This is a genomic window from Vibrio sp. S/42/10 (genome assembly GCF_029890535.1).
GTDB classification, from domain to species: Bacteria; Pseudomonadota; Gammaproteobacteria; order Enterobacterales; family Vibrionaceae; genus Vibrio; species Vibrio cyclitrophicus.
In genome coordinates this window covers 1-57,671 of sequence record NZ_JAKMZC010000011.1, presented here as the reverse complement: position 1 = coordinate 57,671, position 57,671 = coordinate 1, and the positions used below count along the sequence as shown (strand labels likewise).

At 43.4% G+C, this 57,671-nt stretch carries 56 protein-coding genes and 1 riboswitch (1 of these 57 running past the window's edge); of the genes, 31 read left to right on the top strand and 25 right to left on the bottom strand.

The features are described 5' to 3' along the window. On the top strand, nt 1-1,317 hold the 3' portion of the coding sequence (locus L8S15_RS13315) for a fructose-specific PTS transporter subunit EIIC (RefSeq protein ID WP_280573513.1). 549 nt of this gene lie to the left of the window's left edge; only the last 1,317 of its 1,866 coding nucleotides appear in the window; its start codon lies beyond the left edge, outside the window; it ends in the stop codon at nt 1,315-1,317. A 110-nt stretch (nt 1,318-1,427) separates the two neighbouring features. Here the strand turns inward: L8S15_RS13315 and L8S15_RS13310 are convergent, their stop codons facing one another. Continuing rightward, entirely contained in the window at nt 1,428-2,012 is a 585-nt protein-coding gene (locus L8S15_RS13310; RefSeq protein ID WP_010432944.1) for a TetR/AcrR family transcriptional regulator, read from the bottom strand. Nucleotides 2,013-2,165: 153 nt separating this feature from the next. After that, nucleotides 2,166-2,339, bottom strand: a complete 174-nt coding sequence (locus tag L8S15_RS13305; RefSeq protein WP_010432946.1) for a hypothetical protein — start codon at nt 2,337-2,339, stop codon at nt 2,166-2,168. A 401-nt stretch (nt 2,340-2,740) separates the two neighbouring features. Here L8S15_RS13305 and L8S15_RS13300 point away from each other — a divergent pair, with 401 nt between their 5' ends. Then, entirely contained in the window at nt 2,741-4,720 is a 1,980-nt protein-coding gene (locus L8S15_RS13300; protein ID WP_010432949.1) for a methyl-accepting chemotaxis protein, read from the top strand. 139 nt (nt 4,721-4,859) lie between these two features. On the opposite strand, the gene L8S15_RS13295 is transcribed toward L8S15_RS13300, so the two are convergent. The 4 genes from L8S15_RS13295 to L8S15_RS13280 form a co-directional block, all read right to left on the bottom strand. Further along, nucleotides 4,860-5,633 (bottom strand): oxidoreductase, encoded by a 774-nt coding sequence (locus L8S15_RS13295; RefSeq protein ID WP_280573509.1) that lies wholly within the window; start codon nt 5,631-5,633, stop codon nt 4,860-4,862. A gap of 9 nt (nt 5,634-5,642) precedes the next feature. Then, a complete protein-coding gene (locus tag L8S15_RS13290) occupies nt 5,643-6,983 on the bottom strand; it encodes an aldehyde dehydrogenase family protein (protein ID WP_102363391.1) in 1,341 nt (446 codons plus the stop codon). A gap of 154 nt (nt 6,984-7,137) precedes the next feature. Further along, complete coding sequence (locus L8S15_RS13285) at nt 7,138-7,446, bottom strand: helix-turn-helix transcriptional regulator (protein WP_010432957.1); 309 nt, start codon at nt 7,444-7,446, stop codon at nt 7,138-7,140. 199 nt (nt 7,447-7,645) lie between these two features. Then, a complete protein-coding gene (locus L8S15_RS13280; protein WP_280573506.1) occupies nt 7,646-8,068 on the bottom strand; it encodes an organic hydroperoxide resistance protein in 423 nt (140 codons plus the stop codon). A 127-nt stretch (nt 8,069-8,195) separates the two neighbouring features. Between L8S15_RS13280 and L8S15_RS13275 the strand changes: the two genes are divergently transcribed. The 4 genes from L8S15_RS13275 (at nt 8,196) to L8S15_RS13260 (ending at nt 11,909) form a co-directional block, all read left to right on the top strand. Beyond that, entirely contained in the window at nt 8,196-8,633 is a 438-nt protein-coding gene (locus L8S15_RS13275; RefSeq protein WP_016797727.1) for a MarR family transcriptional regulator, read from the top strand. A 250-nt stretch (nt 8,634-8,883) separates the two neighbouring features. Then, complete coding sequence (locus tag L8S15_RS13270; protein ID WP_102270028.1) at nt 8,884-10,344, top strand: methyl-accepting chemotaxis protein; 1,461 nt, start codon at nt 8,884-8,886, stop codon at nt 10,342-10,344. Nucleotide 10,345: 1 nt separating this feature from the next. Beyond that, the gene (locus tag L8S15_RS13265; RefSeq protein ID WP_280573503.1) at nt 10,346-10,810 is read left to right on the top strand and encodes a hypothetical protein; all 465 of its coding nucleotides are present in this window, start codon (nt 10,346-10,348) and stop codon (nt 10,808-10,810) included. Nucleotides 10,811-11,360: 550 nt separating this feature from the next. Then, on the top strand, nt 11,361-11,909 hold the full coding sequence (locus tag L8S15_RS13260) for a carboxymuconolactone decarboxylase family protein (protein ID WP_010432969.1): 549 nt from the start codon (nt 11,361-11,363) through the stop codon (nt 11,907-11,909). A 142-nt stretch (nt 11,910-12,051) separates the two neighbouring features. On the opposite strand, the gene L8S15_RS13255 is transcribed toward L8S15_RS13260, so the two are convergent. Continuing rightward, nucleotides 12,052-13,479: a PLP-dependent aminotransferase family protein gene (locus L8S15_RS13255; protein ID WP_010432972.1), complete on the bottom strand. Its 1,428-nt coding sequence runs from the start codon at nt 13,477-13,479 to the stop codon at nt 12,052-12,054. Between the two features lie 124 nt (nt 13,480-13,603). Here L8S15_RS13255 and L8S15_RS13250 point away from each other — a divergent pair, with 124 nt between their 5' ends. Further along, nucleotides 13,604-14,503 (top strand): DMT family transporter, encoded by a 900-nt coding sequence (locus L8S15_RS13250; protein WP_016785555.1) that lies wholly within the window; start codon nt 13,604-13,606, stop codon nt 14,501-14,503. A 62-nt stretch (nt 14,504-14,565) separates the two neighbouring features. Here the strand turns inward: L8S15_RS13250 and L8S15_RS13245 are convergent, their stop codons facing one another. Next, nucleotides 14,566-14,991 (bottom strand): DUF3010 family protein, encoded by a 426-nt coding sequence (locus L8S15_RS13245; protein WP_010432976.1) that lies wholly within the window; start codon nt 14,989-14,991, stop codon nt 14,566-14,568. A gap of 261 nt (nt 14,992-15,252) precedes the next feature. On the opposite strand from L8S15_RS13245, the gene L8S15_RS13240 reads away from it, so the two are divergent. Further along, a complete protein-coding gene (locus L8S15_RS13240; RefSeq protein WP_280573497.1) occupies nt 15,253-16,890 on the top strand; it encodes a methyl-accepting chemotaxis protein in 1,638 nt (545 codons plus the stop codon). A 199-nt stretch (nt 16,891-17,089) separates the two neighbouring features. Here the strand turns inward: L8S15_RS13240 and L8S15_RS13235 are convergent, their stop codons facing one another. Then, nucleotides 17,090-17,437, bottom strand: coding sequence for a DUF3316 domain-containing protein (locus L8S15_RS13235; RefSeq protein ID WP_010432981.1), 348 nt, complete (start codon nt 17,435-17,437; stop codon nt 17,090-17,092). A gap of 268 nt (nt 17,438-17,705) precedes the next feature. Between L8S15_RS13235 and L8S15_RS13230 the strand changes: the two genes are divergently transcribed. Beyond that, nucleotides 17,706-18,575 carry a LysR family transcriptional regulator gene (locus L8S15_RS13230; RefSeq protein WP_102363388.1) on the top strand — a complete coding sequence of 290 codons (870 nt, stop codon included), beginning with the start codon at nt 17,706-17,708 and terminating at the stop codon, nt 18,573-18,575. Nucleotides 18,576-18,707: 132 nt separating this feature from the next. On the opposite strand, the gene L8S15_RS13225 is transcribed toward L8S15_RS13230, so the two are convergent. Next, nucleotides 18,708-20,369 (bottom strand): methyl-accepting chemotaxis protein, encoded by a 1,662-nt coding sequence (locus L8S15_RS13225; protein ID WP_010432986.1) that lies wholly within the window; start codon nt 20,367-20,369, stop codon nt 18,708-18,710. A gap of 275 nt (nt 20,370-20,644) precedes the next feature. Between L8S15_RS13225 and L8S15_RS13220 the strand changes: the two genes are divergently transcribed. The 12 genes from L8S15_RS13220 to phnE (L8S15_RS13165) all read left to right on the top strand — a co-directional run bounded on the left by L8S15_RS13220 (nt 20,645) and on the right by phnE (L8S15_RS13165) (nt 34,435). After that, the gene (locus L8S15_RS13220) at nt 20,645-21,157 is read left to right on the top strand and encodes an RNA methyltransferase (protein WP_010432989.1); all 513 of its coding nucleotides are present in this window, start codon (nt 20,645-20,647) and stop codon (nt 21,155-21,157) included. A gap of 87 nt (nt 21,158-21,244) precedes the next feature. After that, the gene (locus L8S15_RS13215) at nt 21,245-22,081 is read left to right on the top strand and encodes an SGNH/GDSL hydrolase family protein (RefSeq protein ID WP_010432992.1); all 837 of its coding nucleotides are present in this window, start codon (nt 21,245-21,247) and stop codon (nt 22,079-22,081) included. A 145-nt stretch (nt 22,082-22,226) separates the two neighbouring features. After that, complete coding sequence (locus tag L8S15_RS13210; RefSeq protein ID WP_032544989.1) at nt 22,227-23,138, top strand: LysR family transcriptional regulator; 912 nt, start codon at nt 22,227-22,229, stop codon at nt 23,136-23,138. A gap of 211 nt (nt 23,139-23,349) precedes the next feature. Further along, nucleotides 23,350-24,357, top strand: coding sequence for an N-acetyltransferase DgcN (gene dgcN, locus L8S15_RS13205; protein ID WP_280573486.1), 1,008 nt, complete (start codon nt 23,350-23,352; stop codon nt 24,355-24,357). A gap of 57 nt (nt 24,358-24,414) precedes the next feature. Beyond that, nucleotides 24,415-25,401: an N-acetyl-D-Glu racemase DgcA gene (dgcA, locus tag L8S15_RS13200; RefSeq protein ID WP_102363387.1), complete on the top strand. Its 987-nt coding sequence runs from the start codon at nt 24,415-24,417 to the stop codon at nt 25,399-25,401. A gap of 410 nt (nt 25,402-25,811) precedes the next feature. Further along, nucleotides 25,812-27,785, top strand: coding sequence for an ATP-binding protein (locus L8S15_RS13195; protein ID WP_102337033.1), 1,974 nt, complete (start codon nt 25,812-25,814; stop codon nt 27,783-27,785). After that, entirely contained in the window at nt 27,782-29,134 is a 1,353-nt protein-coding gene (locus tag L8S15_RS13190) for a sigma-54 dependent transcriptional regulator (protein WP_010433009.1), read from the top strand. The genes L8S15_RS13195 and L8S15_RS13190 overlap by 4 nt, the downstream gene beginning before the upstream one ends. A gap of 251 nt (nt 29,135-29,385) precedes the next feature. Beyond that, nucleotides 29,386-30,606, top strand: coding sequence for a glycerophosphodiester phosphodiesterase family protein (locus L8S15_RS13185; protein ID WP_102360736.1), 1,221 nt, complete (start codon nt 29,386-29,388; stop codon nt 30,604-30,606). Between the two features lie 284 nt (nt 30,607-30,890). Next, entirely contained in the window at nt 30,891-31,931 is a 1,041-nt protein-coding gene (gene phnD / locus L8S15_RS13180; RefSeq protein WP_010433011.1) for a phosphate/phosphite/phosphonate ABC transporter substrate-binding protein, read from the top strand. 115 nt (nt 31,932-32,046) lie between these two features. Then, on the top strand, nt 32,047-32,817 hold the full coding sequence (gene phnC, locus L8S15_RS13175) for a phosphonate ABC transporter ATP-binding protein (protein WP_010433014.1): 771 nt from the start codon (nt 32,047-32,049) through the stop codon (nt 32,815-32,817). Beyond that, nucleotides 32,805-33,632, top strand: a complete 828-nt coding sequence (gene phnE / locus L8S15_RS13170) for a phosphonate ABC transporter, permease protein PhnE (protein ID WP_010433017.1) — start codon at nt 32,805-32,807, stop codon at nt 33,630-33,632. The genes phnC and phnE (L8S15_RS13170) overlap by 13 nt, the downstream gene beginning before the upstream one ends. Continuing rightward, nucleotides 33,632-34,435, top strand: coding sequence for a phosphonate ABC transporter, permease protein PhnE (gene phnE / locus L8S15_RS13165; protein WP_010433019.1), 804 nt, complete (start codon nt 33,632-33,634; stop codon nt 34,433-34,435). Before phnE (L8S15_RS13170) ends, phnE (L8S15_RS13165) begins: the two co-directional genes overlap by 1 nt. A gap of 151 nt (nt 34,436-34,586) precedes the next feature. Here phnE (L8S15_RS13165) and L8S15_RS13160 read toward each other — a convergent pair whose 3' ends face one another. From L8S15_RS13160 to glgC, 3 genes are all read right to left on the bottom strand, one after another. After that, on the bottom strand, nt 34,587-34,742 hold the full coding sequence (locus L8S15_RS13160) for a DUF3012 domain-containing protein (protein WP_004732998.1): 156 nt from the start codon (nt 34,740-34,742) through the stop codon (nt 34,587-34,589). Nucleotides 34,743-34,994: 252 nt separating this feature from the next. Then, the gene (raiA, locus tag L8S15_RS13155; RefSeq protein WP_010433026.1) at nt 34,995-35,351 is read right to left on the bottom strand and encodes a ribosome-associated translation inhibitor RaiA; all 357 of its coding nucleotides are present in this window, start codon (nt 35,349-35,351) and stop codon (nt 34,995-34,997) included. Nucleotides 35,352-35,776: 425 nt separating this feature from the next. Beyond that, complete coding sequence (gene glgC / locus L8S15_RS13150; RefSeq protein ID WP_010433030.1) at nt 35,777-37,000, bottom strand: glucose-1-phosphate adenylyltransferase; 1,224 nt, start codon at nt 36,998-37,000, stop codon at nt 35,777-35,779. 397 nt (nt 37,001-37,397) lie between these two features. Between glgC and ompW the strand changes: the two genes are divergently transcribed. Together ompW and L8S15_RS13140 are read left to right on the top strand one after the other, a co-directional pair. Further along, nucleotides 37,398-38,039, top strand: a complete 642-nt coding sequence (ompW, locus tag L8S15_RS13145) for an outer membrane protein OmpW (protein WP_010433032.1) — start codon at nt 37,398-37,400, stop codon at nt 38,037-38,039. A 181-nt stretch (nt 38,040-38,220) separates the two neighbouring features. Further along, entirely contained in the window at nt 38,221-40,047 is a 1,827-nt protein-coding gene (locus L8S15_RS13140; RefSeq protein ID WP_280573470.1) for a choice-of-anchor I family protein, read from the top strand. Between the two features lie 109 nt (nt 40,048-40,156). On the opposite strand, the gene L8S15_RS13135 is transcribed toward L8S15_RS13140, so the two are convergent. Continuing rightward, entirely contained in the window at nt 40,157-40,876 is a 720-nt protein-coding gene (locus L8S15_RS13135; protein WP_004733012.1) for an SDR family oxidoreductase, read from the bottom strand. Between the two features lie 242 nt (nt 40,877-41,118). Here L8S15_RS13135 and L8S15_RS13130 point away from each other — a divergent pair, with 242 nt between their 5' ends. Then, entirely contained in the window at nt 41,119-42,024 is a 906-nt protein-coding gene (locus tag L8S15_RS13130) for a LysR family transcriptional regulator (RefSeq protein ID WP_004733015.1), read from the top strand. A 53-nt stretch (nt 42,025-42,077) separates the two neighbouring features. On the opposite strand, the gene L8S15_RS13125 is transcribed toward L8S15_RS13130, so the two are convergent. Continuing rightward, nucleotides 42,078-42,416: a helix-turn-helix domain-containing protein gene (locus L8S15_RS13125; protein ID WP_004733017.1), complete on the bottom strand. Its 339-nt coding sequence runs from the start codon at nt 42,414-42,416 to the stop codon at nt 42,078-42,080. 105 nt (nt 42,417-42,521) lie between these two features. Between L8S15_RS13125 and L8S15_RS13120 the strand changes: the two genes are divergently transcribed. Then, nucleotides 42,522-43,289 (top strand): SDR family oxidoreductase, encoded by a 768-nt coding sequence (locus L8S15_RS13120; protein WP_016793360.1) that lies wholly within the window; start codon nt 42,522-42,524, stop codon nt 43,287-43,289. Between the two features lie 135 nt (nt 43,290-43,424). Continuing rightward, entirely contained in the window at nt 43,425-44,078 is a 654-nt protein-coding gene (locus tag L8S15_RS13115) for a cupin domain-containing protein (RefSeq protein ID WP_016790114.1), read from the top strand. Between the two features lie 77 nt (nt 44,079-44,155). Here L8S15_RS13115 and L8S15_RS13110 read toward each other — a convergent pair whose 3' ends face one another. Then, nucleotides 44,156-44,794 (bottom strand): NAD(P)-dependent oxidoreductase, encoded by a 639-nt coding sequence (locus tag L8S15_RS13110; protein WP_016790115.1) that lies wholly within the window; start codon nt 44,792-44,794, stop codon nt 44,156-44,158. 186 nt (nt 44,795-44,980) lie between these two features. Between L8S15_RS13110 and L8S15_RS13105 the strand changes: the two genes are divergently transcribed. Next, on the top strand, nt 44,981-45,877 hold the full coding sequence (locus L8S15_RS13105; protein WP_016767020.1) for a LysR family transcriptional regulator: 897 nt from the start codon (nt 44,981-44,983) through the stop codon (nt 45,875-45,877). A 121-nt stretch (nt 45,878-45,998) separates the two neighbouring features. On the opposite strand, the gene L8S15_RS13100 is transcribed toward L8S15_RS13105, so the two are convergent. After that, on the bottom strand, nt 45,999-46,847 hold the full coding sequence (locus L8S15_RS13100; protein WP_280573465.1) for a hypothetical protein: 849 nt from the start codon (nt 46,845-46,847) through the stop codon (nt 45,999-46,001). A 400-nt stretch (nt 46,848-47,247) separates the two neighbouring features. Then, a complete protein-coding gene (gene ribB / locus L8S15_RS13095; RefSeq protein ID WP_016792706.1) occupies nt 47,248-47,904 on the bottom strand; it encodes a 3,4-dihydroxy-2-butanone-4-phosphate synthase in 657 nt (218 codons plus the stop codon). Nucleotides 47,905-48,117: 213 nt separating this feature from the next. Then, a riboswitch (FMN riboswitch) is annotated at nt 48,118-48,268 on the bottom strand. A 353-nt stretch (nt 48,269-48,621) separates the two neighbouring features. Here ribB and L8S15_RS13090 point away from each other — a divergent pair. Further along, nucleotides 48,622-49,359, top strand: coding sequence for a phosphatase PAP2 family protein (locus L8S15_RS13090; protein ID WP_280573462.1), 738 nt, complete (start codon nt 48,622-48,624; stop codon nt 49,357-49,359). Nucleotides 49,360-49,421: 62 nt separating this feature from the next. On the opposite strand, the gene L8S15_RS13085 is transcribed toward L8S15_RS13090, so the two are convergent. From L8S15_RS13085 to L8S15_RS13070, 4 genes are all read right to left on the bottom strand, one after another. After that, nucleotides 49,422-49,784, bottom strand: a complete 363-nt coding sequence (locus tag L8S15_RS13085) for an MmcQ/YjbR family DNA-binding protein (protein ID WP_010433062.1) — start codon at nt 49,782-49,784, stop codon at nt 49,422-49,424. A gap of 82 nt (nt 49,785-49,866) precedes the next feature. Then, complete coding sequence (locus L8S15_RS13080; protein ID WP_171343509.1) at nt 49,867-50,592, bottom strand: sulfite exporter TauE/SafE family protein; 726 nt, start codon at nt 50,590-50,592, stop codon at nt 49,867-49,869. Between the two features lie 225 nt (nt 50,593-50,817). After that, nucleotides 50,818-52,029 (bottom strand): MFS transporter, encoded by a 1,212-nt coding sequence (locus L8S15_RS13075; protein ID WP_046208989.1) that lies wholly within the window; start codon nt 52,027-52,029, stop codon nt 50,818-50,820. A 15-nt stretch (nt 52,030-52,044) separates the two neighbouring features. Further along, nucleotides 52,045-52,269: a hypothetical protein gene (locus tag L8S15_RS13070; RefSeq protein WP_080659652.1), complete on the bottom strand. Its 225-nt coding sequence runs from the start codon at nt 52,267-52,269 to the stop codon at nt 52,045-52,047. Nucleotides 52,270-52,665: 396 nt separating this feature from the next. On the opposite strand from L8S15_RS13070, the gene L8S15_RS13065 reads away from it, so the two are divergent. After that, nucleotides 52,666-53,280 (top strand): YitT family protein, encoded by a 615-nt coding sequence (locus L8S15_RS13065; protein WP_010433071.1) that lies wholly within the window; start codon nt 52,666-52,668, stop codon nt 53,278-53,280. A gap of 124 nt (nt 53,281-53,404) precedes the next feature. Here the strand turns inward: L8S15_RS13065 and sigZ are convergent, their stop codons facing one another. Further along, the gene (sigZ, locus tag L8S15_RS13060; protein ID WP_010433074.1) at nt 53,405-54,004 is read right to left on the bottom strand and encodes an RNA polymerase sigma factor SigZ; all 600 of its coding nucleotides are present in this window, start codon (nt 54,002-54,004) and stop codon (nt 53,405-53,407) included. Beyond that, nucleotides 53,988-54,284, bottom strand: coding sequence for a metalloregulator ArsR/SmtB family transcription factor (locus tag L8S15_RS13055; RefSeq protein ID WP_010433077.1), 297 nt, complete (start codon nt 54,282-54,284; stop codon nt 53,988-53,990). The genes sigZ and L8S15_RS13055 overlap by 17 nt, the downstream gene beginning before the upstream one ends. 233 nt (nt 54,285-54,517) lie before the next feature. Between L8S15_RS13055 and L8S15_RS13050 the strand changes: the two genes are divergently transcribed. Then, nucleotides 54,518-55,618, top strand: coding sequence for a permease (locus tag L8S15_RS13050; RefSeq protein ID WP_010433080.1), 1,101 nt, complete (start codon nt 54,518-54,520; stop codon nt 55,616-55,618). A gap of 102 nt (nt 55,619-55,720) precedes the next feature. Here the strand turns inward: L8S15_RS13050 and trmY are convergent, their stop codons facing one another. Next, nucleotides 55,721-56,320, bottom strand: coding sequence for a tRNA (pseudouridine(54)-N(1))-methyltransferase TrmY (gene trmY / locus L8S15_RS13045; RefSeq protein ID WP_016795829.1), 600 nt, complete (start codon nt 56,318-56,320; stop codon nt 55,721-55,723). Between the two features lie 256 nt (nt 56,321-56,576). Between trmY and L8S15_RS13040 the strand changes: the two genes are divergently transcribed. Further along, a complete protein-coding gene (locus tag L8S15_RS13040) occupies nt 56,577-57,101 on the top strand; it encodes a DUF3087 family protein (protein ID WP_280573448.1) in 525 nt (174 codons plus the stop codon). Nucleotides 57,102-57,671 lie beyond the last annotated feature (570 nt).

Genomic DNA, 57,671 nt, shown 5'->3' with positions numbered 1-57,671 from the left:
TTATACGGCACATCACACATGATCCCATTCGTGGTCGCAGGTGGAGTTCTGTTGTCTTTGTCGGTGATGATGTCGGGTCATGGTGCTGTGCCTGAGAGGGGCGTTCTGGCTGATATCGCACAAATGGGCATAGCGGGGCTAACCCTGTTTACTGCGGTACTCGGTGGTTACATCGCGTATTCGATGGCCGACAAACCGGGTTTAGCGCCCGGAATGATTGGTTCTTGGGTCGCGGTCAATCAATACAACACCGGCTTTCTTGGGGCGATTGTGGTCGGCTTTTTTGCGGGCTTTGTGGTTAATCTACTTAAGAAGATCAAGCTGCCAGACAGCATGATCTCGCTGAGCTCTATCTTCATCTATCCGCTTGTCGGCACGTTTGTTACCTGTGGGGCTGTGATGTGGGTGATTGGTGCCCCCATTGCGCAGGTGATGCTTGAGATGAACCAAATGCTGACTGGCATGGCAGGCTCAGGAAAAATGGTGCTCGGCAGTATTTTAGGCGCGATGACGGCCTTTGATATGGGCGGCCCGATCAACAAGGTCGCTACACTGTTTGCTCAAACGCAAGTGAATACTCAGCCATGGTTGATGGGCGGCGTCGGGATAGCAATTTGTACACCGCCACTTGGCATGGCATTGGCGACTTTCATATCGCCGAAGAAGTTTAAACGAGACGAACGCGAAGCCGGAAAAGCAGCGGGAATCATGGGAATGATCGGCATCAGTGAAGGTGCGATTCCCTTTGCAGCCGCCGACCCTGCTCGTGTTCTGCCTGCTGTTGTGGCTGGTGGTATTGTCGGTAATGTGGTTGGCTTTATGTTTCATGTGGTTAACCATGCGCCATGGGGTGGTTGGATTGTGCTGCCTGTGGTAGATGGCAAGATTGGCTACATCATTGGCACACTCGCGGGAGCACTAACAACAGCTTTAATTGTGATACTGCTGAAAAAGAATGTGGTCGAAGGTGAGGCTCACTCTAACCAGTTTGCGGGTGGTTCGGTGACAGAAGAAGGGCAAGCGGATGTACTTGCGATCACGTCTTGTCCATCTGGTGTTGCCCACACTTTCCTAGCGGCTAAGTCTTTGGAAAAGGCGGCGCATCATCTTGGGGTTCGGATTAAAGTCGAAACACAAGGTGCCAACGGGATAGGTAATCGCATTACACAAAAAGACATTGAAAGGGCAAGGTTGGTGATCTTCGCTCACGATGTGGCGATTAAGGAAGTCGAGCGCTTTGCGAATGTCAAAACGTTAGATGTCAGCACCAAAGAGGCGATGCTTAATGCGCAGGCGTTGATCATGAGAAAGGTGTAACCCTCAAACTGTAAAGTTAACTTAACTAGATCAAAACTAAAAAGACTCCACTCTAGCGCTTTAGGCTAACAGTGGAGTCTTTTTGTATGGCTTCTAAATAAGCTCAGCTTTTAGAAAGGATGATACTTAAATACGTCTTCAACCATTGAGTTAAGCAAATCGATGTCGTCACAGGTTTTCGCGTAGGTACGCAAGCCTGCAATTTGAACCTGAACATGACGAGCAAGTTGAGCGGGTTCTCGCTCTTTGCTTATCTCACCTAGCTCTTGTGCTTCCGCAATCACTTTAGCAAATTCACCTTCCATGATCTTTAGTGATTTCTTTGCTTCTTCCAATAATTCTGAATGTTCATCAGTGAGTTCAGCAACCGTTTTTGCCAGCATACACATGCCGTTAGGTGAACTCTGTTTAGACTCGACAACAACGCGTCTTACAAAGTTTTCGAGTGCTTGAATGGGCGAGTCAGTTTCATTGCGAAAGCGGTTCAGATTGAGGATGCCAAGTTCGGTATAGCGAGCAAGAGTTTCCTTAAACAGTCCTTCTTTGCTGCCAAAAGTCGCGTAGATGCTTCCCGGGCGCATATCAATCACGTCCTGTAGGTTACGCATAGATGTTGCGTGAAAGCCTTTTTCCCAATACAGGTTAGTTGCTTTGTCTACTACATCTTGTCTATCGAACTTTGCCGTTTTAGCCATAACATCTACTTCATTAAACTGAACACATACTCAATATTTTATGCTGAACGCTCGTTCTAGTAAAGCCACACCAGTAAGAAAACAGGCTGCTTAGTCTAGTTATTTGCTAAATGATTGAAACAAAATGGCTAGTGTGTAACTGCAGGCTGCAATTTATGCGTCAACAACTTCTACGGTTTTATGTTGCGCACCGTAATAGGTGCCTTCATCAATGGTATACATTAAAATTTCATCGCATTCTGGGCAGTTGAATTCTTCGTTGGGTTCAATTGCTGCCTCTTCTACCCATTCCCATCCAATGTTTTGTTCGCAAGCAGGACAATCCATAAAAAACCTCTAATTATGCATCTACGTTAATTTTACGAGCTCGGCATTATACATAGTTGATGTTGAATATATAGACGGTCGTGAGGACATAGCTTGATAAGGCTTGTACAGTTAGTGTGGTCTACCACTTTGTGGTTATGTAAAATCTGTCAATTTTCAGTCACTTGCGCCGGAAAAATGTTGAAGATCGTATTTGTTTTCCGCTTAAGTTGCATAGCTAACAGTTTTATAAACAAGTCAATGAGTTCTACAAGGTTAAGTGTTAGGTTTATCGATTGCCGCCGATAGGGAATGGTAATTACTAAAACTGAATAATTATATGATCTCAACAAGGGCACATTGATATATAAGTGTGTCTAATTACAACCAGAAAGAGATTTGTTAGCTGCTAGGGAATAAAAATGAAATTAACCGATATGTCTTTTAAGCAAAAAATCATCGCTTTGCTTATTTTGCCGATCTTAGGCTTTCTATGGCTTAGTGTTTCTGCGATATCAAAAGGCGTAGAGACCACCAGTGAAATGTCATCATTAAACCAACTGACGCGTTTGTCGGTTGTATACAGTGAATTAGTGCACGAGTTACAGAAAGAGCGTGGAATGACTGCCGGTTTTATCGGCTCACAGGGTACTCAGTTTGTCAGTGAACTACGTTCACAAAGAGCAAGTGCGGATACTCGACGTGACCAGAGAAGCGAATATTGGCAGTCGGCTGATATCGATTTACCGCAAATCACAAAGTTGAATACAGAAATCAGCCGAAGCCTCAATCAGATCACTTCTATTCGTAATCGAGTCGACTCTCAATCTATCCCACTTTCTGAGGCTCTAGGTTACTACACTCAACTTAACGCAAAGTTATTGAGCGTATCGGCATTGATTGCAGAGTTGAGTTCGGATGCCACCATTACTACAGAAACCATCGCTTACTACAACTTCTTGCAAGGCAAAGAGCGTGCTGGTATTGAACGTGCTGTACTCAATAATACCTTCTCTAAAAATGAGTTTGGCCCGGGTATGCTTGTGAGGTTTATCTCTTTAATGACTGAGCAAAATACCTATTTCTCTAACTTTAAAGTGCTGAGCACCCCAAGCAATGTGAGTTTTTTTGAGCAACAATTGAATGATCGATCTGTCGCAGAAGTTGAAAAACTTCGACAGCTTGCACAATCGAAAATGAGTGGTTTTGATGTTGACCCTGTTTACTGGTTTGCACAATCAACGGCGCGTATTGTTCAGTTGAAGAAAACAGAGAACCAGTTAGCTGATTCACTGATCGCACTCACGGAACAAAAAACGACAGAAGCGCAGACTGCCATGATGGCGAGTATCGCGATGTTTGTTGTGATTACTTTGTTTGCAACTTTTGTTAGCTTCAAGGCTATAACCGATCTAACCACACGAGTGAAAGACCTTACTTTAGTGCTTTCAAAAGTTCGTGATGATAATGATTTGACAGTTCGTGCGACTTACGTAGGTAGTAGCGAGCTTGGCCAGATATCTTTATCGCTTAACGAAACTTTAGAGAAGTTCTCGCAGGTGATCGACAACTTGTCTCAATCGAGCTTAACACTCGCTTCGGCAGCAGAAGAGACGGCGCAAACTTGCCAATACAACTCCAATACCTTGGTTGAGCAACAAAACCAAATTGGGCTGATTGCAACGGCAACTGAGGAGCTTTCGGCAACCGTGAATGAAGTCGCGGCTAAAACGCAGCAAACGGCGACTTCGGCGAAAATGGTGGATCAACAGTCACAAGAGGGCTTGAGCACGGTCCAACACTCTTATGAATCGATTGAAATCTTAGCGTCTGAGATTAACGGCTTAGCTGAGAAAATTACTCATCTACACGAAAGCAGTAATAATATTAATAGCGTGATCGATGTGATTAAGTCGGTTGCTGATCAAACAAACTTGTTGGCGCTAAACGCTGCGATCGAAGCGGCTCGTGCTGGTGAACAAGGTCGTGGTTTCGCTGTTGTAGCTGATGAAGTCCGTACATTGGCTCAACGCACTCAAGAGTCGACGTTGGAAATTGAAGGCTTCATTAGTTCGCTACAGTCTGATGTACAAACAGCGTTCAATGTGATTGATAACAGTAAAAAAATGTCATCAAGAGCGGTTGAAGATTCGCGAGACGTAGAACAAACGCTACAAGATATTTCTGGTGCTGTGAGCGAGATATTCAGTATGACAGAGCAGATTGCAACGGCAACAGAAGAGCAAGCGGTAGTGACACAAGACATTGCTCAGAACGTAGTGGCGGTAGAGCAGAAGTCGACAGAATCTACGACGGGCGCGACTCAAATTGCGGCGACAGCGAAAGAACAAGCAGAATTGGCAACATCACTAAAAGAACTCTCGAATACGTTTAAGAGTTAATTTTTCCGAGATCATGGCTAATGGCTTAAAGTTAAGAGTTAAGAGTTAAGAGCTATCTTACATAACGAAATGTCCCGCTTAGTGCGGGACATTTTTTAGGGTTGAAGCGACTAATACTGCGCTTTATAAAAACGACAAGTTAAAGCTCAAACAATACGTCAGTACGAATAATGTATTTAGTCCCAGAAAGTATTGGTGCTGAGCCGTGTATACAATGGGCAGGGTGAGTACCGTGAGGAAAACATAGGACACTACCACTAGGTGTTTTAACCGATTCTATATCCGCATTCTCATGCCTTTGACGACGAGCAGGCTTACTCGGGTCGTCACGGTTAACCATGAATTGGGTTTCACCACCGACGAAATCATCACTCAATAGAAGCAAGAAAGTATACATGCTCCAACGGTCGCCAAAAGAGTCATCGATCAGTTCTCCACCGACAACTTGACTACCGGGCCAAGAGCCATCGGTGTGCATTTTAAAGAAATCCCCTTCATCGTAGCGATAAAATCGAAAACGACCGTTGATTCCAAGTGGTTTCACACCAGCAAAATGGTCGTACTTATCAACGAAATGATCTTTGCATCGGTTCCAGATGATTTCGAGTGTTTTAGGATCGGCGATCAGGTTGAGGTTTCGGTTATGGCGTATTTCTCTTGGCAATGAAACTGCGGCATCTTCTGTGAAACCAAGTTGGTTCGCTTCATCAAGTATCCGCTTAACCTCTTCAGGAAGAAGTACATCTCTTAGCTGGAAAGCTCCAGGTACATTGTTTACTTCAATGCGTGATACTGCGCTGACGCTGTCATTAAGTGAAAATGGATTAGCCGATTTTGGTACCCAGACTGGTAGGTCACTGCACTGAGTGCCTGCTTCTCGTCTAACAACGTAGAATTTCTGTTCGTTATTCATTATGAATCCTTATTTTGAAACTACTTTCACTTGAGCAAATTGACGATGACCATCTACTGAACCGTGGTAGCCAAGGCCACTCTGTTTCGCACCAACCCAGGGAGCGTCACCACTACCGCCCTGACCTTGATTGATGCCAACCATGCCAGCGTCAAGTTCATCAGCAACCTCGTTGGCACCTTGGTTGCCGAATACCACAGCTCCCAATCCATACTCGCTGGCATTAGCACGTTCGATTGCATCATCAATGTTGGAGTAGCGAGTGATAGCGACCACTGGTCCAAAAGTCTCTTCTGTTTCTAACTTCATTTCAGGAGTCATTCCAGTGATAACAGTAGGACGGATATAACGATCTGGTTGTTCAATCCCGCCTAGAAGGAAAGTTGCCCCTTTTTGTTGTGCGTCTTTTAATTGTTCAACGATTTTTCCATGCTGCGTGGCATTGATGATCGGTCCTATGTTTACGTTAGGCATATCCCACGGGCCAATCTGGTACATGTTGGCGATCTCGGTGACACGTTGTTCAAATTTTTCAGCGATACGATCATCAACATAGATACGTTCAATCGAAGTACACATTTGTCCTGAGTTCTCAAAGCTGCCTGCGACGGCAAAGCGAGCTGCTTGTTCTAGGTTGGCATCACGCATCACTATCATTGGGTCTTTGCCACCTAGCTCCATGACCAAGCGTTTTACCTTGCTCGCTGCGCGTCGCATGATGTCTTGGCCTGTTGCTTTTGAGCCAGTGAACGCGATCATTTGGATGTCGCCTTCGACTAATGCCTCACCAGTTTCTCGGTCGCCATGCAAAATTGTTAATACGCCTTCGGGTAGGTGTTTTTGCAGCTCACCAAAGAATGCTTCAGCGATGAGAGGCGTTTCTTCTGAAGGTTTTAGAATCACGCTATTGCCCGCGATTAGTGCTGGCACAATGAGGTTGTTTGCCATCATCACAGGGTAGTTCCAAGGAGATATAACTCCGACAACACCTAGTGGGCGGTATTGAAGCTCTGTTGACCCTGACAATTTGCGAGTGTTGAGCGCGCGGTGTGCTTCTTCTGCATAATGCTGCCCCATGTAAATTGCGCCTGTTGCTTCACCAGTGGCGCGTCGGATGTCTTTACCCATTTCGCGAGCAAGTAGTTCTGAGAGGGAATCTGCATACTGATCAAGGTGTTGGTAAGCTCTAATAATGGTTCGCACGCGCTCATTTATCGGGAATTTTCTCCATACCTTTTGTGCTGACTTTGACTGGCGGATCGTTTGAACGACTTCATCTCTAGAGGCGTTATTGACTTCACCAAGCAGTTCTCCATTACTAGGATTAAAAGATTGAATAGACTTGCTCATGTTTACCAACTCCGTTTAATTTTTCGTATATTTTTTCTATTTAATTATATATCTACATAGCTAGATATTGAGAAATTTCGATATCTAATCTTCTAAAAATAGACAAGATTAAAATGGGCGGCGTTATCCACCCAGTCTGTTTTGATTCTGCTTGTTAGAGTGAGTTAGATAACTCTTTTAAAAACTTCTCGATGTATTCGTCATTACGCTTGTAGTACGTCCACGAGCCAATGCGTTTTGAAGTAACCAGCTTTGCACGTTGCAAGTTAGAAAGATAAGACGAGACGGTCGATTGGGATAAGCCACTTTTCTCTTGAATAATGCTGACACATACCCCTTCAACGTCGGTATCAACGAGTTGTTTCTCTAGGTTAAAGTGCTCATGCGGTGACTTTAGCCAGTGTAGAATATCCCTTCGTACTGGGTTGTTGATTGACTTTAAAACTTCATTCATATCTGACATGGCGTTTGGCTGCTGTTTTCGACTAACGTGAAATATACTCTTTAAAGTAAGATATCGCAATATCTCGATATCCTGCTTTCTCTACATTGAGGTAAGAATGGCATTCATGTTTATCGTCGGCGTGTTGATTTACATAGTTAAGCTCTAGGCTCTCGTTCTATGCTTTAAGAACCAAGAACCAAGAACCAAGAACCAAGAACTAAAGCGCTTGTCCGTTAACCGACAATTTCACATCAATGTTGCCACGAACTGCATTTGAATATGGGCAGACTTGGTGAGCCGTTTTCACAAGCGTAACAGCTTGTTCCTGATCTAAATCGAGTTCAACGGCTAGTGAAACGGTTAAAGCAAAGCCACCATTCTCATTTGGACCAATGCCTACCGTTGCGGTTGTTGGCGCTGATGCGATCTTAATCTTCATTTCTTTCGCTACATGAAGTAACGCGTTTGAGAAGCACGCAGAGTAGCCCGCAGCAAATAGCTGTTCTGGGTTGGTCGCTTCACCTGAACCGCCCATCTCTTTAGGGTAGCTCAATGCCACTGCGAGTAGATTGTCATCCGTTGATACTTGGCCATTACGACCTGCCGTTGCTGTTGCAGAAGTTGTGTAGAGTGTTGTCATTGTTTTAGTCCTTAGTTGAATTGTGCAAAATTAAATTGCGCACAATTTGATTTTAAAGCTAGCTTAATTGATAAAACTTGAGCGCGCAAGTATATTGTGCACAATTTAATTTATTGGTGAGGTGATCATGAGCGACCAAGATGACTATCTAAAGCTGGATAATCAGGTGTGTTTTGCGTTGTATAGTGCGTCGAATGCAATGAGTAGGGCGTATCAACCTTTACTGAAAGCGCTTGATCTTACTTACTTGCAGTACATTGTGATGATGGTGCTTTGGGAAGAAAAAGAGATAAATGTCAAAGCGCTAGGCGCAAAAACGCATTTAGATTCTGGTACCTTGACGCCACTACTCAAGCGTTTGGAAGCGAAAGGTTATGTGCTTAGAACTCGCAGTATTGAAGATGAGCGAGTTCGAGTTATCACGTTGACACTTGCAGGGGTAGAGCTCAAAGAGCAAGCGCAGACCGTTCCGGTTGAAATGCTGTGTCTTTCTAAGATGAATGAAGATGAGCTTAAATCGCTAAAAGCCCAGTGTGAGCAATTGCTTGGTAATTTGACTTTTTAATACTGATCTTTTGTTGAGTGAGTACGTAAGATATCGTCTAGGTAAATTATAACTCTTTTCAATTTACGCTTTTAGTTCGTATTTAGTATTCAATTCAATTTAATTTGAATACTAAATCTATAACTATTCTTAATATGCTGAAAGTAATGATGTTTATTCGTTTAGATGTCTTGAAAATAATGGTCTAGAGTTTTTAGGTTCCCATACTTTTTGTACATAAAACAAGCCACACATAAAATTTAGGATTAAAATGTCATTTGAACGAACATTAACTTTTAAGCAAAAAACTTACGTAATTGCCGGACCTTTATCAATTTTGACCTTTGTTTACTTCATGCAATATGGATTTGCAATGGGAGATTTCATTGTTGCGGTATCTTTGATGATTGCGGTGGTTTCTTTTAATTCCCCAAAGTTCTCCTCGATGTTGCCGTACGTAATGTATGGTTTTGTGGCTTTACATATTCATCAAGCTTACGGCGATGTGATGCTGCATTTTGAAGTGTTTATTCTGCTTGGTCTTATGAGTTTATATAACAATTGGGTTATGGTGCTACATACTTATATTGCTGCTGCTATTCACCATGTAGCGTTTTATTTCATTCAAGTATCAGGACTTCCAATATACGCCTACCCTCCTGGCACCGGTTTCTCAATGGTTGTCGAACACTGCTTGTATGCTACGTTCCAAGCTAGTGTTTCTATCTATGGTTCACTAACTCAAGCGCAAAGTGTGCGTAAAATGGAATATGTAACAGCATCTGTAGAGAAGTTGGTGCAAGAAGATAAGTTAGATTTAAATATTGAACTCAAGACTGGTGACGATTTTTATTCTCGCTTCAACAGCTTTATAACCCAACTTCAGGATATGGTTAAAGTTCAGAATCACGTGATTGATGGGCTAAAAAATGTTGCGCAGAACCTTTTAAAAAATACTTCAGACGTCAATAAAGAAATTTCACACAATGCCACTAATGCAGAAGTTGCTACCCATGCAATAGAAGAACTTAGTCATTCCTTTGAGCGTATGTCAGCCATAGCTCAACATTGTAATGAAAGTACTCAAGTTGCGAATAAGCTAAGCTTTAGTGCTGTCGAAAAATCTGCCAATTGTCAAACGACTCTTGAATCATTAAAAATTACGGTAGGTAAAACAAAAGAAAATGTAATGGACGTGACTAGAGATACAAAAAACATTCACCAAATCTTAGAAACAATCACTGGTATTTCCGACCAAACTAACTTGTTAGCACTTAACGCCTCGATAGAAGCTGCGCGAGCAGGAGAGTCTGGTCGTGGTTTTGCGGTTGTGGCTGATGAAGTCCGTCAGTTGGCCATACGTACCAATACTAGCGTGGAACAGATTAATAAATCGCTTTCAGAATTGGATAGGCACATTAATCAGTCGACTCAAAACATCTCAAATGTTTTGCAATACTCGGATGAAGTGTTTGGTTCGGTAAGTAATATTATGGACATTACCCGGACAATCTCGACTACGGTTTCTGATGTGAATGACCAAATGTCATTGGTAACAAACTCAGTTGATGAACAATCCGTGGCATTGAACCAGATAACGAAAACGATGTCCGGTGTTAGTTCTCTTTCTAGTGCTATTACCGAACAATCAGACAATCAAAACCATTCTGTGATTGAACTTTCAGAATCTATTGAAGAGCTTAATCAAGCTAGCAAGCGTTTCGTAATCTAACGTGTTTAAAAATATTATCGTCTTCATTATTGTTATCGGAGTTGGGTATTGGACATCATATATTTTCAACTTTGATAAAAAAATGGAGTTTTCGGATACTCCTTTGGATGCTCAACTACATGAATGTCGCCTGGAAGGCGATTATTGTTTAAGCGAGGAATATGAGCTTCAGTTGATCGATGGAAGTTTTGCAGCCTTGCAAAGAACGGTTTTTACCTTGAACTATCGAGGAAGTCCTGTAACTGGAAAGATCCTTGTAACTTCTGATGATAATCAGTTTGGTACTTTGATAGGTCAAGCCATGGTTAACCAAGTCGATAGAAAGCAAGTGTTAATTCCTTTTTGTGGGAATCCTGTTATGAATATTATGGTGATTGATGCACTGACAAATTCTGGAATTATTATTACGTCTAGGGGAATTCATACTGAAAACTTCAGTAAAAGGGGGCTCGTCAGCATCGAGTAGAGTTGACGAACTTTTTGGTACCGACTGCCGTTTAAATGGCAGTTGGTAGGGCATCCGCTTGGGAGCTAACTCATGAACCAAGATATAAGCGGTCAGCATACATACCAGCAGCGGTAAAGAGTGCATTGATAAAGTGTTTACCTTTGCTGTCCAGAGTTAGGGGACAAATACTAATGATTTTTACCAGTTTGAAGGTGAAAATGTCTAACCTTGTGATGAGATTAAATGTGATTAGATCACCTGAGGGCTTGTGCCGTTAATATTGGAGCGTTGATTTAAGTAATAATTCAGACTTAGAACAAAACCCATCAGGTGTTACCTGGTTGGTTTTTCATTTTAAATCATGCAGTTAGAGTTAGAACTGTTCAAATGAATATAGTTATTCCATAATTGTTGATTCGATAAATTCAGCATATTTGAACGAATGTTCAAAATAAAGCTTGAACGATCGTTCTTGTTTGTTCTATATTGTTTTCACGCCAACGGAGAACAGTCTCATATCACTCCGATTGTGAACCAAATTAAGATAAAGAATCGAAAGGAATAGAACATGAGCAACTTTAAAATTCATTCAGTAGAATCAGCACCAGAACAAAGCAAACCTATTCTTGAGGGTGCAGTAAAACAAATGGGCCGAGTTCCTGGTCTTTTTGGTGTGATGGCTGAATCACCAAATACTCTGAAAGCTTACACACAGCTTCATCAAGCATTTAATGAGTCATCTTTTGATGCCGATGAGCTGACAGTGGTATGGCAAACTATCAACGTTGAACATGAGTGTCACTACTGCGTTCCTGCACATACGGGTATCGCACATTCAATGAATGTAGACCCAGCGATTACCGAAGCACTGCGTAACCGTGCTGCACTGCCAACTGAAAAACTTCAAGCACTGCATGATTTCACGCTAAGTATGGTACGTAATCGTGGCAATGTGCCAGAAAGTGAAATGGCAGCTTTTTTCGCTGCGGGTTACGGTCAACAACAAGTGCTAGAAGTGATTCTTGGCTTGTCGCAGAAAGTGATCAGTAACTACGTAAACCACGTTGCTCAAACACCAGTAGACAAAGTATTTGAACAGTTTGCTTGGGAAGGTTAATCGCTTAAATATCAACTTGCTTAGAGAGTAGGTTGCTTGAAGGCTACGCTAATTAGCCTTTGGCTATGGATATAGTGAAAGCCCCGCTTGGTTGAGTGGGGCTTTTTTGTTGGTGTCAGTTCTAATTGAGGAAAGTGAACGGTTAATGTGTATGTTTAGCGATGATCATAGCCAGTGTCACTATCCCTTCTTTCCAATCTTTGTTCTCTTCAATGTTCGCGACCGTGAAGCGCAAACAGTGTTTGTATTGGTCGTGTGTGCCAAAGACAGTACCAGGTAAAATACCTAATTTATGTTTTAAGCAATCTTGATAGACGGAATAACTGTCGACCGATTCCGGTAGTGTTATCCAGTTTAAAAATGAGCCTTCAGGTTTTGATAGGTGGTAACGCCCGACAAGGTGAGGGTAGCTATCTAATGCATGGATTAATAGGCTTTGGAACTGCTTTTGATTGGTTTGATAGAGTCGTTTCATTTTAGAAAGATGACTGCGGTATTTGCCTGTAGTGAGAAACTGACCTACTGCGGATTGCATCAGGTTTGAGCTCCCCATGTTGTCACAAAGGAGATATTTTTCGACTTGAGCTTGGTAACGCCCCGAGAGCAACCAACCTATACGTAGGCGTGAGTCTAAGGTTTTAGAGAGCGAATTTACGTAGATAACTCGATCTTGGTCATCAAGCTCTTTTAGGCTGGCAATAGGTGCATCAAACGCCAGGCTACCAAACACATCATCCTCGATAATCGGCAAAGTTCCGGTTATCTCCAACAGCGTTTTTCGATTAGATAATGGCATCCGTGAGCCCGTTGGATTGGTAAAGTTTGGTGTTAGCACTAGCGTTTTTACATCCCATTTATCCAGTGCACTTTGTAGAGAAGGGATGTCGATTCCGTGGCTAACACTGCTTGGTATTTCAAGGGCTTTTAAACCTAGCGACTCGAGCAACAACAAATTGCCGAAGTAACACGGTGACTCTACCGCCACGATGTCGCCCGGTTTGGTGAGCGCGCGTAAAGCCAAACTGATCGCCTGTTGTGCGCCATGCGTAATCGCAATCTCTTTCGATCCCGCAGGTACGCCTAGATCGTGGGTGATCTTTAACAATTGTTTTACTAATTGCTCGTCACCAGGAGGCAATTGGTAGTAACCGGGTAACTGAGTTTGCAATCGGCTGTGGCGACCGATCTCAGCGTACAAGCTTCGTATTGCGGGGTTATTGATGTTGGGATGGGCAGAGCCAGCTAGAAGCTTTAAACGACCTTTGGGACGAGAGAGAACTGATTTAGTGACAGATAAGAGGTCAACTTTTTGAGGTTGGCTTGGTGCATCCCAGCTGGTGGTATTGGGCGCTTTCACACGATAGCCTGATTTAGGTACTGAATAAACCCAGCCTGTCGCTTCCAGTTCTTGGTAGGCGCGAATCACGGTATTTTTACTCACACCAAGCTGCTCGCTTAATTGACGAATTGAGGGAAGGCGATCGTCTGGTTGAAAGAGTCCTTTATCGATCTGAGCCTTAATATGTTGTTCGGTAGCAAGGTATTTATTGCCGCTGAGTTCTGCTTCCACGTTTTTCTCCCTCGTTGCCCACTCTCAATCTGTAACCATTTAAAGTGTTATATCTGTATCTTTATTAGTTATCTGTACCCAACTAAGGTAACAGCATTGATGAAGAGTTGACCAGAGGTTTGTAATGCTGATTAAAATGATTCCGTTTGTGTTTGTAATATTGTGGTCGTCAGGCTTTGTCGGTGCACGTCTTGGTGTGGAATACGCGGAACCCGCAACATTACTTTCACTGAGGATGGTAGCCAACGTGGTGCTGTTCTTGGTTTTGATTGCAATCCTTAAGCGTCGTATCCCTCTTGGTCGCGCATTCTTCCATGCTTGTGTGGTCGGCATCTTGATTCATGGTTTCTACCTTGGTGGCACCTATCTGGCGATTGATATGGGTATGCCTGCCGGGTTGAGTTCTCTACTTGTTGGCTTACAACCGATTCTTACCGCATTGATTATGATCAGCTGTAGTTCGCAGCGTTTTAATTTCGCACAATGGCTAGGATTAGCCCTCGGTTTTGCGGGTATTAGTTTGGTGTTGATGGGCAATATTGAATGGCAATCTGATGACCAAAAGGGCATGGCGACGTTGTTGTGTTTGGTTTCGCTGGTGGGTATCACGGTCGGTACATTGTACCAAAAGCGTTTCTGCAAAGGGACAGACATGGTCGGTGGTGCGATGGTGCAATATCTTGCTGCGGCTTCGATATTTTTACCTTTCGCCGTGCGTTACGAAACCATGCATGTGAATTGGACTATTGAATTTACACTAACGTTAGCTTGGTTAGTGATTGTCTTATCGTGCATTGCTATTCTGTTGTTGTTGTACATGGTGGAGCATGGGGCTTCATCGAGTGTAGCATCGGTGTTTTATTTAGTACCACCAACGACGGCAATTCAAGCTTGGCTTATTTTTGGAGAGTCGTTTGATATCTACGGCGCAATGGGATTCGCGTTGTCAGCGACAGCGGTATATTTGGTCGTGAAAAAGCCAGAGTTACTAAAAGTTCGTAGGCAAGCAGCACTTGATCGATAGATATAAAAAGAGCCTGAATCTTCAGGCTCTTTCCGTTTTAATCATTGGTTAGCGTCTATTGATTAGCGCTGCATCAAGCAAGCGTAAGCCGTTGTAAACGGTGCTTCTTGGTATTGCTTAAGGCCAGTCTCTTTGAACTTCATCATAAGAGGGTTGCGCTTTAGGCTCTCTTTGATGTCAGCAGGTGATACAACCGTTACGTCTAGGCCGTCGATCAGTTGAATTGCTGCTTCTAGTTTGAAGCCAAAGCCACCGCCAGCAAATTTGCCTTTTGTTTGGCGTTGACGAATTACAACTTTATCTACTTGGTAATCTTCCATCAACTTTGCAAAAGAGAATTGAAAGTCTTTCATATTCTGCGTGTCGTTTGCGTCGCTAATCGCAACTTTAGAAACTCGGCAATCAGGGATATTAAATACACCATCTGACAGAGAAAGAAGACAGATGACAGCATCGTTACCTTTGATTTCAACACCACAAATTTTCATGTTCATACCTATTTACTTTTGAGCCGTACATTATGGTGCTATTTCTATGACTTCTCCAGTATTTGAGCATGTCTGTGGTAAATAAGTGCAAAAATGTCTTTGGCTCTACTTTTTAATGTTGACCTTTGGTTGAATAATAGACAGTCGATTTAAGGGTAACGTTTGCTATGCGACTAGGTTCACAAACTTTTAGCTAGCTTTTAAATTGATACTGTATATTATGCGCGCGTCCCTATTTATTGTGTGGTTATAAGCCCCCTTATGAGTATCAACAACCTTTCAATTAAGAGTAAAATTGCGATCCCATTAATGGTTATCGTGATCGTTTTTTCTACTGTTACTGTGCTTAATGTTCTTAAATCTAACGCTCAAGCTGCAATCAACCATGAGTTGAATAATGTGGTTCAGCCAGTGTTAGATAATTTGGAAGATGGCTATCGTGATATTTACCAAGTTATCGCTTCTGCTCAAGGTCTATTATTAGCAAAAGACCAAGCGGCGATTGAGTACCAAAATTTTGAATTTAAAGACAATGCTTACAAAGCGGTGCCTCGTTTTCAAAGTGTCAAAACCTTATATCAAGCAGGGGTGTTGGATCCATCTTCTCGTGGTGAATTATCAAAGCTTGTTAACGCGATGAGCAAGTGGGTGGCATTGCACGAACCTATGTTTGCCGACCCTGAGAATGCATACCAATACAACATTGATTACTCTCCTGCGTTAGATGCTGAGTTTGCGATTATTCGAGATCAACTTCGTGACATCAGAACCTTGATCGAATTGAAGCAGAAAGAACTTCGTCAACAAGCCGATGAATCTATTGAATCAAGCAAGGTGATCATTGAAGTCGGCATGGGTGTGGCGATCCTGGCTGCTGCTTTCGCGTTATGGTTGTCGAATCGCTTTATCGTTAAACCGATTCAAAATGTTGAAAAAGCGATGGTTGAAATTGCTTCTGGCGATGGTGATCTTTCTCAACGTATGAGCGTTGAGGGGAGTGATGAAATTGCTCGACTTAGCTCTGCTTTCAACCAGTTTGTTGGCAAGATTCATGTGACCATCGAACAGGTTATTACCACTTCTAACGCTGTACGTTCTGAGATGGAAAACATCAAATCACTGACTCAAGGTGTGGCTCAGTTTTCTTCTAATCAACAGAAAGAGAGTGAAGTAGTTGCTGCTGCAGTTCATGAGATGCAAGCAACCAGCGTTGCCGTAAGTGGTAATGCGTTAGAAGCGGCTTCTGCAAGCAATACGGCAAATAGAGAAGTGGAATCTGCAGATAAAACTTTAGGCTTAACGGTGAGTTCGATTGAGCGCTTGGCGCATGATATCGAAAACGCGAGTGGTGTTGTTCATGAACTAGACAGTGATGTTAAGAACATTGCTTCTATTCTTGGTGTAATTAGAGGCATTGCTGAACAAACTAACCTACTTGCATTGAACGCTGCGATTGAAGCGGCACGTGCTGGTGAACAAGGTCGTGGTTTCGCTGTTGTTGCTGATGAAGTTAGAGCCTTGGCAAGTAAAACTCAAGACAGTACGGGTGAAATTCAGTCGATGATTGAACGCTTAGAAGTTGGCGCTAAACAAGCGGTGAGCGTGATGAACGAAAGTAAAGTTAGTGGCGAGAAAACCATTGTTCAAGCGAGTACAGCTGCGTCGTCATTGAGTGAAATTCGTAACTCTATCGGTATGATGAATGAGATGAACACGCAAATCGCAACTGCGGCTTCTCAGCAATCTCAAGTATCGGAAGAAGTGAACCAGAACGTTCAACGTATAGCTGAAAGCACTATGCAAATGGTGGAAATGGCGAACAGTGCAGAAAACGCATGTATGGCTTTGGCGGAGCAATGTGAAGCGCTAGATGGTTTGGTTTCTCAATTCGAAGTCTAAGAGATGCTGTTCAAGAGAGTTACTGGCTAGACGGTCAATCTATAGTGAGTAGCGACAACTAAAAAGATTTATCGAAAATGAATTATTAAAAAATAGCCAAAATGAACACTAAAAAGCCCGCACTCTATGAGTGCGGGCTTTATTTTTATATACGAGGTTTTATTTTAGGCACGCAGGTGCTTTGCCGATCTAGTCAGTATTAGCTGCTACGACCGTCTTTATATGTGTAACGGTAGTCAACTTTTACGTTAGCTTGATAATGGGTGTCGCCGCTCATGTTGGTGATTTTTTTCACTTCCATATTCGCATCATCAATCTTGAATGAATTGTACTTAGTTGTTTGTTGGAACTGTGGCAGTTCTCTAGAAAGCTCAAAAGATGTCTTTGTGCTTAGCTCATCCATAAGGTTGGTTCCTGCATCGTATGCTTCCGCTTCAGTAACAAAAGTATCAGATTTTAGCGTTGTTTCTTGAATCGTTGTTTTAGTTGCTGCAAACGCTGTCGTGCTGAGTACAAGAGTTGATGCAAGTATGATTAATTTTTTCATATGAGTACCTTACTTTGTTCTTTGTTGAAGTACCTGTGTTGCGGTACAGAACCAACATATCAATGAAATGGTAAGACTAGTGTCAGAAGAAATACTAAATTTGTTAGTGTTCAGTGAGAAATATTTAGAAATGTCAGGGCTTGGTTGAGATCGTTTTGAACGATTGCAGATAGCGAAGGTTTATGTACAGAGCATATCAAGCAAGTGACACTGATTTATAACTTCAATACACTGTATGGGTAACCGTTGTTTAGCATAAGGTAAAGGCATGGCTAATTGGGAAGGGGTAAGTGAGTTTGTTGCAGTAGCAGAGCGTGAAAGCTTTACTGGTGCAGCGCAGAAGCTTGCTACATCAGTGGCTCAAATCAGCCGTAGAGTGGCAAACCTCGAAGAACGTTTGGCAGTAAAACTGCTTAATCGAACGACACGTAAGGTTTCCCTAACAGAGGCTGGGCAACTCTATTATCAACAATGTAAGTTGTTGGTCGAAGGTTTAGAAATTGCTGAACTTGCGGTCACGCAGATGCAGTCGACACCTAAAGGGTTGCTTAAAGTGACCGCGCCTGTGACTTATGGTGAGCGCCAACTCGCGCCTCTGTTACATCAATTTTTAAAGCTTCATCCACAGGTAGAACTTGAATTGATGCTGACTAATCAAAAACTTGATCTTATCGATTCTGGTGTTGATGTAGCGATTCGTCTTGGTCGCTTAGAAGATTCAAGCCTGGTGGCAAAGAAGCTCTCTCAACGCCAACTCTATGTATGTGCCAGCCCAGAGTACATTGAACGGTATGGTGAGCCACATACGCTCTCTGAATTGAACAATCATCAATGTTTAGTCGGTGGTTTCGAACATTGGCGTTTTAAAGAAAATGGCCGACCTTGTTCGGTTCGTGTTAATGGGCGCATTAAGTGCAATAGTGGTTTAGCCTTGTTAGATGCAGCCAAGCAGAGCATTGGCTTGGTACAGTTGCCTGAATACTACGTAAGTGAAGATCTAGAATCAGGAGGGTTGGTTGAAGTACTGTCTGACTATCGAGACGATAAAGAGGGGATCTGGGCGCTTTATCCGCAAAATCGCAACCTATCTTCTAAGGTTCGATTGTTAGTAGACTTTCTTTCTGAACAATTGGATTAGTTTATGATCTAAAGCTACCACCGATAAAAAAAACGGGCTTCAGATTAGAGATTCTGAAGCCCGTTTTTATTTAGTGTGAAAAGTCTTAACGTTAAGTTGCGTTTACTTGCTATTTAATAGACCGTAAATGTCCTAGACCGTGAAGCGATCCACCAAGTGGTAAAGCTCATTCGCGCGGCTGTTTAGGTTTTGGCTACCAGTGCGGTTCTGATTCGCCAGCGATGCTGATTGCGAGCTTTGATCTGAGATTACGACGATACGTTGTGAGATCTCTTGGCCTACAATGTTTTGTTGTTCCGTCGCGGTGGCAATCAGTGAATTCATATCCATGATGGTATCAATCGACGCCTGAATTTTCGCCAGTGCTGCAGCAGCGGCATTCGCTTCTTCCACGGTTTGAGCACTTCGATTTTGGCTCGAATCCATGGCTTTTACGGCAGCATCTGAAGCGGCTTTTAGCTGTTGAATCATCTTGTGAATGTCACCTGTACTTTCTTGGGTTCGACTTGCCAACTTACGAACCTCGTCAGCTACCACCGCAAATCCACGTCCTTGTTCACCGGCACGTGCGGCCTCAATTGCAGCATTCAATGCTAATAAGTTAGTTTGTTCCGCAATGTCTTGAATGACTGTCAATGAAGACGAAATGTTTTGTACATCACCCTCTAGTCTTGATACCACAGTGTTCGCTTCTGATACTTCGCTGGCAAGGCCTGCAACCGAGTTTGCAGCCGCATTGACAATCTGTTGAGCTTCTTTAGCGTTGTTTTCTGCTTGTTTCGCGGAATCCGCAGCTTGACTCGCATTACTCGAGATCTCTTGTGCGGTAGTCGTCATCTCGGTCATTGCCGTCGCGACTTGTTCAGTTTCTTCACGTTGGCCACTGGCAATCTCATCAACCTGTGCGGCACGAGAAGACATACTGCTGGTTTCAGCGACAACTTGCTGGCCAACATCACTTACGCTGCGAATGATGGTTTGTAGGCTAGCAACGAAGGCATTGAAATTTTCGCTAAGCTTGGTGAATTCTGGGGCTTTGAATGCTTCCATTCGGGCCGTGAGATCGGCTTCGCCACTGGCAAAAGCACTAATTGAGCGGTCAAACTGCTCAAGTGGCTGCATGATAGTGCGATTCACCGCGACAGCAAATATCGCGACAATAAGGGCAATAAAGCCACAGAAAATCGCGATAGCCGTTAATGAGCTTTGTAGCGCGGCATTTGAGCTTTCTTTCATTTCGGCAATAACAGCGTCGATGTCATCAGTGTAGAAGCCAGTACCCAACATCAAATCCCACTGCGGCACAAATACTGAGTAGCTGAGTTTAGGTAGCGCGACAGATTGGCCCGGCTTCGGGAAATAGTAAGTCGTGAATTCCCCTAATTTAGCATTCTTGATCAGGTCGCGGATTAAGTAGTTGCCTTGCTTGTCTTGAAGGTCATAGTAGTTTTTACCGATGCCATCGTTACTTTGACCAACCACAACTCGGACACCTTTCGAGTCATAACCAAAAATATAACCAGATTCGCCATATTCTAATGTTCTCAATGTTGGTAAAGCTTCTTCTAGCGTTGCGCCCCTGTCCAAAAATGGACTGATCGCAGAGTAGGCCATTTGCAGGTACGCTTTGAGTTCTTTTTCTTTCATCGCCATCATATTGCTACGCGTCGATTCTACTTGTTGTGCGGTTAGCTCGGTGCTCTTCATATAAGTCACGCTCATCATACCAATCGCCATGAGTAACAAAGGTATGAAAGAGAGAATATAGAGGCGGTTTTTGATGGTTAGGGTCATGTCACGGTTCCTGTGCGATTGTCCAATGCAGTTTTCAACAGATTATTAATGTGATTTAAAAATGTAAATGAACTTGTTGTTTAATTGTTATCCCAAATAGCATTTGTTTGGTAAATATGAAGGTGGTTCTGTTTTCTTGCTCACAGGCCTATGTAATCAAGGGCAGTGCACGTCGTTATTTGGTGCGTTTATGTGCTTTTGCATTCGACATTGCTTTGTTAGAATGCGACGCTTTGTAGCACCCTGCTATGTCTATTCGTTAAGTGAGAAGATTCATGAACAAAAGCCATGTGACTATTGGTTTAACTAACCCAAAGAGTCCTACGAATGTTGGCGCTGTTATGCGTGCGGCTGGTTGTTATCAAGTCGACGAAGTTAAATATACAGGGCAACGCTACGAAAAAGCCGCTAAATTCCATACCGACACTAAAAGCGCAGCGCGTACGATCCCGCTTACTGGTGTTGAGTCATTTTTAGACGACCTTGAGCCTGAAACACAAATTGTGTGTGTGGAACTTGCTGAGGGTGCAACACCACTTCCGCGTTTTAAACACCCAGAAAACGCTATCTATATTTTTGGCCCTGAAGACGGTTCTATTTCTCAAGATGTTGCCGATAGAGCGGATCACGTTGTGTATGTGCCAACGGTTGGTTGCATGAATTTAGCGGCAACCGTGAATGTTTTGCTTTATGACCGCCTTGCTAAGTCAGATGAAATAGATGAGAGCAACGATCTCATTAAGAGAAGCCGTGATAATCGCAATCACTTATTGGTTAAAGAAAAGTAACTCTCTGCTTCTAGTGTTATCTATCCCGTCCGCAATCGGATATTATCTTGAGTTCATCATCAGATAATTGAAGGGTTAGATAACACCATGGAAGATAAGCAATTACTTGCCGCACTGCAACAACATCCTGTCCTCGATTTATATCAGTTATTCCAAGAAGTCGGTCAAAACCAATCTCTATATGCTTTGTTAGAGCGATTATCTTCCCTTAAAGAACAGCATCAACTAAGTACTCGTCTTAGCCCTTTCAAGCCTCACATCGAAGGGTTACTTGCTCAGTTTGATAGTACTACACCAGATAGTGAAATCCTCGAATCGATTGCACTTCAATCTGAGATTCAACAGCGAGGCCACAGCATGAGCCGTTACATAATGACATCAGATAATCATCGCCATTTTTCTCCGAATGCAGACTTAGTCATGTTTGGTGATTCGATTACTGAATGGGCACCGTGGGCGGATATTTTCCGTGATGTATCAATGGTCAACCGTGGCCTTGCAGGCGATACCACAACCGGTATGTTGCGCCGTATTGATACCACGTTGAATGTGAAGCCAAAGCTGGTGTGTTTTATGGCGGGAATTAACGATCTTGCACAAGGTTACAGCGTTGAGCATATCTATCAGAACTATGTTGATATGCTTAAGGTATGGCAAGAAAACGATATTCGAATCTTGGTGCAATCAACGCTTTATGTAGGATCTAAACTGCAAGGGTTGAATCCTCAAGTTTCAGAACTCATCAAAAGACTACAGGCTTATTGCGAACAACATGATATCGAGTTTTTGGATGTAAACCGTGTGCTAGCACCGAATAAATTACTATCCAATGAATACAGTTGTGATGATTTGCATTTGAATGCTAAGGCTTATCAAGTTTGGGCTGAGATACTTCAACCTAAGATAAAAGAGTTATTAAAATAAACTCACGCAAATAGCAGAATGGATAAATGGATAAATGGATAAATGGATAAATGGATAAATAGCTAGCTAATTAAACAGATAGACAACTTAGCCAATACTAGAAAGCCAAGCCTAAACTGGTTTCGTGAACCATAAGGACATCAATTTGAACCTAAGACAGTTGGAAGTCTTTTACGCCATTATGCAGACTGGAACCGTATCTGGAGCCGCGCGCAGTTTGCATGTGTCTCAGCCTAACGTGACCCGTATTCTGGCGCACACCGAGCAACAACTCGGGTTTGGTTTATTCGAACGTGTTAAAGGGCGACTAGTGCCAACGGTAGAGGCAAAAACCTTGTTGCCCGAAGCTGAAAAAGTGTATCAGCAACTGGGTCAGTTTCGATCTTTGACCAACAAAGTGAAGCAAGGCCATCAGCATTTACGTATTGGTGCGCCGCCGATTTTAGCGACTAAATTACTGACTCCGGTAATCGCCCAAATGTCTCGCGAGCAAAATGGCAGTAAGCAAGATCTCTCTTTTGAGTTGCTGACAGCAAACCGTGATGAACTGTGCGCTGGGCTATTAAAGCATGAGCTTGATATTGCTATTGCGTTTGGGGACGAAGCACCGCCTACCATATTAAATGAAACGCTCTTAACCGAATCCCTCAAGGTTTTGGCTCCTTCTAATACGGTTGATCATTTGCCCTTGGAATTAACCCTCGATGATCTGATCAATTATCCTTTGCCAATCATCGGGCTCGATAGCCGTGACCCATTAGGGCTGCTGTTGCATCAAAGCCTTGTGGCGCGAGATGAGCATTATCATTATCCAATATCTGTGCGTGGATATAGCGCGGCTGCTGAACTAGTTAAATACCAAGCCGGGTTTGCGATTGTGGATCCGTGGACGGCAGAGCAGTATCAACATGACGACTCGGTTTGTGTGTTGTCACTACAGCCGGACATACAATTCTCGGTATCGACTCTCTGTGCAGAACATACGCCACAATCTATTGCGACTAAGCAGTTCATTTCCGCACTGCAGGGGGGCTTGTTAGTTAAAAGTTGTTCGTAAAAAGCTGTTATCTAAGAACTGTTCGCTGAGAGCAGTTAGCCGATAGCCGATAGCCGATAGCGTTTAGCTTTGCCTATAATTCCCCCAAGTTTATAACCAAATCTTTCACCCATAACAGCATGTTATAGGCACGCGATAAATAGGTATTCGGCAGCTTCTAAGCTCTTAATTAAAGTAAACCCATACAAGGATTTATTAATTAGGAAAGCTCATGTTTATCGCTCAACCTTATCTTCTTTTTCTTGGGGATGTTACTGACCCGCTCGCCGCAAAAACAGCCCGTGGTATCCACCAATGGCGACCAGAAATCTGCTTAGGCCAACTGCGTTTAACGGGCGATACCGTTTCACTGGGCTTAATGGACATGACCTTGCAAGAGGCGCAAGCGCAGGGGGCGAAAACGCTAGTGATTGGCACCGCAAATCCGGGGGGCGTCATTCCTGATTCTTGGCAGTCAATCCTTTTGGCTGCTGCAGAAATGGGATTTGAGATTGCATCTGGCATGCATCAACGATTGGGTGAATTTTCACCGCTTGCTGACATGGAGCTAAAAGGATTGACTAAGCTTCATGATGTACGCCATTTTGACGGTGTTCTTAATGTTGGTAACGGTAAACCTCGTCAAGGTAAGCGCTTGCTTACTGTCGGAACAGATTGCTCAGTAGGCAAAATGTTCTCGGCATTAGCGATTGAAAAATCGCTTAAACAAGCGGGAACATCCGCTCAGTTTAAAGCGACAGGACAGACAGGTATTTTGATTGAAGGCTGCGGAATTTCGATTGACGCTGTGGTTGCGGATTTTATTTCGGGTGCGGTTGAAGCGATTAGCCCCGATTTTACCGACCACGAGTGGGACATCATTGAAGGGCAGGGTTCTTTGTTCAACCCTTCGTTTGCAGGCGTGAGTTTGGGGTTATTACATGGCGCACAAGCCGATGCTTTGGTGTTGTGCCATGAAGTCGGGCGACCACATATTCGTAACCTTCCTTATGCTCAATTGCCAAGCATAGAACAGACGATTGAAGCCAACTTACAAGCGGCACGACTGACGAATCCAGATGTGAAATTGGTTGGCATCTGCTTGAACACGTCGGCAATTAGCAATGAAGACGCTGAGACATTATGCCAAGAATGGACCACACTCTATCAAGTGCCCGTGACGGACCCTGTTCGTTTTGGTGTACAACACATTACTGATCATTTGCGACATTCACTTTAACGACTTCATCATTTCTACGTTTCCATTTGTTAAAGCGAACATCAACCGAGTGAAATTATGAAGATTACAGCAGAACCCATTACTATCGCGATGCAAACGGCTTTTCGCATCTCTCGTGGCAGCCGAACTGAGTGTCACGTTGTTCGTGTTTACATTGAACATGATGACAAACAAGCTCAGGGAGAGTGCACACCTTACCCAAGGTATGGCGAGTCATCAGAGTCTGTATTGGCGCAAATCCAACAAGCGTCTAGCGCACTTGAAGCAATGTTTGAACGAGGCATTACCGATCCCGCAGAGCTAAGAGATCATCTCCAGTCTTTATTGACTGGAGGTGCTGCGCGTAATGCGGTTGATTGTGCGCTTTGGGAGCTGGAAGCCAAACAACATAACCAGTTATTTCCGAATAGCCTGTTTGAGTTGCCAACTCAAATCGTGACTGCAATGACTGTCTCAATTAGCACTCCAGAAGCGATGGCGACTCAGACTCGAGACTATGTCGCGAACGGTGCGAAACTTCTGAAAGTGAAGCTTGACGGCGAGCAAGTCGTCGAGCGCGTTCGTGCTGTGCGAGAAGCTGCACCTGATGTTCAGATTGTACTGGATGCGAATGAAGCGTGGACAGGGTTGAACCTCGAAGAACTATTTAATCAACTGATTGAATTTGATATTGCGATGATCGAACAGCCTTTACCGCAGCAACAAGATGCGTCATTGGCACATATAGAGCACCCAATTCCACTGTGTGCCGATGAAAGTTGCCATACCACTTCACAGCTTTCATCTTTGTTGGGTAAGTATGAAATGGTCAACATTAAGCTCGATAAAACGGGTGGTTTGACAGAGGCATTGGCGCTTGCAGAGGAAGCTCAAAAGCTCGGATTCACTTTGATGTCGGGTTGTATGCTTGGCACGTCGTTGGCGATGCGTGCAGCGCTTCCGATTGCGGTTCAATCTGAGATTGTCGATCTGGATGGCCCTGTATTACTGGGGCAAGATGTTTCACCAGCCCTGACATATAGAGATGGGATGATCATTCTCTAAGTTTGTTTGTTCCTATTTATTGAGAGCAACGTTATGAATAAAAATCGCATAGGTGAGAGCTTGTGCGATTTTTTGTTTTTGTGGGGTAGGAGAGTTAGAGTGCTAATTGATTAATAGTATTAGAGTTTTTAAGCGCTTGAGTGTGACTTGTTCGTTATTCAAGCTTTTCTATTGTTGGCTTTCTTATTGATAGAGTAATCACGTTTCTGTCGGTGGGGTCACTTTTCATTATCGCAAAACAGACAAACCAAGCTTTATAAAATAATTGTTATGATATCTTATGTGAAATGTTAATGATTACTCTTCGTTTAATAGTTCTACTAAAGCTATCTGATGTGAGGTTGAATAAGGTGTAAGCCTTAACTATCTGAATCATTGACCAATTTCTATTGATTTTTGATGAGAAGAGGGTGGAGCTAGTGAGTCGTCATGTCTCCAAGGTTACAGAAAATAAGGACAGCTTTGAGCGCCCGTTTTCGATTAAAATCCCACACCGCAAGTGGTTTGGTTGGAAAGGTATTGAGCTTCGCTTAGTGCTGGCATTAGCCATGTTATCAATGACTACCATCTTTCTTTCCGTCGTTTCCAGTTTCACTTTTGACGATTTAAACCAGCGTTTAGTTGAGTTGAAAGAGAGTGAAATCCCAGCCTTAGATAATGCTGCACGCCTTAATGATATGGTAAGAGTGATTATTACAACCTCATCCCAACTCAGTGGTGCGGAATCTAATTTAGAGCGTAAACAGGCAATGCTAAAAATTGAAGGTGCTATTTCAGAAATGAATAGCGTCATGATTCAGTTCCCGGATTATCACTCCTATTTCAAAGATCTTATCGCCCAAGTTAATAATAGTCTAAGCCTGTTGTATCAAAGTGAGATTGAGTCAGAACAGCTCAATCAGGAACTTCGCAATTTGCTTGAGGGCTTTTACCCTCTGTTACAACAAGCCAGTGATGAGCTCGACCGCTTACCTGAGTCAGCTAAAGAGCAAATTCAATACACCCAGTTAAAGTCTTTGCTTTATTACCAATTAGGCTTGGTCGAAAAGCTCTATAACGACTCCAGTTTTAATGAACTAGACTACACTAGCTACCGATTAGAGCAGATTGGTGAAGAGTGGTGGAAACTTTGGGTAAGTGGGGACCTGAGAAGTGATTTCCCAAAATTAGATCATCAATTGACCGTTATTTATGACCTTGCTTCCAGTGACAGTAGCTTATATGAACTCAAGAACAAAGCGCTCGATCATCTCTATCAAGAACAGTACTTCCTCCAAAACAGTCGTGAGCACCTGAATCAGCTTACCGTACAGATTGAAAGGAACACCAGCAAAGTGAATGGCAATATTGACGAATCCATTCAACAAGCGCAGCAGTCTTTGCAATCCAACCAACGTCTCTCTCTTTTTCTTTCTTTGTTTAGCGTATTGGCTGCCGCTGCCATTTCATGGTTTTACGTGCGAAAGAGTATTTTAGAAAGGCTGTTACAGTTGAAAGACAACATGTTTGCCATATCTACAGGACATTTAGATACCGAAGTCTCGATTCGTGGAAAAGACGAAGTGACGCAAATGGCCAAGTATCTCAAGGTGTTCCAAACCACTGCCAAAGTTGTAAAACAAACCAACCGTAAACTAGAGGCTGAGGTTGAAGAACGAACTATAGCTGAAGCAAAACTGCGAGTGACTCAAGACGAGTTAATCCAAGCCGGAAAGTTGGCTGCTCTGGGGCAGTTAAGTGTCGGGATTACGCATGAGATCAATCAACCTCTGACGGCGGTGAATAGCCACGTTCGAAGTGCTCAGCTTTGGTTAGGAAAGCAAAGGCCTGATAGGGCAGAAGATAACTTGAAAAAGATCGAGGTCTTGTTAGAAAAAGTGGCTGCGATCACCCGCCATTTGAAGGCTTTCTCGCGTAAGAGCGATGGCAAGATCGATAATGTTGAATTGGAAAATGTGATTGGTGATGCGATTGATCTTTTTGAAACCAGGCAGAGTGCAGTGTCGATTCAGTATTCACCACAAAACAACCTATTTGTGCGAGCCAACAGCATCCGCTTAGAGCAGGTATTGGTTAATTTGATCAGCAATGCTTTGGATGCCGTCGAACATAAAGATCAACCTCAACTCAGAATATCTACACAAGAACTCACACACACAATTCAGATTTCAGTTAATGACAACGGATCAGGCATCTCTGAAGAGGATATACCGCATTTGTTCGACCCCTTTTATAGCCAAAAAACAACAGGCAAAGGGCTTGGGCTCGGCCTGTCTATCGCCTACAACATAATAAAAGACTTTGGTGGTTCGATTCATGTTGAATCAGTGGAATACCAAGGCACAACATTTATCGTCACTTTACCAAAAGGCACAAGATCATGATTTCAGACAAACACATAGTTCTTATCGACGATGAAATCGATGTCGTTGAAGCCGTGAGCGAAATGTTAGAGCTGGAAGGTTTTCGCGTCACCACTTTTACCGACCCCAACCTTGGCCTTAAGTCACTCAAGGCGAACAGCCATTCAGTGGTGTTGTGTGACGTACGTATGCCGAAAGTGGATGGCTTGACGTTATTAAGTTCAATTCAACACCGAGCGGCTGATGTTCCTGTGTTGTTGATGAGTGGCCACGGTGATATTCCGATGGCAATAGAAGCGATGAAGTTAGGTGCTTTCGATTTTTTAGAAAAACCACTAAATGCTAGTGAGCTAGTGGAAAAACTCGATCTCGCGTTGGCACAATGTCAGCACAACAGTCCGAAAATATCCGGTGACGATCAGGAAACAGACTTACCGATTGAGTCGGTGGTCATTGGCCAGTCAAAAGCGATGGAAACCATACGTAACCAAGTGCTTGCCTTATCGCATACCGGTGTCGATACCATTATTAATGGTGAAACCGGAACGGGTAAAGAGGTGATTGCTCGTGCTCTACATCAATTTAGCCGTCGTAAGGCTAGACCGTTTGTTGCGATTAATTGCGGGGGTATGACAGAAAGCATTATTGAGAGTGAGTTGTTTGGCCACGAAGCCGGTTCATTTACCAGTGCTAACAAAAAGCGTATTGGTAAAATAGAGCAAGCCAATGGCGGTACTCTGTTTCTCGATGAAATAGAAAGTATGCCGATTGCGGTGCAGATTAAATTGCTTCGTGTGATTCAAGAGCGAATGATAGAACGCGTTGGTGGCAATGAATTGATCCCTGTCGATATCGTGGTGGTCGCTGCCAGTAAAGCTGATCTGGCAAGTTTAAGTGAAACAGGTGAGTTTAGAGCGGATCTCTTTTATCGCCTTAATATTGCAAGCTTAAACCTCCCTGCGTTACGCCATAGAAAAGAAGATATTCAGGTGCTGTTTCGCCACTTTGTGATTCAGGCAAGCCAAAAATACAAGACGCGCCCTTCAACGATTTATCCGGAGCAGATACAGCAGCTATGTCGACACGAATGGCCTGGAAACGTGCGCGAATTACGTAATGTGGCCGACCGTTTTGTTTTGGGTATTGTAGGCGACGGTTTTGACCTGCAATCGCCGATTTGTGAAGCGCCTGGAGAAGATTTTGCGTTTGAAAAGCAGATGGAACAGTACGAAAGAAACGTGCTGACCGAAGCCCTTATTGAAAGCGCAGGCAATATCAGTGAGGTTTCAAATAAGCTGAACCTACCGCGCAAAACTCTTTATCGAAAAATGAAAAAACATCAACTGGATAAAGAAAGTTTCAAGGCTTAACCCGTTCAGTTGATTGTTAAATGGAAAACCAAAGTCAAAAGGAAATGCACGAGACAACAATGACCCATTTGGTTTTTAGTCGCATGGTTAACCGTTTCAAGTGGTTGTAATAAAAGAGCTTTAACATTTGGCACAAAGCGTGCAACCCCTACATTGTGGCGTCAGCCCACATGAGGTCATTTCAGAGAAAACCTAAATGATCGAATCAAGGAAATTAGAAAAATAATTGCTTGTTGCAAGGAGATACAAACATGAAGCAAATACTGAAGGGTTCTATTGTTCTGATGCTAGGCGTTAGCTCAATGACGGCATGGGCCTCTACTGAGCCTGCAAACTTAGGACCTCGTCCCCTCTTTTTAGTCAACAATATGGATGAGAGCCCTTTGAAAACCAAGCTACTGAGTTGTAGCGAAGGACCTTTTCATCGTAGCGATTTTTCTATTGGGCACCGTGGTGCTGCGATGCAGTTTCCGGAGCACACCAAGGAATCCTACTTAGCCGCGATTCAAATGGGCGCGGGCGTCGTTGAATGTGATGTTACTTTTACTAAAGATAAGGCGCTGGTATGTCGTCATTCCCAAAGTGATCTGCACACCACAACCGATGTTTTAGCGCACCCAGATCTCGCTAATAAGTGTTCAGTGCCATTTACACCTGCTAACCCAGCGACAGGCGAAGATGCTCAAGTTGAGTGTCGTACGTCTGATTTCACGCTGGCTGAGTTTAAGACGTTAAAAGGCAAAATGGATGGGGCGAACCCAAAAGCCACCACGGTGGAAGAGTACATGAACGGCACTCCTGGTTGGAGAACTGATCTTTACAGCCAAAGTGGGACATTGATGACACACGCAGAAAGTGCAGCACTGTTTAAAAAGCATGGAGTGAAGGTCACTCCTGAATTGAAATCAGCAGCGGTTGACATGCCTTTCAATGACTTTAGCCAAGAGATGTATGCGCAGAAGTTGGTGGATGAACTAAAAGAGGCGGGCTTCGAGCCCTCTGAGACCTACCTACAGTCATTCAACTTGGATGATGTGAAGTATTGGATCAAAGAAGCACCGAAGTTTGGCAAACAAGCGGTTTATCTTGATGACCGTGTTTACGAAAAAGCGGACTTTGTCGCGTCTGTTGAGAACATGAAAGAACTGCGCGATGCAGGTGTGAATATCATCGCACCACCTCTGTTCGCTCTGGTTGATTTAGATGAAAACAACGAATTGGTTGCGTCCAACTACGCCAAGCTCGCTAAAGGTGCAGACCTCGACATTATCGCGTGGACACTTGAGCGCTCTGGCCCATTAGCGCAAGGCGGTGGTTGGTATTACAAGAGTGTAAAAGACGGCATCAATAATGATGGCGATATGATGAAAATGCTCGATGTGCTGGCGCAAGACGTCGGTGTAATGGGCGTATTCAGCGATTGGCCAGCAACCGTAACTTACTACGCGAACTGTATGGACAGCGACGCTTAGGCGGTGACAGGCCAACGATTTCGACTGTTGATGGTTAATCGCTTAGCCCAATAATAAGAGAAAAAGCCGTGAACCAAAGAGCCTTCGGGCTCTTTTTTTTCACTAAAACTGTTGGGACAAAAATGACCCAAATTATGAATTTTTAGTTGGACATTAATGACTCAAAATATATTGTCTAGCTTGGGGTTTATTATAACTTATTGAAATTTAATAAATAAAAAATTGGCACAAAGGCTGCAGTGGTCAACGTGACTTTCAACAATAAGTAAAAGTAAGGTTTGAATATGAAAATCAGTGTTAAAGGACTGTTAATCGCTAGCTCATTACTGCTTCCTTCAATGGCTATGGCAAGCGACTGCTCTAGCCGTGGTGTGTTAGACGATCGATACTGTGATGAAAACCAAGATTTAGTGGCCGATTCACCAAAGAACCCAGATGAGTGGAACGACCCAAGTACGCTTGTGTTTACTTACACTCCGGTTGAAGACCCAGCATTATACAAAGACGCGTTCGCCGACTTCCAAGCTCACCTAAGTAAAATTACGGGTAAGCGGGTAATTTACTACACGGTGCACTCGAATTCTGCGCAAGTAGAAGCGATGCGTTCTGGTCGACTGCACGTTGCTGGTTTCTCTACGGGCCCGACAGGCTACGCAGTTAACCTAGCGGGTTATGTTCCTATCGCAGTAAAAGGCGATGAGTCTGGCTTCCAAGGCTATAACCTAATCACGATTGTGCGTAAAGATAGCGGCATTAATAAAATGTCTGATCTGAAAGGCAAAAAGGTTGCACACACTTCTGCATCTTCCAACTCTGGCAACCTAGCTCCACGAGCGCTATTCCCAGCGAAAGGTCTAGTGCCAGATGAAGACTACAAAGTGCTTTATTCCGGTAAGCATGACCAATCTATTTTAGGTGTCTTCAATGGAGACTATGATGCGGCACCTGTGGCATCAGATGTGTACGATCGAATGGTGGCAGCTGGTCGTGTCGACGATTCCGAACTGAAGATCATCTACCGCAGCCCACGCTTCCCAACTTCTGCTTTTGGATACGCTTACAATCTAAAACCAGAGCTAGTTGAGAAGATCAACGAAGCGTTCTTTAGCTACCGCTTTACGCCTGAAATGAGTGCATCATTCAAGGGCGCAGATCGTTTCTCGCCGATTAGCTACAAGGAAGAGTGGGGTGTTATTCGTGATATCGCACACGCAACTGGTACGGCTTACACTAAAGCTGGCCTAAAGAAACTGGCAGAGAAAGACGCAGCGAAACGTGCTAAGAAAAAAGCAGCAGAGCTAGCAAAACAAGCCAATAGCCAGTAATTCCCTCCGTTAATTAGTTAACTATTCAGCTTATTCACTGAGTAAGCTTATTTAAAATCTATGCCCTCATGGGTAGGGCATAGATCATTCTAAAATTCGCACAAGGAAATGCAGTATGGCCGTAGCAAGCTATGAAGGAATAAAGATAAATAACCTTTTTCATGAATACGTGGCAGGCAAGCCAATCCTTAAGGGCATTAACATCGATATCGATGAGCCGGGTATCATTGCCATCATTGGCCCGTCGGGTACTGGTAAAAGTACGCTTCTACGTTGTATCAACCGTCTTAACGATCCAAGTCAAGGCGAGATTATTTTTGATGGCGCCGATTTGACTCAATTAAAAGGACAAGCGTTACGTAGGCAGCGCCGTCATATAGGAATGGTTTTCCAAGAATATAACTTAGTTGAGCGTTTAACCGTTATCGAGAACGTGCTGAGTGGTCGTTTAGGTTACATGACAGCTTGGAATGCATGGCGTCGTAATTACTCTGCCCAAGACTTGGCAAAAGCTTTCGAGCTACTCGAGTTTGTTGGCTTACAAGACTTTGCAAACCAACGTGCCGATAGCTTATCGGGCGGGCAAAGACAGCGTGTTGGTATTGCTCGCGCCGTCATGCAAGACCCATATATCTTATTGGCGGATGAACCAACTTCATCACTCGACCCGAAAACCGCGGTTGAGATTATGGAGCTAATGGAAACCTTCGCCGAGCAGAAAAATATTCCTGTGTTGGTGAATATTCATGATGTGAACTTAGCCAAGCGTTATGCCAAGCGCATCATTGGTATGTGTAATGGTAAGGTGCATTACGATGGTAGCCCTGAAGGTATTTCAGAGGACGATCTTAAAATTATCTACGGGGGTGAATCATGGCTGGATTAAACCCAAGCTCATCAACAAGTGCATCTTCGTCAACGAGTTCATTTTCGAAGCATGAAAATCCGTTCAAAACTTCGTGGACGAACCGAGCAATCATCGCTGCAATTGTTGGGTATCTTTTTTATAGTTTCTCGACATTGGGACTGACCTTTGATCGTTTGATCATTGGGTTTGGTGAAAGTGAGCGGTTACTATCAAGAATGTTTCCACCTGATTTTTCGCGTACTAACCTTTTATTGAGCGGCTTAGCAGAAAGCTTACAGATTGCGATCATCTCTAGCTTTTTCGGTATCGTTATTTCACTGTTCCTTGGCTTACTTGCGGCGAGAAATATGATGCCCTCAATTGTCTCAACGCCAATCCGTTGTTTCATCGCACTGTGTCGTTCTTTTCATCCAGTGATTATTGCCATCTTGTTTGTAAAAGCGGTTGGTTTTGGCGCTCTCGCGGGGATTCTGACATTAGTATTCGCATCCATCGGTTTTATCGCCAAGCTTTTTGCAGAAGCGATTGAAGAGATCTCGTTCAAACCGGTTGAAGCAATTAAAGCAACAGGTGCGAGTTTCATTAGTGTCATCTTGTACGCGGTGATGCCTCAAGTATTCACTCGTTTCATTGGCTTTGCGAGTTACCAACTGGACTCAAATTTACGTAATTCAACCATGGTTGGCATCGTGGGGGCTGGAGGCCTAGGCGGTACGCTTTTCTCTGCATTCCAACGCTTTGATTACGACTTCGTCGCTGCTATTTTGATCACCATTATCGCACTGATTCTCGTTGGTGAATTTCTTTCCAATATTGTTAGGAGAATCTTCTAATGACAACTGCATCTATCGATAAAGAGTGGCAACGCTTTACACCAAATGAACGAGTAGCTCGATTTGCCGTTTACCTTAGCCTTGTGTGCGCAATTGTTTGGTCTTGGCAGACGGTTGAAGTGATACCTGAGTTTCTATACGACGCGCCTGCACAGTTTGCCGATATGTTTGAACGAATGGTCCCAATGGATTACGCGTTTTACCCTGAATCAATTCATGCGGCGATGATCGAAACATTACACATCGCGACGTTAGGTACCTTGTTTACCCTAGTGTTTGCGATTCCACTCGCGCTATTGAATGCACCAAACATTACGCCAAATAAAACGCTGAACTGGATTGCTCAGTTCTTTCTCGTGTCTTCACGTTCGGTGAATTCACTGGTGTGGGCATTGCTGTTTATTGCACTGTTTGGGCCTGGTGTCCTCGCAGGTATCATGGCAATTGCTATTCGTAGTATCGGCTTTGTAGGGAAGCTGTTGGCGGAAGCTATTGCTGAAGTGAACATGGGGCCGATTGAAGCTCTACGTGCAACGGGTGCTTCATGGATGAGTATCTTGCTCAAAGGTTATTGGCCACAAGTGATGCCAGCGTTTTACTCAATCGTATTGTTCCGTTGGGACATCAATGTACGTGAATCTGCGGTATTAGGTTTGGTGGGCGCTGGTGGTATAGGTGTGGTGCTAAATGATGCTCAGAACTTGTTTGAATGGCAAAAAGTGTCGATGGTATTAGTGAGTATCTTTGCGGTGGTTATCATCGCTGAAGCCGTGGTGATTCATATCCGTAACAAACTCATTTAACCCGATAGTTTTATGCGGTGCGCTCTGTGTACTGCATCAAAGTTAAGAGCTTATCTAGCATGTTGAAGCTCAAGCGACCCTAGGTACTTCGGTCTACCTAGCGGTCGTTTTTTTGCATCAAAAGATAAATAGGCTAGAGACATGAGTGTGTTTAGAAAACACAATGCTTAGCAAAGTCACCGGCTTCATTGGCTGTCCAGTCACCTTTAGGCTTCTCTTTCATATCAGTACACCAAGCTTCACTGCCGACTTCTGTACACGCCATTAGTTGTGTTGCTAGAAAAAGTATCAATGCGATTTTCTTCATAATTAACATTCCTTTGTTGTCTAAATTAGGGTTAAAGTTCTATTCTATAATTTCTATTAATACTACTTGTACTTAAATAGCAGCCAATGGCTTAAGCGAGTGAAAACTGTATGAGATCGGGTTAAGTTTGAGGTTAGAACGACAAAGTAGGTCTTGGTCTAAAGATCGAAAAAGCCAGCAAAAGGTGCTGGCTTTGAAATTCTTACTGAGCGTCTATTACTATTAATTAGTACGCTTCAACCACGTGAGTAATTATACCAGTTTCATCTCTTGGATGATGTCTGAAGCAATTTCTGGCTTCGTGCTCGTTGGTTTCTCGTGTAGATCTGCTTTTAATTGTCCCTTACGGTTACTTAGGCCTGCTTCCAGTTTCTTGAGTGCTGAAGCGATTGCTGGGTACATAACGTCATCTGTTGCTTTAGCTGATACACGTACACCTTCGTAGTTGGTGAATACTTCAACCTGATGATGACCGTGTTCTTTTGTAATGATGATGTCACAGCTAATCAGTGATGGGAAATGGCTAGATATCTTCTCGAATTTACTCTCGATGTCTTTACGTGACTCGTCGTTAATTGATACATGATGTGTTTGAACATTTACTTTCATAAATCATACCTTTCCAATGACTGTGTCATTTAAACGTAGCAAACATCGGACAGATTCACCAACTGAGAAAGTACACATGTGTGATTCACTTCAGTGTTATCAAATAATCTCTTGGTCGTCCCTTGAAAGTCAGATTAACTGATCGCATATTATGTTTCGTGTTTTCAATACATGTTCAAAAAAACTCCATCTTTGAATTATTGCTTTACGTCATTCTAGAAAACTAAATTTTATCGCCTTAGCAATCTATCAACCCAAAGACTTATTCTAGCTGGGTATCTATAAATTACTGAATATTTCATAGAGGTTCTCGTGCATTTAGACGTTACCCACACTGAAATAAATAATTGTACTTTGGTTGAATCGAGTACTGAAAAAGGCAACTGAAGTTGCCTTTTTATGGATAGATTGAATTCTATTGTAGGTTAGGATTTATTAAACTCGTAAGACGATGGAACCACGATCACACCTTTTTTTGACATATGAAAGCGCGCAGCATCCGCTCTACTGTCAATACCGATTTGAGTACCATCTGGTACTTTCACATGCTTGTCGATGATACAGTTTTGTATGTGACAGTTTTTCCCGATTTCAACATCTTCAAAAAGAATACTGTCAATCACAATGGCCGCGTTGTTGACTTTTACCTTAGGAAAGAAGATCGAATTCTGCGCTGAACCACCCTCTATCACCACACCATTTGCGATCATTGAGTTAATAAATATACCTTGATTACCTTCTACTGACGCTATGGTTCGCGCGGGCGGCAATTGAGGTTCGTAAGTTCGAATTGCCCAATCAGGTTGATATAAATCGATAGGAGAAACCGGTTTTAGTAAGTCCATATTGGCTTGGTAATAAGAGTCGAGTGTACCGACATCTCTCCAGTATGCATCTTGTGTGACTCTGCCTTCGGTATCTCCAAACTTGTAAGCATAAACGCTTTTCTCACCCACTAATTTAGGTATCACGTCTTTGCCAAAATCGTGGCTGGAGTCTGGATTTTCTGCGTCCGCCAATAGTGCTTGTGTTAACACTTCTTTATCGAAGATATAAATACCCATTGAAGCCATGCTTCGTGTTGGTCTTCCGGGTACGCATGCAGGGTAGCGTGGTTTTTCTGTGAAGTTACTTATTTGATGCGCTTCGTTAATTTCCATAACGCCAAACTCTTTGGCTTCGTCAATCGACACTTCCATACAAGCCACGGTTAAGTCGGCTTCATTCTGTTTATGTTGTTTGAGCATTGGCGCGTAGTCCATACGATATATATGGTCGCCTGACAACACCACCACATGCTTCGCTTCACTGCGAGAGAGCAAATACAAGTTTTGATAAATGGCGTCGGCCGTACCGCTGTACCAGCTATCACCTGTTCGCATTTGTGGGGGGACATTGGTGATGTATTCGCCAAGCTCGGGGTTAAGCACCGACCAACCATCTCGTAAATGTTTTTGTAAAGAGTGAGATTTGTATTGAGTCAGCACTAAAATTTGACGAAGCCCTGAGTGCAGGCAGTTCGCTAGAGTGAAATCGATGATTCGATATTTGCCACCAAATGGTACCGCAGGTTTTGCGCGATTATCGGTGAGGGGGGAAAGCCGAGAGCCAACACCGCCGGCCAGAACGATAGTTAGAGTGTCTTGCATGGTCAGAACCTTAATGTATTTATGATTATGTACATACACTTGCAAGCACCAAGCCAGATGTAACTCATTGAATATTAAGTGCGGTGTGAGAAAATAACATATGGTTGCACTAAATTGAGGCACACGTATGTTGGCTTGCTCTATTTTGATCCAAAAGATCTAAGTAAGGTTGAGACCTTGAATTTAATGGCATGACGCACGGAAAATCTGCATTACAAAATTGTCAATAAAATGAGGAAATAAAGTGATCAGGTCGATATAAATTTACATAAATAGTCACAAGTTTTCACAAATTGATTTCCATCAATAAAGTAGGGTTATTCTGTGCTACCTTGCACGCAAAATAAGAAATGATTACTCATTCACAATTAGAATAAGCCCTCAAAAGGAAATAATAATGAAAAAAACAGTATGTGGTATTGCGGTTATTGCGGCTCTTATGTCAACTAATGTGCTAGCTCATAAAGAAGGTGATTTCATCATCCGTGCAGGTGCTGCAACAGTATCTCCAAATGATAGCAGCGGCGCAGTGCTTAACAATCCAGACCTAGAGTTTTCAGTAGATTCAGATACTCAACTAGGCCTTACTTTCGGCTACATGTTCACTGACAACATCAGTTTTGAAGTGCTAGCGGCGAGCCCTTTCTCTCACAGCATTTCTGTTAATGGCTTAGGTAAAGTTGCTGACACTAAACACCTGCCGCCAACGTTTATGGTGCAGTACTACTTCGGTCAAGCGAACAGTGACTTCCGTCCTTATGTAGGCGCGGGTATCAACTACACGGTATTTTTTGATGAAAGTTTGAATGCCAACGGCAAAAACGCAGGCCTAACGGATGTGTCTTTAGATGACTCTTGGGGCTTGGCGGCAAACATTGGTATTGACTACATGATCAATGAAGACTGGTTCCTGAATGCTTCAGTTTGGTACGCAGATATAGGAACAACAGCAACATACAAGACTGCGACAGATACATTCAAAACTGACGTTGATATCGACCCATGGGTATTCATGATCGGTGGTGGTTACAACTTCTAACCCACCTATTCAGTTTACTAAAGGCGCTCAAGCATCAGCCAGCTTGGGCGTTTTTTTTGTTTATTCGCTAGCTAACTTTATTAATGAAAAATATTCCTCATTCGTAATAGATTGTTAATAAAACAGAAAGCCAACTGTCATATTCGGCTCCTATGATCTCGATTCTAATTATGGAGGATATATGAATCGTAAATTTAATAAGCTGGCTCTATTACTGCCTATCGCGGTAAGTTCTGCTCTGGTTGGGTGTTCTCAGTCAACTTCAACGTTGGTAACACCATCAACGACTGCAACATCATCTCAAACGTCACTTGATACTTTTAGCCTCCAATGCCAATCCATTCAACAACCGAACATGACAGATGCCACTCTTTCTGGAATTAGTTTGGTTGGTCGTGCTATTGCTGACGCCCCGTTTGATACTTCTGCAGCCGAAATCGTCAGCTACGATTCATGTACCGACAAGCTTTATGTGGTTAACGCTCAAGCACAAAAAGTTGATGTGCTATCGATGGACGCTGACAGCGCACCAACTTCTGAGGGCTCTATCGACCTTCAATCAGCCGCTGCGGCTTCTGGTATTAATATCGGTGCTGCGAACAGTGTATCTACTCATCAGGGTTTAGTTGCTGTCGCGATTGAAAACGCCGACAAGCAACAAAATGGCATCATTGCTCTGTATCGCTCAGACACGCTAGAGCTGATCACTACTTATACGGCTGGTGCATTACCGGACATGGTGAGCTTCTCGAAAGATGGTCACTATATTGCCTCTGCAAATGAAGGAGAGCCGAATTCGGATTACAGCATTGATCCTGAAGGCTCAGTGACACTGGTTGATTTAACCAATGGTCCTTTGCAAGCGAAAGTCACGCAGATTGATTTTAAGGCATTTAACCAAGGTCAGCCACGGTATGCAGAACTAACCGACAAGGTTCGAATCTCGGCGCCTAATGCAACCGTTGCTCAAGACCTTGAACCGGAATACCTAACGTTTGCTGATAACGGAAAGCTTTACGTAGCCCTGCAAGAGAACAATGCATTGGCAGCAATTGACGTGGCGAGTGCAGAAGTGGATGCGATTCTGGGATTAGGTGGAAAGCCTTGGGATACTGCTCAGTTGGATGCGTCAAATAAAGACAAAAACATAGGTAACCTACAAAGCTACGCAATGCTAGAAGGCCTTTACATGCCAGACAGCATCACCAGCTACAGTGTTGATGGTAACACCTACATTGTGACTGCAAACGAAGGCGACGGACGTGAATATGGCATCAAGACGACGCAACAATTGTGTGACGACAAAGGCTTTGAGTGGGATGGTGATGACTATCAAGGCACCGAAAACTACACCACAGAAAAAGATTTTTGTATTGCTTATGTCGATGAAGTGCGTGGCAAGAAGCTAGACGTTGACGCGAACCACCCATTGGCTGGGGCACTCAAAGACAATAAGCAACTTGCTCGTCTTAAAGTGATTAAGCCACAAGAGACACTTGCTGCTGACCAAAAGGTTCAAGCATTCGGTAGCCGTTCTTTCTCTATCTGGGATGAGTCAGGCGAGTTAGTGTTTGATAGCGGTGATGATTTCGCTCGAATCGTTCTTGAGCAAGATCCTGCAAACTTCAACAGCACCAACGATAACAACCAAAGTGGTGACGATCGCAGTGATGATAAAGGGGTAGAGCCTGAAGCTATCGAAGTGGCTGAGGTTAACGGCAAGCAGTATGCTTTTATTGGACTTGAGCGCCAAGGTGGCGTCATGGTTTACGACGTAACGCAGCCTAAGAACGCAAGTTTCATCAGCTACTTGAACAACCGCGATTTTACTCAACCTGTATGCACAAAGGTTGATGAAGACGGTGATTGCGACAACGAGACTTACAACTCGAAAGCGGGTGACCTAGGCCCAGAGTCAATCAAGTATTTCACTCGCTCTGGTAACCACTTTATTGCGGTTGGCAACGAAGTGAGTGGTAGCACGTCAGTTTATCGCGTTGAGTTTTAATCACGGTTACTGCTTGTAGCTAGACTCAATAAAAATAAAAGCGCCACTACTGAATCAGTAGTGGCGCTTTTTATTTATGCATCACAAATATATGCGTGATAATTAACTTCTATGGTTGTTGCTTAGTTGGCGCTAGAGCAATTTCACGGATACAAACGTTCTGTGGTTGCTGGTAAGCGAATGATACCGCGCGAGCAATATCGTCAGCTGCCAGTACGCCGCCCATGTCTTCTTTCCAAGAATCGTAACCGTCTTTGATCTCTTGAGAGGTAGTGTGCGACAGAAGCTCAGTCTCTACAGCACCTGGTGCGATAGTCGTAACACGAACATTTGAAGCCGCAACTTCTTCACGAACGTTCTCAGAAATAGCGTGTACCGCGAATTTAGTACCACAGTAAGCTGCGTGGCTTGGGAATGTTTTCTTACCCGCGATAGAGCTGATGTTGATGATAGTACCTGTGTTGCGTTCCATCATCGGAGCAAGTACAGACTGCATGCCGTTTAGAAGACCAATTACGTTCACATCGAACATTGTCTTCCACTCTTGTGCGTCTTGCGTATCGATTTGACCAAGAAGCATTGCACCAGCGTTGTTGATAAGTGCATCTACAGGGCCAAATTTCTCTTCACCTTGTGCGATTGCTGCATCAAAAGACGCTTTGTCTGTTACGTCTACTTTCACTGATAGTGAGTTTGGTAGGTTCAGCGCTTCAAGGCGGTCAACACGACGAGCTAAAAGTAGCAGAGGGTGACCTTCATCGCTTAGACGACGAGCGATTGCTTCACCAATACCAGAGCTTGCACCTGTAATTACGATTAGTTTTTTCATTTTATTTCCTCTGTACTTTTATTGCGTCGGTTGGCTACGACGTGTTGTTTAAGTGCATTCGAATCAAGTGCTTGTTGCCTTGCTTCGTTGCGATGGAGGTATATTAAGAAAAATAGCATTGTTGATATATAGCGCTTTACTTGAAACACTGTTGCTGTGGTGCAACAATAAAGGTGTTCACTTTATAGCGTCATAACTCTATAGCTTCATCACTTTTTAATTTCACAAGTAAACTGGCGGCCATGCTCAATCAAATTAACCTGTCTGATATTCGTTCTTTCGTGCTTATCGCTCGTTTAGGTAACTTCACTAAAGCAGCGGAGGAGCTTGATGTGTCACGCTCCCATGTATCACGCCAAGTGAGTAGCCTGGAAAAACAGATGGGTGTGACACTGTTTATCCGCACCACTCGAACCTTAAGGCTGACTCACGCAGGGCAAGATCTGTACGCGAGATGTGAACAAGCCTTAGATAATATAGACCAAGCTCTGATTGCTGCGGTTGATGATGTCGAAGAAGTGCGTGGCGACATAAAAGTAAACTGTGTCGGCGGTTATCTTGGTGAGGTGATCATCGCGGATCTAGTGAATGAGTTTATGCAGCTTTACCCAGACATCAGTATTAGCCTTGATTTCAGCAGTAACCGAGTCGACCTGATTGAAGACGCTTTCGATATCGCTTTTCGCATGGGGAGCTTAGAAGACGCGGGCTTTATCGCAAGAAAGCTTTTGGACATTGAGATGGGAACACTCGCTAGCCCAGAGTACTTTGCTCGAAAAGGAAAGCCTAGTCACCCTAAAGATCTGATCCATCATGATTGCTTAACGGGCTCGGTGCGTAAGTGGAGCTTTCAAGCGCTAGATGACACCAAGAAAACGGTCGATGTGCATGTGACGGGCAGACTGCAATGTAAAAATGGGCGAGTGTTGGTGCAGGGCGCGAAGTCGGGCAACGGAATTATTCGTGTGCCAACCATCTATTGCTTACAAGAACTGAACGACGGGCAATTGCTGCAAGTGTTTGAAGAATGGGTAGTGCCTAAGGTCGACTTTTCAGCGATCTACCATCGAGACCGCTATCAACCAAGTCGAATTAGAACCTTTATTGATTTTGTGAAAGGCCGTTTTGAGCAAATGCCAGTCAGCTAAATGGCGCGGCCTACCTTCCTCTTTCTTTTAGCAATAGTTGGACAGGCTTGGGCTTACATCTCGTCGATTTCGTTTTGTAGGTTTTCCAGCTGGTCTAGAATCAACAAGAACTTCTCGCCGAACGGCGTCACTTGGTATTCAACTCTTGGTGGCAGTTCGTTGAACATTTGCTTATCTAAAATCCCAAACTCTACATTTCGCTTCAAACATTCATTCAATACCTTGGTCGATAGCCCTTCTACTGAGCGCACCATTTCACCGGGGCGATTAATGCCATTTGCCAGTAATTGGTAAACCGTTAGCGACCATTTACAGCCATAGATGGTTTCCACCATGCGAGCTGAACGCTCTGGTGCTGATTTTCTTGAAAAAAAGTTTTCCTGATTTTTCATAAAGATGTACCAATAAGTACCTACCTAACCGATTTGTACTTACTATTCATAGTGTTAGTTCAAGGCCTAAGATTACCACGTTCACATGACTTAGGAGATAACAAAATGAACTTCACTAAAAATGGTATTGCAGTAGTAATCGGCGGCACGAGTGGCATGGGATTTGAAACAGCGAAGCAATTAGTCGCTCAAAACATTCATGTGTTGGTTGTCGGCAATAACCCAACTAAGTTAGATAAAGCAGTGTCAGAATTGCAATCGTTAGGTCACGCTTCAGGTTGGCAAGCTAACCTTTATGATGATGCGAGTGTGTCTCGCCTTATTGAACACCTTGAGTCGTTAGATGAAGGTATTGGTTACCTTGTTAATGCTGCAGGTTATTTCAACCCTAAAGCGTTTATTGAGCACCAAGAATCTGATTACGAGCAATATATGAAGCTGAATAAAGCAACCTTCTTCATCACTCAAGCGATAAGCAAATTGATGATCAAGAACGGCGGTGGCAATGTGGTTAACGTTGGTTCTATGTGGGGTAAGCAAGCAATCAAAGCGACGCCATCTTCTGCCTATTCAATGGCTAAAGCTGGCCTGCACGCATTAACACAACACATGGCAATGGAACTGGCTGAGCATAACATTCGCGTGAATGCCGTGTCTCCGGCTGTGGTTAAAACGCCAATTTACGAATCATTCATTAAACCAGAAGAAGTGGACCAAGCACTAGAAGGTTTTAATGCGTTCCACCCAATTGGTCGAGTAGGTTTGCCGAAGGACATCGCTAATAGTATCTCTTTCTTACTGTCAGACAGTGCTGATTGGGTAACGGGTGCAGTCTGGGATGTTGATGGCGGTGTGATTGCTGGTCGCAATTAATTAGGATTCTTTTTAGGTGGCTGTCGCGTAGGCAAAATAGCAGCGAGATGGCCTCCTTGATGAGTATTCGCGTAGAATAGAAACTAGAAAGACAACAATAATAATTAAAACGATAACAAGAGTAAGGTCGCCATTATGTTCAACATGGACTTTTCAAAGAAACTGGTTATTGAAACCGAATCATTAGATTGGATTGCAAGCCCTGCCAAAGGGGTATGGCGTAAGCCGCTAGAAAGAGAAGAGAAAGAATCGGGCCACACGACCAGTGTGGTGAAGTACGATCCTGAATCTTCGTTTTCTGAGCATCCGCATCCGCAAGGCGAAGAGATCTTCGTGTTAGACGGTGTATTCTCTGATGAAACAGGAGACTTCCCTGCAGGCACTTATATCCGTAATCCGCCGGGCAGCGCGCACTCCCCATCAAGCAAAAATGGCTGTACGATCTTGGTTAAGCTTAATCAGTTTGATGCGAGAGACTTAACTCAAGTTCGTATCAATACGCTAGAAACGGAATGGCTTGCAGGTATCGGCGGTTTACAAGTGATGCCACTGCATGAATTCGAACACGAGCATGTCGCTTTAGTTAAGTGGCCTGTTGGTGAACGTTTTCAGCCGCATCGTCACTTTGGCGGTGAAGAGATCTTTGTGTTGTCTGGCACCTTTAAAGATGAACATGGCGAGTATCCAAAACACACATGGATGCGCAGCCCTCATATGAGCGAGCATTTTCCATATGTGGAAGAAGAGACCGTTATCCTCGTGAAAACGGGGCACTTGCCATTGGATTAGAGGAATGCTCCATATAAAGATGAAAAAGCCGCATTGCTTTGAGCAATCGGCTTTTTCAATTTTCACATATGGGCAGACTAGTAAGCGACACCAATACGTTGACGCGGGAACTTGCCAGCTTCTAGTTCATCAATCATCGCAATAGCGTAATCGCTGACGGATATTTTGCTGTTGCCATCTTCGTCGGTGAGCAGTTGATCACCACCAGTGCGGTAGGTTGATAGCTTATCGCCCGGGAAGATTTCTGCTGCAGGGCTAATGAACGTCCAGTTAACTTCGTTATCAGATTGTCTGAACACTTCAAGCGCTTCGCCCTGTGCTAGCGCTTCGTTTTTGTAATCCGCAGGGAAGTCAGGAACAGTAACTAACGGAATGTTTGGCGCCACTTCTAATGAGCCTGCACCGCCAACCCAAAGTAGGCGCTCGATACCAATGCTCGGTAATGTTTCCAGCAATTTAGTCGCAGTGTTTTTTACGATGTCGTGATTGCCCAAAGCACGTCCGCCAATCGAAGTGATTACTGCATCAACGCCGGATAGTGCGCTTGCTAGATTTGCGGCTTCATCTTGTAAATCAAATGAACGAACTTCAACACCTTTGGTTTCTACTTTGCTTGCATCTCTTACTACAGCAACTACGTCGTGACCACGAGATTGAGCTTCTTGAGCGATGTGACTACCAATCCAACCTGATGCGCCTAATACTGCAATTTTCATAATGTCTCTCCAATTATCGAATTTATTGAGTCGTTTTCTCGACAGCCATTGCAGTCTAATAGCTTACTGGGTTGCGATAAATATCGTAAAATGATGTAGATTGTATCTATATGGTTATCTAATTGGCTTGTTAGGTGGTACAACTTGAATCAAACCGGATAATCAGTAAAAAGTTGGGAGTGTGTTATGGATAGGTTGACGGCGATGCGTAGTTTTGTCGAAGTGGCAAATTGTGCCAGCTTTACGCAAGCGGCAGAGCATTTGGATATGAGCCGTTTACAGGTATCGCGCCACGTTCAAGAGATAGAAGCGTGGCTAAAGCAAAGACTTTTGCATAGAACAACTCGAAAGGTGAGTTTGACGGCGGCAGGGGAAATCGCATTACAACGCTGTGAAAAAATACTTCATGAGACCGCAGAGCTAGAGGTTACTGCGCTTAATCAAACCGATGATCTTTCCGGGACAATTCGAATCGCAGCGCCTATTGGGCTGACTCAAAACATGTTATTAGATGTGGTCGAGCAGTTCACTGAACGCCACCCTAATATTATGGTCGAACTTTTTGCTTCGGATCGTTTTACTCAGTTGGTAGATGAGCGAATTGATATTGCCCTTCGATATACCGATCAACCTGATGAAAACTTAATTGCCAGAAAGCTGATGGAAATCGACTCGGTTGTGTGTGCATCTGCTGCTTATATAGACAAGCATGGAGAACCTAAAACGATTGAAGAACTTCGACAACATAATTGCTTTCGCCACCTTAGTGTGACTAAATGGGATTTCGTGAAAGATAACCAACATTATTCAGTTGAGGTGTCTGGGACCATTAAAGCCAACGATGTTGAGGTGTTAACCCGAGCCGCACAGCATGGAAAAGGGATCGTACGCCTCCCATGCGATCTAGCGAATCCATTGATTGCTGATGGTAAATTACAAAAGGTGTTAGGGGGTTTTGTTTCACCGAGTAGTATACTTTGGGCGGTGTATCTATCACGCAGCTATCAACTCCCTGTTGTTCGTCAGTTTATTGATTTTGCTGCAGAAGCTTGGTCTAGCGATATTAAATCTGAGGATGTTTGAGGTTATATATCCTAAGTACACAAGGCATAAACATATAAATACAAAAATCCGATATCAAAGGTGATATCGGATTTGAACTCAATAATTCAGAGTTCCAGCACGCTCTCCTCTCACGAAGTCTTTACATGTAATGATGTACGGATAATCGGGTGTCTATCGCCTTTTCGTTGATGTCAGGTAAAGGTCGATACAAGCTTCTGGTTATGTCCGTCAATACTTGGTCGTATACTTTTGAAACGACGGTTGATATATCGCTTGTCAATTCGTACATGGTATCTGCCGGTTGAGTTGCTTCGGTGCTTGATGCGATCTCAGTGAGTGCATGCATCGCACGTGTACAAATCGGTGAGCCGCTACTGATAGGGCAGATCATTGATAATTGATTGAGCTTACGGTGTGTCTGAGATGCATAGAACTTGAATCTCGCATACTCTTCAGGTTTTTCCATATCAGGTATGCACATTCGTAGTTTGGTCAGGATTTCCATGCAATCCAAGATTTGTTGCCAATTCATATGGTATTCACTACTCATGTCTTCTCGTTCAGATTGAATCAGCCATATGATCATGACTTCATCCATCAAGAACATGCTGTGACGAATCGTCTTGCCGTGAATTGATTGGTTACGTACCAAAGTTCGGTTTTGCCAGTCACTGTGCATGGCGATGAGCTTGAGGTGATAGATGCGATACATAGGACGGCTATCGAACGACACATGAGATTGAAGCAGTTCAGATACTTCAAGTATGTTGTCGTAAATCTCATTCACTTTACGAATCGAGTCGCTAGACAACTTATAAGCAAGAGCGTAGTGTGTTGCGGCGCGATGTTTACGTGATAACAACAGTAGCTCTCTGAGTAGAACTAAAGTTTCAAACCTATGTGATAGCGCTGTCTGTCTCTTTTTTGAAAAGTGAAACAGTGCAGCAAGCACTGCAATCGATAAACTCACTGAAATAACTACAAACATATTCAACTCCTAATATTTGCATACCTACTTAGTGGTAGTGCAGACACCGTGCCAAAATAAATAAATCTTATATTTCAATTGCTTATGTTTTATCGGTAATTATGGGTGATCAATATTGGTGCATAAGGTCACCAATTGAGTGAAAACGTTTCAGTTATTGCGGTAATTTTTGAGAGGTTAAACTTATTGATTTGGTGTGTTTTAATACAAGGCTTTGTCATTAATCACACTCAATGCGCAGCATGTTTTAGGACAAGATACAGAAACGAAAAGGCCTCACTCTTTATATGCTTTTAACTAGAAATAGCAATAAGTAGTGAGGCCTTTCAATATTCATTCTGACGTTTGTATCTATTTTGATGATTGCTGACCGTCAGTATTGAGAGTTAACGATTAAACGTTATGCAAGCTTAAGGTCGAACTCGGTGCGGTACATCACCATATCTTCAATGGTCAGTACTGGCATGTTGTGCATTTTACCGAAAGCAACGATCTCTGGCGCTTTTGCCATCGTGCCGTCTGGATTGGTTACTTCACACAGTACGCCTGCTGATTGAAGACCTGCCATTTGCATAAGATCCACAGTGCCCTCTGTGTGACCGCGGCGTGCAAGTACGCCACCTTTACGCGCACGTAACGGAAATACGTGGCCTGGGCGAGCAAGATCAGTAGGCTTAGCTGTTGGGTTTGCAGCCGTTTTGATCGTTGTTACACGGTCAGCGGCAGAAACACCTGTTGTTACACCCACTTTTGCTTCGATAGTTACGGTAAACGCAGTTTGGTTTGCGCTGTTGTTATCAACAACCATAGGTGGAAGTTCAAGTTGATTTGCTTGCTCGTCGGTTAGACACAGGCACACAATGCCGCTGCATTCGCGGATCATAAGCGCCATTTGAGCATTGGTTAGGTGTTCTACTGAGTAGATGATGTCGCCTTCGTTCTCGCGATCTTCATCATCGAGTAAAAGTACGCCACGACCTTCGCGTAGAGCTTGCAGTGCGTTTTCAACGCGAGTGATTGGTTCGCCAAATTCGGAAAGTAGTGAAGACTGATTCATGGTTAAACTCCTAAAATATCACCAGAATCAGGGCTGTATGAGGGATCTCAACCGAGCACAACAAAGCCAACTCATTACAAGTAGGCTTGTACCAATCGTACTATGATTGGCTTTAGCTCATTATGGTTTTATCCAAAACGAAATGCACCCGCCTAAGTTGGAGGTACGAACCCAATTCACGCGGGTGTGCCTTTCCAACTTAAACGAGTGTGTTTTCATTCTCTCTCATCCGGACTATGACCGTCGGCTCTGGCATCTCACCAGATCTGCTGACCTCGACGAATCGAGCGCTCGCGGGCTTATCTTTAGATTTTGCTAAGGACATACCGCCGGTGGGGAATTTCGCCCCGCCCTGAGAATAAAAATTAATAATCTGTTTTGCTTTTGAAAGCAGACCAGATGGTAATCCTTTCAATACTGGATTTAAAGGACTGACAGCAAAGTTTTTAAGATTCTGGTCGTATAACCCGGTAAGTGTTCACTTTATCAGCAGAACGCGTCAGGCCGTCTTTAGTGGTCTTTGCTGTCTCTATGAACATAAGTGGATGTTGAATGTTATTGGTGTTGGCGTGGCTGTTCACCGAATCAATACTCGATAGGTCTATTAATCGAATATCGTTACACCATGACGGTTGACTGACCGTTTTGACATAAAATTGATATTGGTGATGCTAAGCTGCGATAGCATCCGACCACTTCATCTAAAAGATCTTAGCCATGACTTCTCTGTTCTCTAACAAATCCAAAGGCTTATTGCTGCTCGTTCTAAGTTTGTATTCTCTCATACCTTTTTTGATCTTTGGATCGGACTTTGACCTTGGAAGTGCGGTTTTGCCTTTCTATGGCGCCTTCATGACGTTCGTGACGTACTCAGCAGGTAACCAAGGATTCTTGGTAACGCTAGCTGTTTTGTCTCTGGTATTGCTCGCGATGAAATTTTCCAAAGCTAAGATAGCCAGCCTTTGTCTGCAGCTTGGCCTGTTGTTGGTTCTTAGCTTTGCAGCGAAAACCTTCTTAAAGCATTCAACAGAAAGCCCTCGTCCTTATTCTGAGTATTTGGTGACGCAAGAAGTCGTTGAAATGCCCGAAGTGTTTTATGAACAGCCACTAATGGAAAAGAACGCAGCAATTGCATCTGTGCAAGATGAGGTGAGTGAGTGGCGAACGCGTCACTGGCTGGGTGAAACGGACTACTCTTTCCCATCTGGACACATGATTTTCGTCGGTGTGTGTTTGGCGTTCTTCGGTGGATTGTTTTTAGAAGCGAAGCGTTTTTATTTGGTAGGTGGTTTACTGGTTTGGGCTGGTGGTGTCGCTTACAGCCGAGTTTGGCTTGGCATGCATCGCCCAGAAGACTTAGCCGGATCTATTGCCTTTGCAGGTTTGATCTATTTATTGGTGCCGCTTATCTCAGAGCAAAAAATAGAACGCTATTTACCTGTATTTTTGAAATAGACTTCTTAGGGATTCTGCCTCACTGTAAAAGAAGGGCTCAGATTAGCAATACGAAATAAACGTTATTGATTGAGCCCTAGCTCTGCTTGTTTCTTTTTGGTTAGCCCCAATGAGACAACTCGGTGTGATTCAGTGAGGTAATATCTCAGTTCCTCATCCCTTTCTGATGTGCTTTCAAAAAGCTGAATCCACTTCATTCCGCGCGAAGCAAAGTAGGGCGCGGGTTTATATCCCTGCTCTTCTTTGAGAAAATCGAAATTCTGATCGGATGTCTTGAAGATAAACGCAGGCTCATCTTTCGGTCCCCAACCACCAATCGAAAACACCTTGCCACCCACTTTCCAAACGTGCGAGTTATTCCACTGCATCACATAACTGGTTGCAGGTAGTGACTCGCAGAATGCGTTGAATTCATCGTAAGTCATAGAATGTCCTTTTTATCGCTAAGGGGCTTGATCTGTGTTGATTCTCTAAGAATTTTCTTCTTCCCGTCTTTATCGCCACTCACTAGCCCACTAGCCCCTGCCAGATTGCCGTAAAGCCACTGATAGAACATAGCAGCAATGAACCAATGCGTATCTTCTCTTTAGGGATGCTTTGTGTCGTCATCAATGCCACCTTGTAACCCAACCAAGCTGCTGGCAGTAAAGGGATGGTTATGATCAAATGGTGCATGGTGAAGAAGCCAATCGGGATCTGTACCAGTAACGAGATGATCGAACTAAACACGAAAAACGCAGAAAGGTTACCACGAAGCTGATTGGCATCTTGGTGTTGTAGCAGCAGTGCCATCGGTGGACCACCAATACCCGAACTGGTGCCAAAGAACCCAGAAAAGAACCCCGCAATACCCATCTTAGTTGGGGTTGGTTCGAGTCTAAAGGGCAGTAGGCTAACAATCACGGCAAATACGACCAATAAGCCCAACCATAATGACAACACGCTCGTTGAAACCATCACCAACAAAGCTCCGCCTGCCAGTGAACCCGGAATGCGGCCCAGCAATGCGATTTTTAATCCGCCAATAGAAATATTCGCTCGATGTTTAAAAGCGTTAAATATAGAAATGAATAGGCCAACGAGACAGATAGGCGCAGGTACATAGTCTGGAGAGACCAAAAACAGCAGTGGGGCTGCCACTATAGCCAAACCAAAGCCGATTGCGGTTTGCACAAACGAGCCGACAAAAATGAGTGCCATTGCTATAAGGACAGTCTGATCGATGTATTCCATAAGCCTGCGGATTAGTTTTAAAGGATCGGGTGGGTACTATAAATTAAAACGAAAATAATAGTCTTATTATTCAGTGATGTTTATGTAAATATCGACCGTTTTCATCGTTGATATAACGTGCAACGAAAAAGAGAGTGGATACCTCAAGATGTTACCCTTCAATAATCACTCTCTTTATTGGAATGACTGTTAGTTTTTCGCTGATGGGGGTGTCAGCATAAAACGTTAAGCCATTGCCAATTTCAGTCGTTCAATGGGTTTGTCATTGATGGGTAAATGAATAAGTGCTGCTGCAAACGCCAGTACTACCGTTGACCACCAGATTGGCTCGTAAGAACCGTAGTAATCGTAAATACGACCGCCAACCCAAGCGCCTAGGAAGCTACCTACTTGGTGAGTAAAGAACACCAAACCGTACAACGTCGACAGGTAACGAGCACCGAAGATCTGACGAACTAAGCCAGAAGTTAGCGGAACCGTACCCAACCAACAAAAACCAATCGCCGCACCGAAGATAGCCGCGGTTGACTCAGTAACAGGCAAAGTGACAAACGCTCCGATAACCACGGTACGCACTAAGTACAGTGCCGACATTACATGACGCTTGCTGAACTTATCGCCCATTACACCCCAGAAGTAAGACCCGAAGATGTTGAAGATGCCAACGTAAGCCAGTGCCATTGCTGCGCTGCTCGCCGGTAGGTCTTTGTCTGCTAAGTAGCTAGGTAAGTGCGTTGCTATAAACATTACATGGAAACCACACACGAAGAAGCCTGCGTGAATTAACCAGTAACCTTTATGAGCAAATGCTTCAGACATTGCTTCTTTCAGAGTTTGGTTCTCTTCTGCTTGCGCTTGTTTGTTTGAGGCTACTTTAGGCGCTCGCATAAACAGGGCAAAAGCGATCATGAAACAACACAGCACGCCAAACACTTGCATTGCACTCTGCCAATCAAATTCGTTCAGCATGTATTGCGCGCCCGGAATCACCGCGAACATACCAAATGAACCAGCAGCAGTGGTTAAGCCAAACGCTTTAGCCGAATGCTCTGCAGGTACTACTTTGGCTACCGCGCCTAACACGATTACATAACTTGTCGCACTTAACCCAAGGCCAACCAGTGCACCCAGTGAAACGTAAAGCATGCTCGATTCGGTAGAAATTGAGGTAAGAAGTAAACCCAAACCGTAAGCACATGCGCCTGCAATAATGATGCGTCTTGCTCCCCATTTGTCAGCGGCCATACCAACAAAAGGCTGGAACACGCCGAACAAAAGGTTTTGTAGAGCAACCGCGAAGCTGAAAAACTCTCGACCCGTGCCGAAATGCTCTGAAATTGGCATCATGAAAATGCCGAATGATTGTCTGATCCCTAGACTGATAATAAGTGTGCCTATCCCAAGCCATACCAGTAAAGGAAAACGGAAAATGCTCATTCTAATACTCTTAAATTAATGGTGGTGTGAGTGGTCTTGCTCTGACATGGGTTGTTCAGTCATATCATGGTGATGTTCGTGCCCGGAGTGCTCATGCGCTGACTGCTGGTGGCAGCCACTGCTCACGGCATGCTGAGCCAAAAGATCAATCAATGGGTGACTGTGATGCACAATAACCAAACTAATGACGAGAAATAGCATCATCCTGGCCAATTGGGCAAAAAGAGATTGTGAAAACATAAGGTGTTTACATTAGCTCACTGTTGTAAGAGGCCGCGCATCATAATGACGAGTGGTTAATGTATCAAATGACTATTTGTGATTTATTTTATGCGTTTTATGCATAGATTTATTCGTCGTGAGTATTCGAGCGAAATATGACCAGTAAATAGAAAAAACGGATGTTCGCGGGTTAATCTATAAAATCCTGAGATTCAGAATAAAAGATCAAAATAGAGAGTTTAAGTTATTGCTTTATATTGGTTTTCACAAAGCTGTAAAAACTAATATACAAACTAATCACTAACCAACATCGTTAGTTCACTCGACTTATTTGTTAAACATCGTAAATTTGGGCGTAAATCGTTTCAAAACTACTGAAACGCGATGTTAAAAGATTCAGGGAGAGTCATTCACATGGATAAAGATCATAACTTTCGCGAAAACTTACTGGCACTGATCTTAGGTAGCGCACTGGTTTCACTCGGCGTTATCTTTTTCAATCAGGTCGGTTTGCTCACTGGAGGCACGGCTGGTTTAGCAATTTTCATTACCAAAGTAACTGACTTAAGCTTTGGCCAAGTGTTCTTTGCACTCAACTTACCTTTCTATATTTTGTCGGTTGCTCGTATGGGCTGGCGTTTCACCGTCAATACCTTTATTGCCGTTTCGATTGTTTCGTTCGCTGTGGATCACTTGTATCACGTGATTCAAATTGCCGAAATTCATGCATTGTATGCTGCGTTATTGGGTGGTGGCCTAATTGGTACCGGTATGCTGGTGATTTTCCGTCATAAGATGAGTTTAGGTGGCTTCAACATTTTGGCGTTATTCTTACAAGAACGTTTTGGTATTCGAGCGGGCAAAGTTCAGATGGCGTTAGACTGTACGATTGTAGTGCTTTCACTGTTTATTGTTGACGTGTCACTGGTTCTATTGTCTGTGCTTGGTGCGATAGTCACCAACTTGATTCTAGCGATGAACCATAAGCCTGGGCGCTATCAACCGGTCGTCAAAGCGGAAGCAGCGTAGTAAGTGGAAGCAGAGTAGTTAGGTTCGCTCAAGCACTAGGTTAGCTTAAGCAAAGTGATTTGCAGATTATAAAAACAACAAAGCCAGCATCAATTGCTGGCTTTGTTCTATTTCAATGCAACGATTAACAGTTGTTGCAATCGTTGTCTGGCTTGAGTTCGCAATCAATCACATTGCCTTGTTGATCAAGTGACAGGTTACAGCACTCTTCAAACAGGTTCTTAAGATCCCAACGACTTTTCTGAACGCGAGACTTAACCGTTGAGTAGCTGACGTTTTGCGCCTCTGCGATCTCTTTCTGGCTTTGGCCTTTGATGTCGACAGCAAGCAGTAACGATGAGCTTTGTTCTGGCAGTACCTGAATAAAAGGTTCAATACACAATGAGAGCTTTTGTTTGAACTCAGAGTCGTGGTCTAAATCGGTAAACCACAGATCTTCAGCATCAATTTGGCTATCACGTTGTTGGCGTGCATGCTTACGGTAGAAGTCGATAATCGTGTGATTGGCTAATTGGAATAGCCACGACTTTACGTTGCTCGCATCTTGTACCTTATCTAAGTTCTGATAAGTCTTAATCAAGATATCTTGAAGCAAGTCGTCTACATCCGCAGAGTTGTTGACCTTGGAATACAGGAATGACTTTAACGCTTGCTGATATTCAGCCCAAACCTGTTCTAAGTCCAAAGATGCCCTATTCAAAGGTGCCTTAGTTGCACTGTTCATTTACGCAACACTCGTCTTGTAAGAAATCAATCACGCCTTCTAGACATTCATACTCCGCCACGCAGAATAACGTTCTTCCTTCTCGTCTTTGGCTGATTAAACCCGCAGACGCCAAGCTTGATATGTGATGAGACAAGGTAGAACCGGGAATGCCTAGTTCTTCTTGTAGGCCGCCAACTGCAATGCCTTGGTAGCCAGCTTTAACAACACTTTTATAAATGGTTAGGCGAACAGGGTGGCCCAACTCTTTAAGTGCTTTCGCAACGACTTCTAAGTTCATATTAACCCCTCAAGTTTTAATTTCGATGTTAGTCGAAATATAAGAACAATTCAAATTTAAAAACTGTGGCTATGTAAGTCATTGGAAAATAGTGTTTTTCAAAATTTATTTCGATATTTATCGAAATAAACCTTGAACTGTAGCTGTTTATTTCTATAATTCGAGAATATTCGAAATTAAGGGTTGGTTACTTTCCTCATAGAGTCCCGCCTTAAATCCAGTTTGGAGTTATTATGAGCAATGAAATGTTAACAATGCTAAAAGACGCACTTGATATGTTCGCTTTCTTAGCAGTAGAGCTAATCATCCTTTTTTTGGCGATCAGCTACATTGTTGGGATTCTGCAAGAGTTTCTTACGCCAGAAAAGATTCAATCTATCTTGAGCTCACGTAACGGTAAGGGCTATGTGGTTGCTGCACTATTGGGTGCGATTACGCCTTTCTGTTCATGTTCGACGATTCCTTTCCTAAAAGGATTGCTGCGTGCAAGAGCAGGTTTTGGTCCAATGATGGTGTTCCTATTCGGTAGCCCACTCTTGAACCCGGTGATCATTGGCTTGTTCGTGATTACGTTCGGCTGGCAAGTGGCTGTGTTCTACTTCTTAGTAGCAATGACGGTATCGGTAGTCGCAGGTTACGCACTTGAGAAGCTTGGCTTTGAGCGTTACGTAAAACCTGAAGCGTATGAATCGTCAGGTTCAGCTTCAAGCTGTGGGACTAGCTGTGATGACTCTGCCCCTAAGAAAGCAGTACCTGTTAAAGCGGAATCTTCATGTGGTACAAGTGCATGTGGTGAGCCTGCGCCTGTAATGGCAAAAGAGACATCTTGCTGCGATTCGAAAAAAGAAGAACCACAAGTGACTGTGTCAGGCTGCTCAACGGATGGAAGCGCGACGGCTGAAATCGTAGAGAAGAAAGAACCTAGCCGTTGGATGAGAATTTGGTTCTCAACTTGGAAAGACTTCAAACAAGTATTCCCTTATCTAATGATGGGTATCGCGATTGGTTCATTCATCTACGGCTTCATTCCTACAGACCTCATTGCACAGTACGCTGGTGAAGGTATGTGGTATGCGATTCCAGTAGCAGCCGTGATTGGTATTCCACTGTACATTCGTGCTGAAGCGGTAATCCCACTAAGTGCAGCTTTAGTACAAAAAGGTATGGCGTTGGGTTCAGTAATGGCATTGATCATTGGTAGTGCAGGCGCAAGTTTAACGGAAGTTATCCTGCTTAAATCAATCTTTAAGAATCAAATGATTGCAGCATTCCTATTCGTTATCCTAAGCATGGCGATGGGTGCCGGCTTCCTATACAGCTTCATCTTTGGTTAATCAGGCCTGATTTCGAGATAACACCATCGATACTGAGAGGTAAATAAGCAAAAGAGCTCAACTAAGTGAGCTCTTTTTTTGTTTAGATAATTAGCTAGGAGGTTAGAAACCGCGAATATCAAGCTCATTGTTGATCAACACTACACACTGAGAAGCGAACAGCATGTTCGGACCTAAACTGATTTTCTCTGTTCCTAAACGCTTTAAGCTGTTGTAGCTTTTCTTTGGCATAGGGATGTGGTCAGTTAGAAGGAAACATGGGTTTTCCGCAATCTCTGCATCACGGATAATGTCGCCTTTCTTATCCATCATGTACAGCTGGTGGTCTTCGGCCAATTCTTTGACCAACTTTTCAAAGCTCATGGTACGGACAGTGATGCCCGGTTCTACCTGACGTGTCTGTTCTTTTGTCATGCCTTGAGAAGCGTCAACCGCTCTTACTACCGCAGATAACAGTGCAGATTCATGAAAGCCACCAATGTTGGTGATTTCATTTGAATCGAATGTAATGGTACGTGAAAAGTCTTTAGTACTCTCTAGCACAAGGTGCACGGTGACATTCTCACGGTGAGATTGAGCAACGAAGATCGTGTTCATCAGAGTATGAGCCAGAATCTCGGTATGAGCGTCTTGCCCAACACCTTCTAAGATAAGTTTACTCTCTGTAGGGGCTGCGCGAGCGCGTAATACAAATGAACGCATGGAATGTACCTTGTCAGTATGTGATAAAGCTAAACGGACTTTATCAACATGAATTTATGAATAACCAAAATTGTGGCGGTATGTAACTCTTTTCTATTAATGAAGTCAAATAGAGTTGCTTATAGCGCCAACCAGAAGAACTCTGCGTATTAAATAGAGAATGACCACATTACAAGATGGTAAGGGTTGAAGCGACCCAATGTTTACGTAGATAGTATGCGCAAATTATTAGGTGACTTACTTAAGGAAGTAGTCGATGAAGTTACAGAAAATCAATAAAGAAGAATATAGAAAGAAGATGAACCTGCTGTTGGTTTCGTTAGTTGGGTCACTCGCCTTGTTTGCTATCGTATTCGGTAGCATTCTGATTGAACTTTTTGGTTCAGATGGGTCCGCTAGTGGGGAAGCGACAGGCAATTTCCATTTGAATGTACTCGGGGTGATTTTATCAGTCGCATTGAATGCGTTTATTGCGAGTCGTGTGAAAGGGCATGATTACTTTAAAGAGGCGCTTTATGTGTGGAACCTTAAACAAGTTCACAATCAAATCTATCGTAAGCTTAAGCGTATTCAACTAAAAGCTGAGCAAGGCGATCGAGAAGCATTAATTATCCTTTACTTCTATTACACTACGCAAAAACAGGTATACGACCTAGATAACAATACATTGACGATAAAAACGGTTCAGCAATCGCTAGATAACATAGTGGAGCTAAGTGAAAAGTGGAGTATTGAACTGGATATAGAGGCATTTTCGAAAGATCTAGTCGCAAAATTCTAAGTTATATGCTCTTGATTGTATGAGCTTTAACCTGTGAAAGCGGGTTTTGACGTAAAAGTAGCCGCTTAAGCTACTTTTTTGAATTTTTATCAAAAAAGGGGTTGCCATGTTTTCGATGATCTCTATAATGCCGCCTCACTGACACGGTAGACGCCACAAGGCTTCAGCAGTAATCAGTAAGACGGAAAGTTCGAAAGAAATTAATTTTAAAAAGTGTTTGACACTTAAGATTAAATCGCTAGAATTCACGTCCGCTTTCAATGGTTTCTTTGTAAAAAGAAAGTTTCGATAAGCAAAGCTCTTTAAAAATTTAAACCTATCAATCTGTGTGGGCACTCGTTGATGAATATCAAAACGTTTTATCCTTTGGATAAAACAGTTACTTCGGTAACACAATGATTTCAATGAACTGAGTGACCAATACAAAATTAAGTTTACTTAATTTTGGCACAGTCAATTCATTACCATTCTGTTCCTATTTATTTAAGAAGAGAGGGGTAATAGCTTTAGAATTACATGTTCATCAATCTTTTTCGAAAGAGCAATGAATATTAGTTTTGAAGTCAGTAT

Bases quoted from the DNA above. Each gene is read 5' to 3' on its own strand.
- L8S15_RS13230 (WP_102363388.1), top strand. From the start codon at position 17,706: ATGGCTAATTGGGAAGGGGTAAGTGAGTTTGTTGCAGTAGCAGAGCGT.
- L8S15_RS13240 (WP_280573497.1), top strand. From the start codon at position 15,253: ATGAGTATCAACAACCTTTCAATTAAGAGTAAAATTGCGATCCCATTA.
- L8S15_RS13290 (WP_102363391.1), bottom strand. From the start codon at position 6,983: ATGAGCAAGTCTATTCAATCTTTTAATCCTAGTAATGGAGAACTGCTT.
- L8S15_RS13115 (WP_016790114.1), top strand. From the start codon at position 43,425: ATGTTCAACATGGACTTTTCAAAGAAACTGGTTATTGAAACCGAATCA.
- L8S15_RS13065 (WP_010433071.1), top strand. From the start codon at position 52,666: ATGGATAAAGATCATAACTTTCGCGAAAACTTACTGGCACTGATCTTA.
- L8S15_RS13295 (WP_280573509.1), bottom strand. From the start codon at position 5,633: ATGAATAACGAACAGAAATTCTACGTTGTTAGACGAGAAGCAGGCACT.
- L8S15_RS13185 (WP_102360736.1), top strand. From the start codon at position 29,386: ATGAAGCAAATACTGAAGGGTTCTATTGTTCTGATGCTAGGCGTTAGC.
- L8S15_RS13140 (WP_280573470.1), top strand. From the start codon at position 38,221: ATGAATCGTAAATTTAATAAGCTGGCTCTATTACTGCCTATCGCGGTA.
- L8S15_RS13075 (WP_046208989.1), bottom strand. From the start codon at position 52,029: ATGAGCATTTTCCGTTTTCCTTTACTGGTATGGCTTGGGATAGGCACA.
- L8S15_RS13260 (WP_010432969.1), top strand. From the start codon at position 11,361: ATGAGCAACTTTAAAATTCATTCAGTAGAATCAGCACCAGAACAAAGC.
- L8S15_RS13090 (WP_280573462.1), top strand. From the start codon at position 48,622: ATGACTTCTCTGTTCTCTAACAAATCCAAAGGCTTATTGCTGCTCGTT.
- dgcN (WP_280573486.1), top strand. From the start codon at position 23,350: ATGTTTATCGCTCAACCTTATCTTCTTTTTCTTGGGGATGTTACTGAC.
- L8S15_RS13040 (WP_280573448.1), top strand. From the start codon at position 56,577: ATGAAGTTACAGAAAATCAATAAAGAAGAATATAGAAAGAAGATGAAC.
- L8S15_RS13125 (WP_004733017.1), bottom strand. From the start codon at position 42,416: ATGAAAAATCAGGAAAACTTTTTTTCAAGAAAATCAGCACCAGAGCGT.
- raiA (WP_010433026.1), bottom strand. From the start codon at position 35,351: ATGAAAGTAAATGTTCAAACACATCATGTATCAATTAACGACGAGTCA.
- L8S15_RS13050 (WP_010433080.1), top strand. From the start codon at position 54,518: ATGAGCAATGAAATGTTAACAATGCTAAAAGACGCACTTGATATGTTC.
- phnE (WP_010433019.1), top strand. From the start codon at position 33,632: ATGACAACTGCATCTATCGATAAAGAGTGGCAACGCTTTACACCAAAT.
- phnC (WP_010433014.1), top strand. From the start codon at position 32,047: ATGGCCGTAGCAAGCTATGAAGGAATAAAGATAAATAACCTTTTTCAT.
- L8S15_RS13285 (WP_010432957.1), bottom strand. From the start codon at position 7,446: ATGTCAGATATGAATGAAGTTTTAAAGTCAATCAACAACCCAGTACGA.
- L8S15_RS13160 (WP_004732998.1), bottom strand. From the start codon at position 34,742: ATGAAGAAAATCGCATTGATACTTTTTCTAGCAACACAACTAATGGCG.
- L8S15_RS13280 (WP_280573506.1), bottom strand. From the start codon at position 8,068: ATGACAACACTCTACACAACTTCTGCAACAGCAACGGCAGGTCGTAAT.
- L8S15_RS13105 (WP_016767020.1), top strand. From the start codon at position 44,981: ATGGATAGGTTGACGGCGATGCGTAGTTTTGTCGAAGTGGCAAATTGT.
- L8S15_RS13220 (WP_010432989.1), top strand. From the start codon at position 20,645: ATGAACAAAAGCCATGTGACTATTGGTTTAACTAACCCAAAGAGTCCT.
- glgC (WP_010433030.1), bottom strand. From the start codon at position 37,000: ATGCAAGACACTCTAACTATCGTTCTGGCCGGCGGTGTTGGCTCTCGG.
- trmY (WP_016795829.1), bottom strand. From the start codon at position 56,320: ATGCGTTCATTTGTATTACGCGCTCGCGCAGCCCCTACAGAGAGTAAA.
- L8S15_RS13085 (WP_010433062.1), bottom strand. From the start codon at position 49,784: ATGACTTACGATGAATTCAACGCATTCTGCGAGTCACTACCTGCAACC.
- L8S15_RS13305 (WP_010432946.1), bottom strand. From the start codon at position 2,339: ATGGATTGTCCTGCTTGCGAACAAAACATTGGATGGGAATGGGTAGAA.
- L8S15_RS13215 (WP_010432992.1), top strand. From the start codon at position 21,245: ATGGAAGATAAGCAATTACTTGCCGCACTGCAACAACATCCTGTCCTC.
- phnE (WP_010433017.1), top strand. From the start codon at position 32,805: ATGGCTGGATTAAACCCAAGCTCATCAACAAGTGCATCTTCGTCAACG.
- L8S15_RS13275 (WP_016797727.1), top strand. From the start codon at position 8,196: ATGAGCGACCAAGATGACTATCTAAAGCTGGATAATCAGGTGTGTTTT.
- L8S15_RS13310 (WP_010432944.1), bottom strand. From the start codon at position 2,012: ATGGCTAAAACGGCAAAGTTCGATAGACAAGATGTAGTAGACAAAGCA.
- L8S15_RS13100 (WP_280573465.1), bottom strand. From the start codon at position 46,847: ATGTTTGTAGTTATTTCAGTGAGTTTATCGATTGCAGTGCTTGCTGCA.
- sigZ (WP_010433074.1), bottom strand. From the start codon at position 54,004: ATGAACAGTGCAACTAAGGCACCTTTGAATAGGGCATCTTTGGACTTA.
- L8S15_RS13250 (WP_016785555.1), top strand. From the start codon at position 13,604: ATGCTGATTAAAATGATTCCGTTTGTGTTTGTAATATTGTGGTCGTCA.
- phnD (WP_010433011.1), top strand. From the start codon at position 30,891: ATGAAAATCAGTGTTAAAGGACTGTTAATCGCTAGCTCATTACTGCTT.
- L8S15_RS13135 (WP_004733012.1), bottom strand. From the start codon at position 40,876: ATGAAAAAACTAATCGTAATTACAGGTGCAAGCTCTGGTATTGGTGAA.
- L8S15_RS13270 (WP_102270028.1), top strand. From the start codon at position 8,884: ATGTCATTTGAACGAACATTAACTTTTAAGCAAAAAACTTACGTAATT.
- L8S15_RS13080 (WP_171343509.1), bottom strand. From the start codon at position 50,592: ATGGAATACATCGATCAGACTGTCCTTATAGCAATGGCACTCATTTTT.
- L8S15_RS13130 (WP_004733015.1), top strand. From the start codon at position 41,119: ATGCTCAATCAAATTAACCTGTCTGATATTCGTTCTTTCGTGCTTATC.
- L8S15_RS13120 (WP_016793360.1), top strand. From the start codon at position 42,522: ATGAACTTCACTAAAAATGGTATTGCAGTAGTAATCGGCGGCACGAGT.
- ribB (WP_016792706.1), bottom strand. From the start codon at position 47,904: ATGAATCAGTCTTCACTACTTTCCGAATTTGGCGAACCAATCACTCGC.
- L8S15_RS13225 (WP_010432986.1), bottom strand. From the start codon at position 20,369: ATGACCCTAACCATCAAAAACCGCCTCTATATTCTCTCTTTCATACCT.
- L8S15_RS13055 (WP_010433077.1), bottom strand. From the start codon at position 54,284: ATGAACTTAGAAGTCGTTGCGAAAGCACTTAAAGAGTTGGGCCACCCT.
- L8S15_RS13190 (WP_010433009.1), top strand. From the start codon at position 27,782: ATGATTTCAGACAAACACATAGTTCTTATCGACGATGAAATCGATGTC.
- ompW (WP_010433032.1), top strand. From the start codon at position 37,398: ATGAAAAAAACAGTATGTGGTATTGCGGTTATTGCGGCTCTTATGTCA.
- L8S15_RS13245 (WP_010432976.1), bottom strand. From the start codon at position 14,991: ATGAAAATTTGTGGTGTTGAAATCAAAGGTAACGATGCTGTCATCTGT.
- dgcA (WP_102363387.1), top strand. From the start codon at position 24,415: ATGAAGATTACAGCAGAACCCATTACTATCGCGATGCAAACGGCTTTT.
- L8S15_RS13110 (WP_016790115.1), bottom strand. From the start codon at position 44,794: ATGAAAATTGCAGTATTAGGCGCATCAGGTTGGATTGGTAGTCACATC.
- L8S15_RS13300 (WP_010432949.1), top strand. From the start codon at position 2,741: ATGAAATTAACCGATATGTCTTTTAAGCAAAAAATCATCGCTTTGCTT.
- L8S15_RS13235 (WP_010432981.1), bottom strand. From the start codon at position 17,437: ATGAAAAAATTAATCATACTTGCATCAACTCTTGTACTCAGCACGACA.
- L8S15_RS13070 (WP_080659652.1), bottom strand. From the start codon at position 52,269: ATGTTTTCACAATCTCTTTTTGCCCAATTGGCCAGGATGATGCTATTT.